The following is a 57,671-nucleotide window of genomic DNA, read 5'->3' as shown; positions in this document are numbered from 1 at the left end:
TTTATAATTATTAAATTGTAAAAAAACCTTTTAATTTTAAACCTTTAAGACAATATCGATACGTATTGCTTTATATAGAAATTTAGTATCATTTTTCTTAAAACGACTTCACGATTAGGCACGATGCCTACAGGACACCTATATATGTCATCCCCGATTGCAAAAAACACCTTTGCTCATAACCGCTTTTCTCGAAATAATTTATCTCGTTTTATGATGAGTGCACTGCTTGTTGTGGTTGCTGCGGGCTGCTCAAACAATGCAGCAGATGCGACCAGCAACACCAGTATCGTCAATAATACCGATGCTAAAACCAGTACAAGTAACGTATCCACTGGTAGCGATGCTGCCGTGGTAAAGGCGTTGCAGGCGAATTTAAATACGTCCGGTATTGAAGAAAATATCATTTCAGCCGTACCAACAGATATGGATGGTATTTATTGGGTCACGGCGGAAGGGCTGCCGTCTTTCTTTACCGATAAGTCTGGCAAACACATTATCCAAGGTCAGATTATTGCTGTTGGCGAGGCTGCGCCCGTTGATATCAGTGCGGCCTTAGTTGCTAGTACCGCACAAGAAGCACTAAAAGCCGTCGATAAAAAAGACATGGTTATTTATCCAGCAATAGGTGAAACGAAGTCAGTGGTCTATGCCTTTACCGATGCAGACTGTGGCTATTGTCGTAAATTGCATGAAGAGATGGGTGATATCAATGCACGTGGTATCGAAGTACGTTATTTGGCATGGCCACGCAGTCAGGAATCGGTACCAAAAATGGAAGCCATTTGGTGTAGTGAAGATCGCAAGGCGGCCATGAATCAAGGAAAAATGGGTGCTAATGTACAAGCCCCTAGCTGTGCCAACCCGGTACAAGAACACATGGCATTGGGTGCAAAACTTGGTGTGCGTGGTACTCCCGCTATCTTTACAGAATCTGGTCAGCAAGTAGGCGGCTATCTACCTGCGGCGGAGTTGGCTCAAGCTGTCGGTGCTAGCTAAAATCTGTTATTGTTTCAGGTATTTGTGATATCTATGACGATGGCGACATTGTGTAGACGTCACAACTGCTTGTCGGTATGATACGATAAAGCGCTATGAAAAATCAGCAGCATACTTTTTATTTGAGTATTTTTTATTCAATTGTAATGAGAAATCGATAAAGCTGCGACTGTCAAAATGCACGCAAATACTATAAGTAGCGCATGTGCATTTGACTCTGTGACAGCGTTATTATTGGTTCATTATATTTAACCTCTTGAGGATACTGTGAGTAATTCCATCAAACTAGCGATACTTGGTCTGGGCACCGTCGGAACGGGCGTGATCAATCTAATCAATGACAACTTAAATGAGCTAAAACGCCGTAGCGGACGCGACATTATCATTACCGAAGTTGGTACGCGCCGTCATCGTGATGATATTGATCCCAATATTATGCAAAACCGTGACTTGATGGCAACTGCTGCAAGCGACAATGTCGATATCGTCGTCGAGGTGATTGGCGGAACGACCCTTGCCAAAGACGTAATTATGCACGCCATTAAAAACGGCAAGCATGTAGTGACTGCAAATAAGGCGCTATTGGCAGAACATGGCAACGAAATCTTTGCCTTTGCTGAAGAGCATAACGTCCATGTCGCTTATGAAGCAGCAGTCGCAGGCGGTATCCCTATCATTAAGGTAATGCGCGAAGCGCTCGCTGCCAATAAAATCGATTGGCTAGCAGGTATCATCAACGGTACTGGCAACTTTATCATGACCGAAATGCGTGACAAAGGTCGCCCGTTTGCCGACGTGTTGAGCGAAGCACAAGAATTGGGTTATGCAGAAGCAGATCCGACTTTTGATGTCGAAGGTATTGATGCGGCTCATAAACTGGCATTACTCGCCTCTATCGCCTTTGGTATTCCGCTGCAATTTGATAAGGTCTACTGTGAAGGCATCACTGGTATCACCTTACAAGACGTCAACTATGCGGAAGAGCTTGGCTACCGTATCAAGCATTTGGGCTTTGCCGTACGCCGTGATGGTCAAGGTAATGATGAGGCTTCTGGTATCGAGCTGCGCGTGCACCCAACGCTCATTCCGCAGGATGCGTTACTCGCCAACGTCAATGGCGTAAAAAACGCCGTACTGGTCAACTCTCATCCGCTTGGACAGACGCTATATTGCGGTGATGGTGCTGGTGCTGGCGCAACCGCTTCTGCGGTAATGGCCGATGTGATGGATTTGGTGCGTGTTCTAGGTAGCAAAGACAGTAACGATGAAAGCAACAGTAATCAAAACAACCACGGTCACCATGTGCCGCATTTAGCATTTATCCCTGAGCAGCTATCAGACACGCCCATATTGCGCGCTGAGCAGATGATTACCGGTTATTATCTGCGCGTACATGCTTATGATAGCCCTGGTGTCTTGGCAGATATTACTCGCATTCTAAGCGATGCTGGTATCAATATCGATGCGATTTTACAAAAACCTGCGCACAAAGTTGGTCAAGTTCCGGTTATTATCTTGACGCTGCCCGTGGTCGAAAGTCAGATGAATCTAGCCATCGAAAAAATTGAAAAATTAGAGACCATTACTGATAAAGTAGTACGCATTCGCTTAGATGAGCTAGCATAAAGCCCGCAGTTATTGAGCCTAAAAGATGCTATCTAGTCCGCGTTTGGTTTTAATTAAAACAAACTCATTTAAAATACGTAAAAAGGAATAATAACGATGTCAAATGATGCAATTGTAATTTTAAACGGCGCACGTACTCCAATGGGCGGCTTCCAAGGCGCACTAAAAGATATGAGCGCAACGGAACTTGGTGGCGCTGCTATTAAAGCCGCTGTCGAACGCTCAGGTGTGGCAGTCGATAGTATTGATGAAGTCATTATGGGCTGTATCTTGACCGCAGGCTTGGGTCAAGGTCCTGCGCGTCAAGCGATGCGTAATGCAGGTTTATCTGATGCAACTGGCGCTGTCACTATTAACAAGCTTTGTGGTTCAGGGCTAAAAGCAGTCATGCAAGCACATGACGGCATCAAAGCAGGTAGTTTCAATGTGGCAGTCGCTGGTGGCATGGAATCAATGACTAATGCGCCATACATTATGCCAGGGTCACGTGGCGGCTACCGTATGGGACATAAAGAAGTCAAAGATCATATGTTCCTAGACGGTTTAGAAGATGCTGAAACTGGCAAACTGATGGGTATGTTCGCACAGGAAATGGCTGATGAAAAAGGCTATACCCGTGAGAAAATGGATGCGTTTGCTATCGAATCGCTAAATCGTGCGCTCACTGCTATCAAAGACGACCACTTCAAAGATGAAATCACGCCAGTGACTTTTAAAACCCGTAAAGGCGAGCAAACCATCGATACCGATGAGCAACCCGCACTTGCTAATGCTGAGCGTATCCCTACTCTACGTCCAGCCTTCGCTAAAGACGGCACCATCACGGCAGCAAACGCCAGCTCAATCTCAGACGGTGCGGCAGCGGTTGTGGTCATGAAAGAATCGCAAGCGAAAGCTGAAGGCCTTGATTATCAAGCGCGTATCGTTGCAACCGCATCAAACTCTCGTCACCCAAGCGAATTTACCATTGCTCCGATTGGTGCAATTGAAAAAGTATTGGCTAGTGCTGGTTGGTCAGTCGCTGATGTTGACCTATGGGAAATCAACGAAGCGTTTGCAATGGTAACCATGGCGGCGATGGACGAGCTAAAAATCGACCATGCTAAAGTAAACGTTGAAGGCGGTGCTTGTGCACTCGGTCATCCAGTAGGCTGTTCAGGTGCTCGTATCTTGATCACGCTTATCAACTCTCTCAAGCGTACTGGCGGCAAAAAAGGCGTTGCGACACTTTGTATTGGTGGCGGTGAAGCCGTGGCTGTTGCTATTGAACTTGCTTGATACTCGAGCAGATTAATTAATCGATTGATATGTTAAATTAGCTTCTATCATTATCGTTTATTATAAAATCTTCAAAATATCAGGAACCGCATCGCTATTTGCTTTGCGGTTTTTCTGTGTCTATGACTCTTAAATAAGCTAGAAATATTGCTCTGTGTAAAGACACGTTAATCTTTGACCCCAGCTATGTTATGCCACTTACAGCCTATTACACGCAATTACTTCAAGCGCACACTTTGCTACCTTGCTCATATATCTCATCGAAAATCATGATGTTAAGATTCTTACAAGTCGATGTAGAGGCTACTCACATGGCTTGCTACACACTTTATTATAAAAATATTTTTACTAGAAATTTAACTTTTCCAAAACAACGATTGTTTTTAAAATAATTAATAATGATTAACTCATAAAAAAGGAAGACAACAATGAGCCAACTAATTCGTTTAAAAGATATCCAAGCTACTCATAAAGATTTAATCGGTGATGATTATTATGACCCAACAGGTAAAACTGCTTACGGCGTCAATGAAGAAAAAATTGGTAAAATTGAAGGGGCATTAGTAGAAGACACCACTGGTCGAATTCGTTATTTGATCGTTGATGCTGGTGGCTGGTTCAGCTCAAAAGAAGTATTAGTACCCGCTGGTCTGGCACGTATCGTTGGTGATGACGTATTCTTTGACAGCTTGACCAAGTCTCAAGTCGATGCCATGGAAGTATATGACCATGATTATCAGTATAGCTATAAAGACCAGTATCAAAAGGATCGTCAAGCATTTGTCGCTGATACTGTTCCAGTTGCAGAGCGTATGGAGATTGCAGACCATGCCTATGACGCACCAAACACACTAGAGTTACTAGAAGAGCGCTTGACCGTCAATAAAGATCGTATCGTGGCAGGTTTGGTTAAAGTTGGTAAGCATATAGTGACCGAAGAGCGCAATGTCGATGTTGAGCTAGAAGAAGAGCACGCTAATATTCAGCGTACTAACGTAGATCGTCCAACAGATCGCCGTATCGGTGACATTGATGGCAATCAAACCATTGAGGTTGAACTAGAGGCTGAACGTGCCCGAGTTGGTAAAGACACTTATGTATCTGAAGAAGTGAACGTCGGTAAAACCACTGAACGTCATACTGAAACTATCGTTGAGACTATCCAACGTGAAGAATTGGATATCGATCGCGATGGCAACGTAGTAGACCGCGAAGGTAACATAATCGACCGTGATGGTATTACTGCAGAAGACGTACGCCGCGCTCGTGGTATGTAATACGCTAAACCGTCATACTGTTTGGCTGTCATTAAAAAATAAGATCGCCGAGCAATACATGACCGTAATAAGCAGCTAAGTATTTTTACTTAGTGAATTAAGACCAGAGCATGCCTCTGGTCTTTTTTTGCTTACTATACTCAAAAATACTTAGGAATTAAAAATACTTAATGACACCTGATAAGGCTAACCTTGCAAAATCTGCAAAAATGGCTCTAAAATATTGTATAACGATTATTTCATAAAGATAAGGACATTATGATGACTACCAATTACGACGACAGCATCCAGAACGATAGCTTTCTAAAAGAGGGTTTACATAACAAGCAAGTGACACCAAACGCCATAACTGCCCCAATTGATACTCATAATGGCACAGTAGCTAATGACATAGAAAGTAATGATATAAGTAGTAATAACATAGATAAGAGCAATCATAATGTTGGACACTTGGAGCTATTAGAAGAGCGTCCTGTCATCAACAAAGAGCGTTTAGATGTTGGTAAAGTAACGGTGACCAAGCACGCTCGTACTAAGACCATTGACGTGCCTATTGAGTTGGTAGAAGAATATATTACTATTCGCACTGAATACCACGATGCGAAAAGTCAGGACTTATTGTCAGGCAATTATGATGAAAAGGATATATTGCGCCATGTCGAGCCATCGTTAGATAGCAAGGCGGTCGTTACCGTGAATGGCAAACAGATCGAAATTGATGATGAACCGATTGAAATTGTCCTATCACGTCAAGTGGCTACCATTACTAAAGACACTTATGCTATCCAAGAAATCGATATCAATAAAACCACTCATACCCATACAGATAGTATCCAAGTAGTGCTTAAGCATGAAGAATTAGATGTGAAGGAAGAAGGCTTTTTGGCACATGAGTCTAGTGCCACTCCTCATAAATAATTTTGCTGACTCATTAAAACTAGACATAAAAAAAGCAACGTTATCGTTGCTTTTTTCTTGATTGCTTACTTATTATGAGGTTTTTTTACATTCATAAGTGCTGACATTCGCCGCATCTGTACCTGCTGTGCGCATCACACCCGTCTCACGCGCTTCGTGTGCTACACGCCACTGGGTAAAGCCCTGACTGCCATCAATAGCGGTTGCTACTTCAAACACTTCTGGATTACTGGCATCATTGGTTTTATTTAATGTCACCGTACCCGTATCAGTCGCGATGACTACTTGTTTAGCATCTTCTTTATAAGTTGCATTAACTTTCAGCTCAGGTGAGCACAGATAGGCTATTTGACTGACGCCACTATTTACCGAAGCTACGGTATCATCCTGTACTTCACTGAGCGATGCATCCGCTGTATCGACAACCACCTCATTAGGCTCAGCAGGTTCAGCGGACATCGGCACCGTTTCTTCGCTATGAGCACCATCATCTATACCCGCTTCTGTGTCTGACTGTTGCTGACAAGCACCAAGCGTCAGGACGCCGGCAAGTAGGCCAGTCAGCGCCACAGAAGTACGCAATTTTTTTAATAATTCTATAGTCATAACACTTTCCCCAATGAATATGTTAAACACTATAACGTGTCCATAAATTCACGCCTATGTTGAATTTGTAAGTAATCAATACAAAATATAGCCAACACATTTGTGAAGAGTCAATTTTACTGTCTGCAAATAATATAGTCGATTCAAGATAATGTAGAGACAAAGAATATGAGCAAATACAGAAAAGCCCTTATCTAAAGTAGATAAGGGCTTTTGAGACTAACGAATATTAAAGATATATAAGCAGCAATGCTTAGCTTTTTATTATCAATATTCGTTTATGAATGCTATATTTTACCATGACATTGCTTGTACTTAAGACCTGAACCACAAGGGCATGGGGCGTTACGACTAATATTCATACCAGCGTATGGGTCTGCCTCATTGGCATTATTACCACTACCCACAATAGCACCTGCGACCGCACTACCAGCAAGATTGCGATTTTGCGCGGCGGCTTTTTCAGCTCCGCTATCCATATTATCAATATCACTATGCTCGAACTGCATTTGCATATGAGCAGCATTCTCACGCTGCTGTATTTCCAGCGCTTCTAGCTCTTCTTTGGTCGGGATATGGACACGTGATAAATCTTGAACGGTCTCAGATTTAATTGCGCCAAGCATCATTTGGAACAGCTCAAATGATTCACGCTTATATTCTTGCTCAGGGTTTTTCTGTGCATAACCACGCAGATGAATGCCTTTACGCAGCTGATCCATTTGGGTCAAATGCTCTTTCCAATGCTTGTCTAAGCTCTGTAGCATAAAGTGACGCTCAAGCTGAGCAGCATCTTTTTCGCCCATCTGCTCACGGCGGCTATGATAGCGATCGATAGCTGTTTGGATGATTTTGGCACGTAAGCCTTCTTCGTCTAAGCGGCGATCTTCATCGAGCCAATCATTGATAGGCATCGCAATCTTAAATTCATTTTCAAGCTCGTCTTCTAAGCCATCAATATTCCATTGGTCATCGATAGAACCTGGTGGAATAAACTGGTTAATCATGGCGTTATAGACTTCTTCGTGCATAATCTCAATGGCTTCAAGCAAATCCATCTCTGCTAGCAAGTCATCACGCTGACCATAGATCACTTTACGCTGTTCATTGGCGACGTCATCATATTTCAACAGATTTTTACGCGCATCAAAATCGCGGCTTTCTACTTTACCTTGGGCATTTTCAATCGATTTTGAGACCATCTTATGCTCAATAGCTTCGTCTTCTTTAAGTCCCATAGCACGCATCATATTTACGACGCGGTCGCCAGCAAAGATACGCATCAAGTCATCTTCGAGCGATAAAAAGAAACGCGACATCCCAGGATCGCCTTGACGACCCGCACGACCACGTAACTGGTTATCGATACGACGTGATTCATGGCGCTCAGAACCAATGATATGCAAACCGCCAGCCGCAACCACTTGGTCATGCTTGACTTGCCATTCTGCTTTTAGGCGCGCCATTTCTTCAGGGCTGACCGAATCGATATCTTCAATAAACGATTGCCAGTTACCACCAAGGATAATATCGGTACCACGACCTGCCATGTTGGTCGCGATCGTCACAGCCTTTGGACTACCTGCCTGCGCGATGATTTCGGCTTCACGTTCGTGTTGTTTGGCGTTTAGGACGTTATGCTTGACGCCTTCTTGATCGAGCAAGTAAGACAACTCTTCACTGGCTTCAATCGTCGCCGTACCAACCAATACTGGGGCACCTTTTGCTTGAATCTCTTTAATTTCGCGAATAATACCTTTGTATTTGCCTAGCTTGGTTAAGAAAATCTGATCATCCATATCGATACGAGCAATCGGCTCGTGCGTTGGAATCACGATGACATCTAAGTCATAAGTTGATTTGAATTCTGCTGCTTCGGTATCAGCGGTACCTGTCATGCCTGATAGTTTTTCATACAAACGGAAGTAGTTCTGGAACGTCGTGGTCGCAAGCGTTTGGTTTTCTGCTTGAATTTCGACGTTTTCTTTGGCTTCTACCGCTTGATGCAGACCTTCTGACCAACGGCGACCCGGCATGGTACGACCCGTGTTTTCATCAACGATAACCACTTCACCATCATCGACGATATAGTGTACGTTTTTAACAAACACATGATGGGCGCGAATGGCAGCTTGTACGTGAGCCAATAATGGCAAACGGCTTGGGCTGTATAAACTTTCATTTTCACCCAACTCACCGACTTCGATTAAGAAGCGCTCAATTTTTTCATAGCCTTTTTCACTGATTTCGATTTGACGATTTTTTTCATCAATCCAGAAATCTTCTTCTTCGTTATTCTTATTGGCCTCTTCGTCTTTTGAGCGAATCAGCACCGGGATAATGGTATTAATCAGCGCGTACATACGTGAAGAATCTTCGGCTTGACCTGAGATAATAAGCGGCGTACGAGCCTCATCGATTAAAATAGAATCAATTTCATCGATAATACAGAAGTTTAATGGACGCTGCTTTTTCTCTCTTAAACTAAAGACCATGTTATCACGCAGATAATCAAAGCCATATTCGTTATTGGTACCGTAAGTAATATCCGCTTGATAGGCGTCGATTTTTTCTTGCGGTGGTTGTTGTGAATAAATGACACCGACGGTCATGCCCAAAAAGCCAAATAATGGACGATTCAATTCAGCATCACGCGCCGCTAAATAATCGTTGACCGTAACCAGATGGACACCTTTGCCGCTGATGGCATTGAGGTACATCGCCAAAGTACCCATTAGGGTTTTACCTTCGCCCGTTTTCATCTCAGCGATTTTGCCTTCGTGCAAGGTGATACCACCGATCAGCTGCACATCATAATGACGCATACCATTGACGCGTAATGACGCTTCACGGCAGACGGCAAACGCTTCTGGTAGTAGTGCATCTAAGCTTTCACCTTGTTGGTGCCTTGCTTTAAACTCTTCGGTTTTTTGTTGTAATTGCTCATCAGACAGGGCTTGTACCGCAGCCTCTTGTGCGTTGATTTTGCTGACCACTTTGCGCATGCGCTTTAATTCGCGGTCATTTTTAGTGCCAACCACACTGCCTATAATCTTTGATAACATAATTTTTTGACCTATGGAAATATTCGATAATTAGTGCGCATTAGCCAAAGCTTCGCCCGCTGCCGCCTTGTCATTACAGTCATCACCTGACTAAGTACCTTTTGTTAACAAAGCACCTCTTAACAAAGTACTGATTAATAAGGTACTGCCCAATGAAGTGTCGCCTAATGAAGTATCGCCCAATTAAGTGTGACGTCATTATATATGGTTATGACGCCGATGGATACAAGGGCAGCGAGTAGATATTTGCCGACGTAAAAGCGCGGCAGGACGTGCTAAAATAGTAATTACACTTTCACACTTCTTAGTTTTTTGACTGCTAAATTTGCGCGCTATGATGACCCTTTAATAAAGCTATTTTGGTAAAAATCAACCAGAATCTTGCAAATCAACCACTCATAAGCGAGTGTTTTTCTCATCTATTTTTTACACTGATCTGTATATACCGTCGTCCGTTTAACGCCAGCTGACTAAAAAACCCATTTAAGCATTATAAGAGACTCTGCATGACCGCTAAGCCATCCGCTCAAAACCTTAACGCCGAAAAACCTACTCCGTCGAAGGACGCAATATCAAAACAACAGACCGCAACACCTTTGACTGCCGATCAGTTGATGGTAGGCGATACCATTTATCATTTGGCAGATCATACGCCGATGATGGTGCAATATCTAACCATGAAAGCCAACTATCCACAAGCGTTACTACTGTACCGCATGGGTGATTTTTATGAGTTATTCTTTGATGATGCCAAGCGCGCGGCACAAATATTAGACATCACCTTAACTCGCCGTGGTACGGATAAAGCGGGCAATACCATTGCCATGGCAGGTGTGCCTTTTCATGCGGCCGATAGCTACATGGCAAGGTTGATAGCTGCTGGGCAAACCGTCGTTGTGTGTGAGCAAATCGACGAATCAGCCACTGACAATACGAGTAATCCGTCTAATGCTCCGACGATGGGCGATAAGCAGAAAAAAGATAAAAGCAAATCTGCTGCTGGCAGTATTATGCGCCGTGAAGTGGTTAAAACCCTGACCGCAGGGACGATTACTGATGATGCTTTAATTGCGCCCAATCATACGCCAACTGTGGTCGCCATTGATATCGCGATACCTAAATCGAACAGCAAACAACCTGTGCAAGCTGCCATTAGCCAAATGGATTTAGCTGCTGGAACACTAACGACGCAAACGCTTAGTGCCAGCTATAATAACAGCTATGATGATATTGAAAGTTTGCAAACCCAAATGCTCACGGTGCTGGCACGCTTTGCGCCCAGTGAATGTATCATTAGCGAAGCACTTAACGACCGTATCGGTGAAGATTGGACGCTGTGGCTACGTCAAAATCTTGACTGTCCTATTATCGAAGTGGCGGCTAATGACTTTCACCGTGAGCATGCTAGCGCAACCCTTTGCCAGCAGTTTGACGTGCAACGCCTTGATGGACTAGGAATCAATGACGCACTTCTTGCCCAATCTAGCTGTGCGGCGCTAATACATTATGCGCGGCAAACTCAGCAGCGTCACGTGCCACAAGTCAATCAGCTGATCGTTGAGTACAGTGACGATTATTTAATTATTGATGCCAATAGTCAGCAAAATCTTGAGCTATTTACGCCCGTTAGCAGTAATGGTACGTCATTAATATCTGTCCTTAATCATTGTCAAACGCCGATGGGTCGACGCTTACTCGTGCAGCAAATGAAACGCCCACTGCGTCAGCATTCGCGCATTAATTTACGCCTAGATGCGATAACCAGTTTGTTAAATACTGATAAACAGTCTGAGCAAAGCTCGGAAAATATCTCATTAGTTATCAGCTTACGCGAAACCTTAAACGCCATCGGGGATATGGAACGTATTAGTAGCCGTATTGGACTAATGAGTGCTAAACCGCGTGACCTGTGTAAACTTGCTGATGGTATTGCTAGTAGCGCCCAGCTTACGACGCTACTGACGAATGCAGGTATTAGCCATGAGCAGGCAGGACTGTTACCGATGTTGATGCAGCAATTGCCTGCACAGTTACCTGCCGTACAGACAGTGGCTGAGCTGATTGAACGAGCCATTATCGCAGAACCGCCCGCCCATATCCGTGACGGTGGCATGCTCGCCGCAGGTTTTGATGCTGAGTTTGATCGCCTGACTCATCTGCATGACAATATCCAAGTGACATTGGATGAGATGGTAGAACGCGCGCGTCAAGAGAGCCAATTACCCAGTCTAAAAGTGGGTTTTAATAAGGTCAGCGGCTTTTATTTTGAACTGCCTAAGATGCAGGCAAAGAATGCACCAGCGCATTTTATCCGTCGGCAAACGCTGAAGAGCAGCGAGCGATTTATCACTGATGAGCTAAAAACAGTCGAAACTGAATATCTAAGCGCGCAAAGCTTAGCATTGACTCGTGAAAAGCAGCTGTATCACGAACTCTTAACTGAACTTAGTAGCCATTTAGCCGAACTGCAACAACTAAGCGCTGCTATCGCCCAAATAGACGTTCTCAGTAACTGGGCACAGCTGGCAGTTATGCATAACTGGCAGCGTTCAGTCATGAGTAATGATTCAAAAGATAATAGTGGCTTAGAAAACAGTCACTCAAAAAATGGCTTGAATAATCACAGTCAAACCAGTATCGACATCAAAGCAGGTCGTCATGTCGTCGTCGAAGCCGCACTAAACCCTGTTCATACTCACAGTAATACTCCTGCCAAACATAGCAGCCATTTTGTCGCCAATGATTGTGCCTTAGGCAGTCATGTAAACCCTGAAAGACTGTTGATGATTACTGGCCCTAATATGGGTGGCAAATCGACCTATATGCGTCAAACTGCGCTGATTGTCCTACTGGCGCATTGTGGCAGCTTTGTACCAGCTGCGCATGCTCATATTGGTGATATCGACCGTATCTTTACCCGTATTGGTTCGGCTGATGATTTGGCGGGCGGCAAATCGACCTTTATGGTGGAAATGATTGAAACTGCCAATATTCTCAATCAAGCAACCAATAAATCGTTGGTACTGATGGATGAAGTCGGACGCGGCACAGCGACCACCGACGGTTTAGCCATTGCTCATGCTTGCGTCAATCGGCTACTAGAGATTGGCTGCCTGACGTTATTTGCCACCCACTACTTTGAGCTGACAAAATTGGCGCAAAACTATAAAGAAAGTAGTGGAAGCAATGACAAACTTATCCGCAACGTCCATGTCGCCGCCAGTGAAATCGATGGTCAACTGCTACTACTGCATCAAATCAAAGACGGTGCCGCAAGCTCTAGTTTTGGTCTGCATGTGGCAAAAATGGCAGGGATTCCTACCCAAGTACTAGATGATGCCAAGCGCTACTTAGCCGATAACTTAAAATTAGACCATATTAAAGTAGAAAACGTGAGAACTCTTGATGACAAAAATGAATTAGCTAATTCAGTAAATGATAAATGCGATCCTATTAATAGTCCTGAAACAGAGAAAGCGGATATAAGCCATACCAACCAACCTCAAGTAATGACTGATATTCCAAAGCAAAATCAGCTGTTTAGCTTACAGAACGAGCTAAGTGCGATTAATCCTGATAGTCTAACGCCAAAACAAGCGCATGATTTACTCTATCATTTGAAGAAAATCATTAGTCATTAAAGGGAATTGTCAATTAGCCGTAAAGGCGTTAAAATATGCCTTATTTTCCAACTATTCTATGTAGCCCTTATCGTTGATTCAATTTAAAAGAAGATCAAGGCAACCGAGTGCAGATGTATAAATAATACTTCAAGCGCGGTGAGCACAGTAACTCTTTTAAAAGGGATCGACTATATCAGCCAATCCAATAACAGGTAGACCTCACTATGACCTTTGTCGTTACAGATAACTGCATTCTTTGCAAATACACCGACTGTGTGGAAGTCTGTCCTGTGGACTGCTTTTATGAAGGCCCGAACTTCCTCGTCATCGATCCTGACGAGTGCATCGACTGCGCGCTATGCGAGCCTGAATGCCCTGCCAATGCGATCTTCTCAGAAGATGAAGTGCCAAAAGGGCAAGAGATGTTTACTCAGCTAAACGAAGAGCTGGCACAAAAATGGCCAAACATCACAGAAATGAAAGGACAAATGCCAGAAGCTGAAAAGTGGGATGGTGTGGAAGGTAAGATTCAGTATTTAGAGAAGTAGTTAAGACTTAACAACCGCTCAACATACTGAGACAATAAAAAACCACCTAATGGCCATTAATTAAAAAGAGCTGCTAGGTGGTTTTATTATTTAATCGCTTGTGGCAGATATTTATCAGCGACAGTAGTCGCGCTATCTTTGGCTAATATGCTGTCTTTATTAACCGTCATCACAATAGTTTTACTTTGGACTTGACCAGATACCCCACTGCTATTAAAGGTATACTTGATGCTACAAGGCGGCGAACCATTCATAGAGGAAATAATTATCGCTGTACCATAAACACCCGTCATTTTATCGACACCCTCTAAGGTTGAAGCACTTGTGGCACTATCAGCAAAGCAAGTACCTTCTTGAATGTTGGTAACAATTGCGCTTTTTAGACCAGACGCTAAGCGATAGGCTTCAGAGGCTTGCGCTTTTACGATATTGTCTTGATAAACAGGAATGGCAATCGCGGCAAGTATGCCAATAATGGCTACCACTATCATTATCTCAATCAGGGTAAAACCATACTGACGTACAGCAGGTGGATTGTCATGTCGTCGCATATGGGTCTCTATTTCTGTAGGTTATCAGCAACAAGTGCAGACTTTATGCCATTAATACTAAGAAAGATAATAATAAAAGACATAAAAAAGCCAAACATGATGTTTGGCTTTTTTGGTTAACATATTACTCTAAATATCCAATCTCTAATGATTAAGAGAATGATTTAGGTAGAAGTTCAGCATCAAGATCAGTACTTGAATTACTAACTAGCGTACCATTGTTATGTAAATCTGCACCAATTACTTTTCCTGATACTTGGCTAGACACACCATCTGCATTAAATGTATATACTAATGTACATCCAGAAGCTGCTGCTGGATCTGCATCTAATTCAGGAGTGCCATCAATAACTAGCTTACCATATTTACCAACAACTTCGTCTGGTGTCGAAGCTACTTTAGTACATAAGTTATTTTGCAAGTTAGAATTAACGTCAGCTTTCGCGCCACTCATTAATGTGAATGCTTCAGATGCTTGTGACTTAGCGATATAGTTCTGATATGCAGGAATTGCGATCGCAGCTAGAATACCGATAATAGCAACAACGATCATTAGTTCGATTAAGGTAAAACCTTTTTGAGCAGTGTTCATATGAACTCCTTTAGGGTATATAAAGATAAGTGGCTGTTGTTGATACAGGTGCATTTTATCTTTAGTAATATAATATGTTTGTTTCTCTTATAATAGATGTTGCATATAACGTGCCAAAACTATTGGCTATAATTCACATGAGTGCTAAGTACTCGATTATTATTACTATTTTTGCATAACAAATGATGACTCTAATAGTAACTGACAGATTATGTTACGCTTACCCTACTGAAAATTGTCAGTTTACCTATTATAGGTAGTGAAAGGTAAGTCTTATTGACAATTTTTGTCAGCTTTATTTACCTTAAACATATTGTTTCTAATCATTCCAGTCATCTGCAGTCCCACAGACGCTGCCTCGACACTTATTATTTTGATAATTAAGACTGAGCGTTCCATCATTAGACATTTGACTGCCCGATTTTGGCGTTGCAATGATACGCCACTCTGAGGTGAGCGGATTCGGCGTAAAGGTGATGGTATAGAGCGCATTGCCTTGCTTGGGATAATCGCCACCCAGCCCAGTAGTTAAAGCATTGCTATAACTACCTTGGATCAGTTTACGGCTTTGAATCTCGGCCGCGACATTATGTAGCTCACTCATCATATCCGTGCGTTTAGACTTTATGACATAGCGCTGATAGTTTGGGTAGGCGATGGCAGCGAGTACGCCTAAGATAGCGACGACAATCATAACTTCTACCAACGTAAAACCACGCTGATACACCTGTTTATTTTTCCATAATGGATGACATTTATTAAAATTTGCTAGCATTACCACGTCTCCTGTCCAGCACCACAGTCAGTCGCTGCAATATCAATACTGCTGATATTTTGACAATGCAGGCCTGTACTGGTCAATACGATATAATTGGCACCTTTCGTAATCCCCGAACTGTTCGGTGTGGCTAACATTTTCCATCGACGACCAGTAATGCTATCCACACTACCAGCTGAGGCAGTTGTCACAAGGGATTTACTCGTGTCACCACCGTCAACCAGTGCAATTTTATAGCGATAATTGCTTGCATCACTACCGTCTGGTACATAGATAGTCTTATTATCATTTTCATCATAACGATAAGCCGCTATATTATTACTAATGACTTGTGGTCTAAAACCTTGATAGCTCAACGCTCTCGAACGCCAGCGCTCAAGCTCTATCTGTGTCTGCAACATTTTTGCTTGCACATCACGCTCAGCATTCAAGATGGCATATTGACGATAGCTTGGAACAGCGATGGCAGCCAGTATACTGACAATAAAAATGACAATCATCAGCTCTATAAGCGTAAAGCCTCGCACACCGCTATGCGCTACCGTACTTACTGTCTTATTGATGGGCGACTTGGTCATACGCGGTGTCCTGTTGTGAGTGCGAGTAGAGTCATTTACTTTTAATGACTCTAAGGATGGTACTTAGCAAGCTTATGTATACATTTATCACTACACTACTAACGCTGTTACTTTCTTTCATACCATGCTCGCGGTTGTAGAGTATAGCGCTCATTGAATAAAAACTCAGCAGCCGTACCATCACCTGTTGCCTGTGTAGGACGACTCGGCTCTCCTGGGTACAAGTCTTTGATATTACTATCGTTCTTTATACCATCCAAACCGTATCCTGCACGATTAGCTGCTTCTATACGATCAGTAATGGTCGTTGTACCTATCAATATTTTGACGTCTGTATTGTCCTTGTCGTATGCGCCAAGGGTCAACTCCTGAATACCCTGACCAGCAGGTATATAGCCACCCGTTCCTGATACTGAAGTGCTATCCATACAAACACCATAAGGTAGGCAGTATAATTGACGCTCTGAGCCACCCGATATCTTAGCTGCACAGCTAGCCACTGTACCGTATTGCTTATCTGGATTATAAACCGTGGTATATAGCAAGTTGTTGATGACTGCACTATCACCAACGCCTTTATTATGCCTAACATTGTTGTATCCATCGAATCTCGTCAACGGATAATACCACCCCTGTTTACTTCCTTTGATCATATTTACCTTGGCAGCATTTTTCTGCGCTTCAGAAGGAGAAGCACCAAGGGTAGTCGCTAAGTTAACCAGTTCACCTTCTGTTAGATTTTGCGTCACAGGCGTAAATCCACTTTTGTATAAATCAGCGTTAGTAATATCAGTGTCAATGATGCCGTAGACACGATTGGCGTAGTCATTATTGTTACGCAAAGTAGATAAAGGTGCACTACGATTACCTGAGATAACGTTGACTAACGCAAATAGCTTACCGTTATTAGCAATGGTTTGCCCACTAATCCCTTCATTACGATAAAAGCTAACGATGGGGCGATCATAGAAACGATATGCATATTTTTTAAATGCCTCAGTGCTAGGTGCGGCATTAAGCACTCGTGTAACACGCTTATTTGAGAAACTGGCCACTTCAGTAAAACCATATTTTTCAGGACGGGCATTCTCAAAATCAGCACGGAATACTTGTCCGCCCAAATCAGCTGCATATAAATGATCCATAAGACCATCGTTGTCTCTATCAAGTACAGTAATACCACCAACCATACTATTGACCATCTTATCGGTTTTGATATTCTTTGTACTGCCTGACTCACCACTGGTCGACCATATCAGTTCACCTGATTGGGCGTTAATCACATAGATAGCATTACCTTTCGCAGGCGCACTAGCTGTTGGTACATAGCTATCATCTTCGTATTTCATATCATAACCACCACCAAACACTAGTACATTGATAGGGTCAGCATCCTTACTCATACGAATTTTGGCTGATGTTGGTTTGTTCCAAATTTGACCTAGACGCTCAAAACCTACAGCGTTAGATTTAGCAGCCGTGGTTGAACTTAGTCCTGCTTTAGTAATGGTAAACAGCATTTCTGGTTCAGATTTTTTACTAATATTCATTCCATAAAAAGCCTCACCGCCCATTCTGAGACCGCCATAGGCAAACATACCTTTCTCACCTGCTACCTCTTCTACTTTTACCTGTTTTTCAGGCAAATCAAAGTTGTAATCCGTTGTCACCAACCACGGTGCATCAACGCCAAAGTAAGGTTCGCCCACTCGATCTCTAATCGAACCATCTACTAACGCTTCTGGTTGTGCAATCAACATAGACCTCGGGATGATAGCCACTTCTTCTTTGCCATCATCAGCATCCACCAAATGCAAGGCACCATCCATAGAACCAAATAAAACATAGTCATCACGGGTATCAGTGATACGCCCATTATCATCTAAAGTAGCGCTATAAGAGATCGCTTCAGGCTTAGAATGTACCACACCGCCCAAAATTTTGGTTTCATTCGTTGGACGAGTCAGTACTAATTTTTTTACCTCTGTTTGGGAGGTGGGCTGTCCATCGTTGGTCAATACACTGGTAAAACCTAAAAAGCTCAGTAAGCGACGTTGATTCAGCTGACTGTACGCTACTGTATCTATTAGCTTGTCAAACCCTTGTGGCTTACCGCTACTATCCACACTCAATTTACGTAAAATCGGTGTGGTATTACCGCTCGAAGTATAGTCCTCAACATAAAGGCTACGAACACTACCAAGGCTTGAGCTTGGTGTACGCAATTGCGCATAAACACCACCAGCGGTAATATTATTGTTGGCTATACTGCCTTCTACTTTGAAATCAGCAGTTTGCCATAGATCTTGAGTTTTCTCAGCAAGGTTACCTGCGACATCTTTGTATAGCAGTTTGCTGCTATTACCAAATAGCGTGCCTTTATTCAGCTCATACTTCTTAAGGTTGCCTCTCCAAATACTGGCTGCTGAAGCAATACTAGGATCGAGCATCGGTAGATAGGCATAGGGTAGTTGGTTTGCAGCGCGATAAGGATCCTCTGGAATAGTAATAGTACCTGAAGGTGCCGTATTGATTATCTGTACCAAGCCTGAGGCAAAATCAACAATACTGGCAGCAATATCTGCTGACTCTTCGGTATAGTAAAAACCGCCATCACCAAAGGTTTTGACTTCATTGTCACCTTTGCGCTCACCCAGTTTACATAAATTCCGAGTATTCGCGTTTACACTTCTACCACTATCACAGTCTGTGACTTCTTTCGTTTTTCCATCGATAACGATAGAGCGTTTGCCTGTCAGTCCATCAAAGGCTTTACCAAAACCAACAGTGGCGGTTTTTATCGGCAACCCAAGAGGGTTATTGGCTGGGTTACGTAATATTTCTGCATAGTCAGCCATACACCCCCAAGCACCGTTGCTGCTACCACCAGATAGACCATTACAACTACTGACTGACAATGGTGATGTAGCCCCTAATAATGAGGTATTCATTAATGTTTTCGATCTATCGTTGCTACTACCATTCGGCTCACCATCCGTTAATAGATAGATGCCATTTCCACTACATTCTTTTGGGTTTAAAGGAGACTTATAGCTATTCTTACCTTGAGTTTTGGCTGTCTCTACTGAGTCATTGAAACCGCTATCTCTATTGTCGCTACCTTGATAATAAAGACGGTCGTAATAACCAGTATTGACTGTAGAATCATAACTAGGCAGGATAGATTGATCCCATGACCAAGAACCCCAAGTACTACAAGTATAGACGTATTTATTGAGACCAGTGTCAAGTGATAGTGAATCGGCGTTTTTTTCACATTTACGGTACTGGTAGTAGTTTCCACTTACGCCACGCTCACCAACGATTTTTATGTCAGGTGCCGTTGTAGTACCCATCATATAAGCCCCGGACTCTGCTAGAGCATGTGAGGTTGGTGTACCACCGGTTGCTTGTAAATCTTTCGTTGATTCAATCAATTTGGCACGTTGTTCAGCTGTCAGTGCTTTAGTCGGTACAACCACCACGCCTGAGCGACCATTCCCATTATAGCTATAGTTACCTAAGCCTATTTCATAATCGTCCGCTAATGAACCAGTGTCTTTTAGACTATTATCTGACTTATAAACATCATCTGCTAACAATTCAATAAGGGCTATTTGTAGACGTACCAATCTAGAATATCTTGTCACACGATTAACAGTACAACCACTAGGCGTGAAACTGATGGTCGCGTATTTATTTTGGAAGTCTTTAACCGTATTACCATCTACATCTCGAAGTAACCCGTCTTCAGCAGATGGATCAAGCTTACGCTTATAGATAACCGCATTGATTTTTTCTGAACTCACGGAGCTGGTACGACAATTTCGGAACGAGTTTCCATAATCATCGTCTATGAAACCATCACCCATACTACCTGAGGTATCCAACATCATAAAAATGGTCGCTGTGCCTGGTTTGGCTGGTGCATAAATCTCCAAGTCACCTATCGGCTTTCTATTGACAGTAGCGGCTTGAGTCACCGTACCAGTCAGCCCTATGACCACCGCTATCGCTAAAGCTTTGATAGGCCATGACTGTCGGTTAGACCTTTTGCTATATACATGTTGCATGACCTATTCCTTATATGTGTCAATTCAATTTGCTAACCATATGTCAATCATATCGCGATGGTCAGATGCACAGATTTTTTGTCTATAAAATAGTTGCTAGTGACGAGTATTAGGTAGAAGGAAGCGTACAACGTAGGCCACTGCCTTTACCAAAGTCAACACACTGTGTACGCTCTGATTTATTTTCTACGTTAGCCTTTTCATACAAGACTTTACTGGGAACACCCGCTTTTATCATACAACCACCAATAGTGTTTTCTTTATTGCTCACGCTATCGACTTTACTAGTCTGCTCAAAACAATCTTTACCATTGACCTTTGGATCAGCATAAGCAGGTAGTACAGAAGTGCTGTTGATATCAAACATAAACGCTTGACTGGAAATTGTGCCACTGTCTTGACCAATCGTATAACTACCAAATGCTTCATTGCTAGCACTTGGTGGTGTCAGTGATATATTTACTTGGGTCATGCTCGCATTACGTTCGCTGACATAGTCAGCAGATTTAGCAGGATTACAATAGCCTTTGCCAGCGCCTAGTATATTACCCCCACCAGGTACAGTAATGGTTGTCTTATTAATGTCAAAAAACAGACTACGAGGACGGAAACAAAAAACATATTCATGGTTGGTGCTACTGGTATCTAAGATGAAGTGCCCAAACGGGCCACTACGTGACAGCATATCGTCATAAATACTGGCACTACTACTGCCATTGATACTTTGTTCAATATTCTGATTGGCGTTATCTGCTGACTGTAATAGCAAGGTATTGATTTGGTCACTGGTGGCTAGTCGCAGGTCAGTCGTACTTTGCTTAACAGCGATAACGCCCGCTAATATGATCAATACTAAAAACAGTAATACCACGATCAATACTGCGCCTTGCTGACTAGACAGAGACACTTTTGGATAATAAGACTGCTGAGTATTTGACATATTATTCTCTTCTTATAATTTTGCACAACTATTTACTAGCCGAGACGCCCGTCAAAGCCATGACACGAGCATTACGTAACAAAACGGTTGACTCATAACTACGGCGATAGTATTTCTTACGTGTACTGTCAGCTTTCAGTGTTTGCTCTTTACCAAGAAGGGTAAATGTTTCTTTATCAGCATCTGCTATTAAAGGCGTATCACTGCGGACAATAACACCGATCTTGACAGTGGTAATCGACGGTTTATCTGTCAACTCTAAGTATGTCTTAGCTGGCAGGTAGGTTAATTCATCGACACCTGTCTGAGTACCTAGTAGCACCTTAAATTGTTCTATCGTGGGTACGATAATCTCACCACTGCCAGTGAAAGCAGAAGTAACAATACCAGTATCATTAACGCGTCCAGCATCACAAGCTAGAGCAAGCTCCCCTGTTGTATTACCAGATGAACGTATGAAGTAACGTTCAACAATCCAATCATTGCTGTTGGCTGCCACTTCAGTTCCTTCACAATCATATAATAGATTTGGAGTGATATTTTTATATTGGATAGTCAGTTGATCACTGCCAATACTGTCTATATTAGATAACCCAGTCCAATCTGTACTGCCAGTGCTAGCCGTAAAATATTTAACATCAGTGGTATTACCACTGCCTAAATTACTTTTTGTTAAAACCACACCACCGTGATTGGTTTTATCATTAATACTAGTAATGGGATTACCTAAGTTAGTAATTCGAATATGATCTTCCAATGCTTGCATGGCGAAAATAGTACTGTCTTGCACTTCTGATGCACTCTGCTGCACTGTGATGGTTCGAGTATTGATTAAATACACTTGCATGACTGCAGCAGAAATGAGTAGACCCAGTACTAAAGAAATCATAAGCTCAATAAGCGTGAAGCCTGATACAGCTGCTGGATAACGGTTAAGCTGATGATGACTTGTTTGGTTTTGCTCAATCATTAGTAAGCCTCCGATATCAGACAGTGACTGCCAGTTTTATATACCCCATTATTTGTCGCGCAAGCCTTTGTATCGCTATCACTCATAATAGCTTTTGTATCGTTCCATGCAGTAACGATACACATCTGCTGTTGAATAGCTTCTGCTGATGTACCTGGACATGTCGTAATCGCAAGCTTAATCTCTTCATCAGCCGCTATTTTTTTGACCATCAAGGCATCTCGAGCAGCAAGCTGATCTATACTACAGGGCTGTTTTGGTATCTTTTTACCACTGACTGTTTCAACTTCTGTAGAGAGACAATTGGCACCTGAAGCTAAGATCGAAATTGTTTTGGTATCCTTAACAATCGTCCCATCAGCCTTGGTTTTGTTACTAGAAACAGTGACCGTATTAGTAGCTGAGCTACTCATGACAGCTTGTATAGTTGGTGTTGCCCCCGAAACATCTGAAGCAGAACTAGTAAAGGTCGTACCGCTACCAGTAACATAAGCCTCAGGATAAGCACGCATCACTTCAGCCAAGTTACGAACCACCGTTAAAGACTTCGTTCGTACAAGACTTTCATCTGTTGCACTGATAGCTCGTACTTGTAGTGCACTAAAGCCTAATACTGCAACAGATAGCAATAATACGGCGACTAACACCTCTATCAAACCAACACCACGCTGATAAGTTAATTTATTTGTTAGCATGACACTCCCGTCTTAATATCGATGTTAGCAAGTTTACTGACATTAACCTTTTTGGGTATAGTCGATGTATTTGCATCACATATAGTATAGGTAACTGCCGCATCAACACGCTTGCTAGGTTCAAACTTAATACTGGTTTTAGAAGATTTAATAATACTCTTACTATCGTAACGGTAGCTTGCTATTATCGCCGAATCTGCATTAGTAATATTTATCACTTTGGGATTACTACTATCCTTATAGATTAAAGTAATAGATTGACGACGAATCAAACTTTCATTTTTTGCTTCTTTTAACGCATTAGCAAGTGTAGCCGTTGTCGATTTGACTCGCTGATTGGCAAGCTGAGTACTAATACTCGGCGCTGCAATACCGACAATAATGGCAAGCACAGCAATCGTTACCATCAGTTCAATCAGGGTAAATCCTGAGTTGGTTGTTCGTAGCGTAAGTGGTAGATTATTTGTAGATGCGTTCACATCAAATCCCTATTTATAACGGCAATTTTATAATAACTATTGTTTGTCTAATACCAATACTGGACCAAAAACATCAACAATGAATTCATATTTTCGTATCATTTTTGCCCGTCTTTTTATTGTTATTTAATCAAAATACTGCAATTTTTGTTCCATAATATTTGACAAAAGTTTTGCATAGAAATAACAATAGCCATAACAGTTATGCAAGCTATTTAGAAAATATCATTTTATAAGCAATGCTATTGAGTGATAAGCATCATATCTTGGATATTAATAACAAATAAACATATATTATTTTAATAATATAGCGTTAAGGCAACATATTAGCAACATATTAGTAATTAACAATAGAGAGGAACAGATTTTAAGACTGATTTCCATGCGCTAAAGCATAGGCAGAAAGATGGTATTTATGATTGGCTTGAATATCTGACATGGTGACTGTCTCAGACGAGGTAAGCAGTGTACGTCCCAATGCTTGTAAACTAGCACCCGTGGTCGCAACATCATCAAACAATAATAAGCGTTTCACAGGAGGTTTTTCGATTAAAACAAAAGCATTGTCTAGATTACTCAGGCGCTCAGCACGTGTAAGCCCTTGCTGACTGACAGTGTCGTCAATACGCTTTACACCATGCCATAAAGGTATCTGCCAATGCTTAGACAATTGCGCGGATAAAATACTGACAGGATCGAAGCCACGTTTGACCAGTCGTTGCTCGGTTGTTGGCATGGCGACAATCACGCTATTATCATGATGACAACCATGAGGACGTGGTAGCTGACGTATAGCATGTAACAATAACGGCAATTTGGTCATGTCTTCATGATGCTTAAAAGCTCTGATCGCTTGACGCAGCGGATACTCATAATAAGTCGCCGTTTGGATAGATAAAACCATACCAGCAGCAATATCAACATTGAAGGGTTTCGGCAACCACGCGATATTGTCATGACAATGCGAGCAAAGTAGTCCGCTGTTAAAACGGTGGTTAAATTGCTGGCGCAAATTAGCAAAAAATGAAGGATCGTTTGGCAGGGGTTTTAGGGAGTGCGGTATAGAATCAGCCGTTGGCAAGCTACGAATATTTGATAAAAGGTAATTTTGAGATAGCTGAGATTGGGGCGTGCTGCGATAAACACGGCACAACTGGCAGCGTATATCGAGATACTCTGCCAGCCATAGTCCAGTTTGATAAGGCGCTAAAAGTCGCATGGACGATTATCAAAATGTGCGCTGATATTAGAAACCTTTCCAATCATTCAGTACGATACCAAAGCCAATAGAGGTGTTTTCGTGGTTATAATCGATGATGGATTCGCCATAGCCTTGGAAAACCTGAACGAAGCCATTAACGTTTTCTGATAATGGATAAATATAATCGACTTGCGCCGCCCCTTTATTGGTGCTTGGATTGTAGCGCAATGTACCGCTCAGACTCTGTTGATCAGGCAAGTCATATAAGAATTTGATATCACCGTAACCCATGTAGTCTTCGATATCTGGATTGTCTTCACTGCTGCTGCTTTCACTATTCACTCGAGCCCACAGGCGCGGTACGATTGATAGCTTACCCCACTCTGCCCCTGCCATGAGATAAGCACGGTTCCATGAGCGTGATAACGGATCGTCTTGTCCATTAGAATGATGAATGGCACCAGCACCAAGCATACGAAGACGACCACCAAAAGGTAAATCTGCGGTCACTGGCTGAGTCAAAAATATTTCAGGCTGATAGTCGGTGGCACGGAATGGTCGCGAGTTGTCTTCGTTATACACTTGCCAATGTGACTCTTGGGTATAACCAAACCACAAATCAGCACTGGTATCGAATAAGTCTTCGGCAACTTTGGTCTTCAAAGACAACTGAAATTTTAGTTCAGTATTGCGTATGTCATTAGAAGTAAAGGACTCAGTTTCCTGTGACGGCGTGCTTGGATCTAGGTTAGGGTCAAAGGTATAAAATACTGGCAATACATAGGTCGGTCGGTATGGTCTGACGGTCCAAGTCCCACGCTCACTGTTTTTATCGAGATCATAGGATAAACTAAGCGGTGTATATTTTTCGATATCTTTTTGAGTGACCCCAACATTTTCTAAAACTTGTGCTTCTCTTTGCGTTAGCCCAACGGTGTCTAAACCTTCATTAGTAGCAGGCGCGCGCGCCACTGAGTCAGTAGCGGCATTATTAGCACCAGCAATGGTAGATTTCTCTTCTACAAAGACAACTTGCGGATTACCTGAAAGCGTACTTTGAAAGGTTTTTGCCAAATCTACTGGTTGCTTAGTTGTGGTGTAGCTCGGTGTTTTACCTTCTTCAGCCACTTTGTCAAAGCAAGCCAAACGTGCGGCACTGGTCTGCACTTGGGTACATTCAAAAAACAATTTTGCTTGCTGGGCGATAAATTCTTTACTGACTACTTGGCGATCTTGCGCAGCTGTATTGGCATCCTGTGACACCTGATAGTCTTCAAACTCAAACACTGCCTCCGGTACTGGTAACTCATTATCGCTCTGAGTTTTATCGGCAGCTTGGACTTGCACGGTAAAGCAGGTTAGCGCTAGACCAACAGCAATATTCAAATAATGCTTTCTTGTCTGAAATAACGTGTTTTTGCGCGCTGTAATAAGAGGCATAGGGCGGCGCTGTGCGGTGATATGGGAAAACATAAGTGTCCTTTATCTAACTGACATTATCGCCAGCAGAGTATATAAGATAATGAGTATGACCATTAGCGTCATCGCTAAAATAAACCCAATGACATTCAGACATAGAAGTCAGCAATTACAACGAGTAATGCGCCTTCAGCATTGTTGCTTTATTGTAATGAAAATGTGTGTACTATACTAGCGTTATCGCTGCCCTATACCAATGTAAATATCAATAATCAACGCTAAACCAAATGCTTAGCATCAGGATGTCAGGTAACCATTGATAAAAATAAAAGAGCCAACGTACTGTATGAATAGTACATTGGCTCTTTTGTATTGTTAAGCCTTTAGAAAAGACTTATTCGTTTTGTTAAGTATCAGTTATTAAGATATCAATTATTAAGCATCGTCAACGTTTGCTCAAATTCTGGACGATCAATCTCGCCTACTTGTTGATTGGTCAACTGACCGTCTTGATAATACAGCAATGCTGGCGGGCCAAACAATTTATAGCGCGCTAAGATTGCTTTAGAATCGTCCGTAGTTTCTGTTATATCCAGTCTCACCAACTGCCAATCCTGCATCTGCGCTGGACGATTATGAAATAAGTTTTTATCCATAATACGGCACTCGATACACCATTCAGCAGTGACATCGACAAGCACTTTAGGGTTGGCGGCGATAATGGCATCTAACTCAGTCAGCGTTGTGACGGTTTTATCTGTTGTATTACTCATGGCTGGCTGACCAGTCGTCTGCATCATCGGAGCAGCACTTAAAGATGCCAGCGGATGCAAGCTATCATCGTTACCCAACGCCGCGCCGATAACTAAACAGGTTGCCCAAATACCAGCGATTAATCCCAATGCTTGGGTCAGCATACGACCTTTACCCAACCAACTCCACGCCCACATCGCTACAACCATAAACCATAACGCCCATACCATCAGCATCACGGGTGAGATAAAGACGCGCTCAATTAATAATAAAGCAACGGCAAAGAGCAATAAGGCAAAACCTTGCTTGACCCAGTTCATCCACGCGCCCGCCTTCGGCATAATTTTACCTTGGGTGGCACCAATTAAGATAAGCGGTGCGGATAAACCAAAACCCAGCATAAATAAAGCCGCAAAACCCAGTAGTGGACTACCAATCGTCGATACGGCAAGCAGTGCCCCAAACAATGGCGCAGAAACACAAGGCGATACTACGAGCGCAGATAAGAAACCCGCGATTAAACTACCGCCCGTACTACCCAGCTTGCTATCCCCTGCTTGACTCAAGCCTTGCATTTTATTACTAATAAATCTCGGTAAGCGGATACTAAACACACCCAGCATATATAGTGCAAGTAGGACAAAAACAATCGCAAAACCAATCAGGATAATGGGGTTTTGTAGCCAGCCGATAATGCCTAATGATTCACCAAACACGGCGATAACTGCGCCCAAAATACCATAAGCTGTTGCCACGCCAATAGCGTAACTGGTGGTGAGAATAACACCGCGTTTCACCGTTGGGTTTTCCTCACGGGCAACGATATTGGCAACGATTGGCAACATTGGTAGTACGCATGGTGTCAGTGCCAAACCCAGCCCTGCTAAAAACAATAATACCAATGCCAACCAAGGATGAGAAGCCAAACCAAAAGGATCGCTATCAGTGGCATTATTTCCAGCAACAGTATTGTTGGTTGTCGTAGGAACTTCACTTGTCGCAGTGCCATCGACGCCTTGTTTATCTGCGCCAGAAATCGTATTGGTAGCGCCAAGCTCTCCCTCTAAAGCCTCATCATCCAACAAGGCATAATCAATCACCCCATCATCAGTCAGCGCTTGCTCTGCTGCAAGACTATCGGCAACCGTTTCACTTGACTCGGCGGTGTTGTCATTATCTGTCAGACTGTTGTTATTAGCAACCTCTTGAGTAGAAGTACTGGCGCTATTTCCTGCAATTTGTGGCGTTGCAGCAGTGATATCAATTGTCGTTTTAATTTTTTCAGGTGGATAGCATAGCCCTGCTTTGGCACAGCCTTGCCAGCCAATCATCACGGCGGCATCGTTGACGCTTTTACCATTACTACTGCTCAAGGTCGTCGTAGCCACCATATTCGCTTGGTCAAACACCAGTACTTTTCCGAATGTCGGATCATCGATTGAAACTGGCTTTTGACTAAAGGTAAAAGGCGCGGCGGTCACGCCAGCTGGCAACGTCAGTTTGATTTGGTCTTTATAAACATAATGCTCAGGCGTAATGTCAAAGTTAATGGCTAAGCGCGTGCCATTATTGGTAGCTTTACTGCTATCACTGACTTGAAAGGCTTTGTCCACTGGTAAAAACTTCGTCTGTGCCGCATTTTTATCACTGCTAAATAAATCACCCAGCCCTGCCGCGTGCGTCATCATGGGCATCGCAGCAAGTCCTGTAAACAACGAGCTACTAGAGACCGCAAATGCTAGTAGATAAGATTTTTTGGACGAGCGATGTACCGTTAGCGATGGTGTTTTTTCTATTGTCTTGATGGACATGAAGAGCTACCTATTTATTACCTAATATGCTATTTATTACCAATATTTGAGTCGATCGGCTTGTGGTCTATTTGCGTGTCACGGCGATATCAACCGTGGTTTTGATTTTCTCTGGCGGATAGCATAGCCCAGCTTTTGCACAGCCTTGCCAGCCAATGACAATCGGTGCATTTTTTGCGCCTTTACCATTGTTAGTAGTCAGAGTCGTGGTTGCTACCATGTTTTTTTGGGTAAAAACGGGAACCTTACCAAAGGTTGGGTCGTCAATGGAGACCGGCGACTGACTAAAAGTAAAGGGAGTTGCACTCACGCCCTTAGGAAAACTGAGAGTAAGCTGATCTTTATAGACATAATGACCTGGCGTAATATCAAAATTAATAGATAAGCGCGTGCCCTTAGAGGTAGCTTTCGTGCTGCTAATAACTTGAAACGCTTTATCGACAGGCAAAAACTTCGATTTTGCAGCACCATTATTAGCAAATAACTCGCCCAAACCTGCAGCTTGAGCGCTCATAGATGCCATCGACAACCCTATCATCAATGAAGTACTCATGATTGCAAGTGCGTGAGGCAACTTAGAGACTCGTTTATTTGTAATGACGGCTTGTGAGTTGAGTTTGTTGGTAAACATGAGCAATGACCTCTACTGGCTGATTTTAATGACAAATGAGCGGGGCGATATGACTGGTATCAAACGTATAGCTTGTTGGAAAAATGGATGGTTTGACACTCCCTATGGAATGCCACGCCATTTATTTACTGATATAAAAATATCAACCAATAAGGTCTTATTGGTTGATATTTAAGAGCATTAGAGCGACCGTCACCAATAAACATACTATGGAGTAAGGGATCGTTAGCTACCCATATTTAATTGCTCATCAAGCTAATACTTATAATTGGGCATAAAGATCAGCATCTTGACCTTCGCCGCCTTGCTGGCCATCTGCACCCAGCGAGAATAAATCATAAGGACGACCTTCACTGCCTGGGGCGACATATTGCATCTCGTTTTCCCAGCCATCTGTTGGATAGCCGCCTTTGATATAACCACCATCTGGGTAGTTTTTGGCCTCTGCTGGCGGGGTGGTTAACGCTTCTAAACCTTGTGCGGTAGTCGGATAGCGCGAATTATCAACCTTATACATATCAAGGGCGTTGGATACTGTAGCAAGCGCTGTTTCAGTGGTCTTGACGCGAGCTTTATCACTTTGTCCCACCACTTTCGGGACAACCAAGCCTGCAAGAATTGCCAAGATTACAATCACGACCATGATCTCGATCAGAGTAAATCCAGACTGGTTATTACGCATAGACAGTGGCTTGTTGGCTCTCGTAGGAGCTGGCTTGTTGGCACTTATAGCACTTATTGGCATAGCACTTGTTGGCATAGTAGTTACTTGAATTTTGTCAATTATAGTCATCGCTTTTGTCATCGCTTTTGGCATCAGGGTGATGTAAATAGGAAAAGTGGCATTTAAGTAACATTAATAATCGGCGTATTAATGAGCACTGAAACGATTATCACTATAAACCATGATTTTATTTTTATCTAGGGCGTGTCCTCAATTCAATCGTTTACTTTCTAAATGGCCTAAAAATAGCTAAATTTTGCCAAACATCGTCAAATAGCTTGTTAATATCTCGATATTATTTGCGCTACTTTCCTTGTTTGACGGTAATTTATCTCATTTTTATCACTATTTTTAAAATAAGGACACGCCCTAGCGCCGCAAGTATATTGTTATGAACTTTAACTTTTATAAGCATCAATATTGAACCACAGCATGACGAATGATATTTATAAGGATAACTTTTGACTGACGCTTACTATAGCTTGATGGCTGGCTTTACCCTAATAAAAACGTGACTCAGTCAACAATCTACAACAGTAAGCAAATCTTAAGAAAGCTAGCGTAATATTTAGTAAGATGGCTACAATAGAAATGTGAGCGGGAGGCACACAAGCTCAGAAGGCTTAAGTGCTCATTATCCTGCCAGATCATTCATATTGACAATCGGCAGCATCACTGCCATTACGATAATCATCACTACCACGCCCATCAGCACTAGCATCAACGGCTCAAGTAGCGACAATAAGGTACTGATAAAGTTAGTGGCTTCTGCTTCCTGCATATTGGCGGCGCGGCTGAGCATACTCTCAAGCTCACCTGAGTTTTCGCCACTTTTAATCATTTGCACCATCATCGGCGGAAAGTAACTGGACTTTTCTAATTGACTCGATAAGCTTGAGCCTTCCGTCACCCTGTCAGCCGCAGTGATGATGGTTTTTTGAATGTGTAAATTGGTCGTCACCGCCGCACCAATATGCAATGCCTCAATCAACGGCACCCCTGAGCGTACCAATATCGCCAATGTACTGGCAAAACGTGCTGCATTCAGCCCTTTTGATAACCGCGCCAATATCGGTAGTCTTAGCACGATGCTGTCTATCGCTAACTTACCCGCTTGCGTCTGCGCAAAACGATAAAACAAAAACGCTGTTCCGGCCAATACTAGCAGCATCAGCCACCACCACTGCGTAATAAGATTAGATAGGCTAAGAACAATTTGGGTAATGAGCGGCAATGCCTGTTCAGACTGCTCAAACACTTTGACAATTTTGGGCACCACAAAACTCATCAAACCCATAATCACGCCGACTGCCATCACCATCAGCACAATCGGATAAACCATTGCGCCTTGGATTTTCTTTTGCAATGCAAAGCGGTTTTCGGTGTAATCTGCCAACTGGTTCAAGATTAAATCTAAGTGACCTGACTTTTCTCCTGCCGCAATGGTCGCGATATATAGTGGTGGAAAACTGGCGGCTTGCTGCAATGCTCGCGCCAAGCTCAAACCCTCTAATACATGCGAGCGCACGGCAAGCATGAGAGATTTAATATGGGTTTTTGGTGATTGTTTGGCGACGGCGGCAAGCGTTTCCTCTAACGGAATACCCGCTGCCAATAATACCGATAATTGACGGGTCAGCAATGCCAACTCGTAAGCAGACGGTTTTTTATAGCGGTTTTTATTCTGGTTTTGTCTATCATTGACGGCACTGACTTCAACGGGTGTCCATTGTTTATCACGCAGCTGCTGGCGAACTTGTCGCGCAGAATCACCTTCGAGCAAGCCTTTTTGCACACTGCCATGGTCATCTAACGCTTTATAATGATAAGCGGGCATAGCAGCGAATATCCTAAAGTGGTCAATAAGAAAAGGTAATAAACAAGGACTTATAAAGGAGATCTATCGAGATCCAATGGCTTAAAAAAGCGGCGTAGAATCGCTACTGTCTGGCATCAAACCTTGCAATAACAAAACATCCAAGTGCTGCTGCTGCAATTTTTTATCGAAGTCGTTGACCTCAGCAATGAGCATTCTCTCGATACGCTTGTCACTGGCAAAGACACTCAATCGTGCACAGATAACTGCCAATTGATAAATACGTTTTTTACAGTAGCCATCCAGCCCTTGTAGCAGTCTAACCATGTATGGCGTCTCAAGACTGGCGTAATCGTAATCAGCTATAACCTGCGAACCAAGTGCCGTAACACCATAGCTAATAGATAGATGGGCACAAAAATAACAGCTGAATAAGTAGCCAACGACATGTCCAATATAATAGCCGCGGTCATAGGTAAAACTACTCACGCCGAAGTGCCCAAGCACATAGCTATTTAGACTGCCTTGATCACGAATAGGCTTACTGTTCTTTAATTTGCCAACGGTGGCAAAGCATAGCGGATTTCGCCCATCCTGAGTGGTCAGTTGCCAACCTGCTTGTTGCTGAGCTGGCATATGACGGACAATATCAGCGATGATGTCATCGACCACATGCAGTTGCTGCCAAAGACGCTCTAATCCATCGGTATCCATCAAGCCGCGTTTATCAAGCTGCTGTGCCAGCAAGTATTGCTGATGTTCTGCGAATTGTGATTTGAGCGTTTGTACCAAATAAGTAGGTCGCGTGGCAGCGGATGCCATATATAATAATCGCGTACGCTCATGCTGGGTACGATACAGTGCCACACGCTGCTCGGCAATATTCATCTCGCTAGCAGCAGGCTGCTGCACCCTGCTATGGGTATTAGACAACTCATCAGCTGCGCCTTTAACAACTGTCTCTTTGACGACTGCCTTTTCAATATCTGGCAGCGTAAACAGTGCCAATAACATCGCTTTGTCAGGTGTCGCACCCGCCTTGTCTTTTCGACCATGCTTGACGTTGCTTGGATTCATATCGCTTTGTTTTTTAGCGGGCACAGCTGAGCCTTGTTGGCTACTGGCTCCTGCGCGTGGCTTTGCGGTCGGTTCAGTCATAACATACCATCAGCAGCAAAAATAAATATCATTTAGAACAAACGATCTGACCACCATACAGTGACATATCTTACGCTAAAAACAAGCGTTCGCGCCTAAATGACTCATTATTCCATAGTACCTGAACACAAGCACATTGTCAGCTGTCCATCGTCAAAATACTCTCTATCAACACCTGTCAACAATAGACGAAATATCTTCATAAAAGTCTCATACTTCACTATGAGAAAACAAAAAAGCGTTAAGGGCCTAATGGCAACCTTAACGCTTTTATGGTGTATTAACGATACGCTATGCGATGTTTTCTTGTTGATATTGTTGACGATAGGCTTTTGGTGATAACCCATAAACGCGCTTGAATGCTTGACTAAAGGTCGAGTCTGACGCATAGCCAACCAACTCACTGATACGGCCAATACTGTTTTGCTGCAAGCGTAGATAACGGGCCGCCAAGCGCAAGCGATAATCAATTAGATAAGTCAGCGGCGGCATACCAACTGTATCTTTAAAGCGCTGCGCAAAGCTCGAGCGTGACATTCCTGCGACTTCAGCCAGCTTATGAATGGTCCAGTGTTGATTGGGCGCTTGATGCATCGCTGCTAACGCCTTGGTCAAAAACGGGTCTTTCATGGCTTTTAGCCAATTCTCTGTGGCCTCAGGCAAACTTTCAATATAAACCCGCAAACATTCAATCATCATAATACTTGCCCAATGATTGATGATCGCGGTCTTGCCCATGCGCTCACGCTCGGCTTCTAAGGTCAGCAGCTTAATCTCGACATCAATGACCTCAAACCTACCATCAGACTCATCATTGATTTCAGGCAAAATCGCAGGCAGCACAGACAACAAAGGACGTATCATTTCTTTGTCATACTTGCATTCAATCAATATCAGAGACGAGTTAGGATCACCGTTGCCATCGATATCAAGGGTGTTTTCCTTACAATGAGTCAGCAACTCATCTAGCGGTAGCGCATCGTCACCATTATGATCTAAGGCATAGCTCACATGCTTATGGGCACTGGGAATCATAATCATATCGCCTGCGTGCGCCTGTCGCAAACCATTGCCGACGTCGATACAAAAGCTCCCAGACATCACTAAATAAAATAAAATCGTATCTTGTCTAGTGATGGAATAAGACCAATTACCAGTCCCATTCAAACGATAATACTTGGTTTCAAACAAATGCACGTTTTGTAGCAATACGCTCAATGCGTCCATTAATCACTTCCTCAATAATATAAGATCCATAGCAGCGCATCTCAGACAAGCACTCACATCCCTATTACGGTCTTAGCCTTACTTAATCTATTCAATATATTTTTTAACTGACCTTTGGTTTTCTTAACACTCGTATCATCTTCAATGGATCACTTCTTAATGGATGACCTAATATATCAACGGGCTTTAAGACCTTATCATGATGCATCACTAAAAGCGTTGCCTTTGTTATTCTATATTTTGCTATTCTATATAAAGGCGGTTAAAGAATAACAAAGCAGGTTTAAGGCACGTACAGAGATAGCGAGTGTCTCAAAAGAGAACCTATAATAAAAATAAATGAGACAAAAGGCCAGTAAATCAATAGACAATCAAAGGGCTGATGAGTCTACAAATTTTAATCGCAGGGGGTAAGATAGGTTAAAACCAATCATACAGGCACAAAAAAAAGCCAAACATGGCAAGTATTATTATTTAGAATAAGGTTTTTATAATGAGGTAGAACAAGAAGAGGATAATGCAGAATAAAATATGGGGCGACTGATGGGACTCGAACCCACGACAACCGAGATCACAACCCGGGGCTCTACCAACTGAGCTACAACCGCCATAACTATTGCCTGATGAGGCAAGATTTGCAGGCTAAATGGTGCGCCTGGCAGGATTCGAACCTGCGGCCACCTCCTTAGAAGGGAGATGCTCTATCCAGCTGAGCTACAGGCGCTCTTAGAGGACTTTTATATACTAAAGCAAGTTTTAAATATATCAGAAACTAAACCATTATACATAAAAAAAAGCCTGTAAGGCTCTTAAAAATAGATGGTCGGAGTGATAGGATTCGAACCTACGACCCTCTGGTCCCAAACCAGATGCGCTACCAAACTGCGCCACACTCCGAAATTTCTATTATCACGATAGTTTGTTAATTAACTCGTTGTTGGCAATGCCACTAACTTGTTAACGTTCCTTGCTATCGAGGTGCACATATTAAGGGGAAAAGCCGATGGTGTCAACACCTATTTTTAATTAATTTAAAAAAACTGCTAAATTACTTAAAAAACGCTCATTTATCATAAAAACCACTATGACAAATCCTTTTCTCCACGATGCTAAGTGATACTTACTCATCGACAGCGCTCATTATACTCTATTCCAATCAGGAAGCAAGCCGCCGTTTATCGTACCAGTCAGAACATTGAACGGTACGAGCCACAATGGCGCAGGACTCACCTTTTCATCAGCAATATTATGGCTCTTATCATGGTTGTTAGCGCCATCAGTTTTTTTATAATCATGCACTTGTTGGCTGAGCGCAACTGGCAACCGCTCATTATCTTGTACTGGATAAACCAGCCACACCTGCCCTGCTTGATAGGCCTGAGCGTAACTCATCAGTTGATAAGCATCGCTGGCACTAATGCTGGCTGTCTGCGATAAATGCTTCCATTTAATATCGATGACATGGCTATAGTGACCTTTTTCTCTAGCTTCAATAACCGCAGTGCTACTCTGATTTTGACAATTATCATTAGCATCAGTTTTATATATGAGCAAATCAGGTCGTATAGACAGACATGCGCGCCCTTCTGCATCCGTTAGCCAGATACTTTGCGTTTGATATAACGGCTGATATTGTTGACTCACTTGCTGAAACATCGAGGCAATGCGCATACTTGCCCATTGTTCAAAAGCTTGATTCATATCAATCAGCAAGCATAAACGCGGAGACGACAGATTTTGCTTGAATGGTTTATTTGGCGCAATACCATTACCTGTTGCCACATTGGACTGCCTTAGTAACCAATAAGCCATATCTAACAACTGCTGAGCAGCTTGTAATTGCGGTGCTCGAAGCGGTTGAGCGGCTAACTGACGCTTTGCTTGCTTGTATATCGACTCTAACTGTGTCAGCTCTTGATAACTCAACGCCGCTACTCGCTGCCAAACCTGCAAAAATTTAGGCGCATCTGCTTTCGATAGCGTTGATTGAAAAAATAAAGGTGTCATCAAAACCAACGTGCTCTTAATCAGCCGATTACCTAGCATGTCTTGGCTCAGTATACTGCTCTCACAGACAAACTTATGCGGCTGCATGCTGTTGTGGCGCAATTGTTCTTTGATGAGCAGTCGACCTTGTAGCGATGCTTGATTATCGACCTGCGTCTGATAGTGTTTGCTTGGTCGATAATGAGCCAGCCGCTGCAAAAACTGCGTGATAAGCCAATCTGATAATGGCAGTACGTCTATCGATAGTGTCGCCAGTTGACTGCTAAATTGCCCTAGATTTTTTGTATTGGGTAACTTGTTTTTGGCATGACTGCTATTGGTCAAATCCGATAGCATGCCCTGCACCCATTGGCGAGTTTGCCTGATATCAGGGCGATGACTGGCATTCTGTGAAAGGTATGATTGCTGCGCGACTTGATCGCTAGAAGTTTTTGCTGCGAGTTTGGGTAATATCTCAAGCGTCATGCCGCTGGGCAGTAAAATAACCCCTATATAATGTCCGACTTTTAACTGCCATTGTCCCTGTCTGCGCTTAATGCTAAAAACCGCAAACTCTTGCGCCATCAACCAATGGAAATCAGATACCCGTAAGAAGTCATGCGCTGTTAGACGCTGATGCTCAAACACCGTGATGGTATTTACATCAAACGCATTAACGTTAGCACTATCAATATTATTGGCTATGACTTTATGACTAAAGCTATTATTTATCAACGCTGAGCACCTTTATGGATATAAACGTTGATAGACAGTGGATTTGGCAAATTCACCTACCCTCGCGATAAGGTCGGTATTTGTCCTATAGCCAGATGTGCTCATAGACTGACCGAAAAATGCATTTTGACCAGTAAACAGCGGATTTTGACTACTAGCATTCACTTGGTCATTCACACTGTCATTAATGGATGCGTGACTATCATGAATAAACTGTGCTTGCAGTGGCTGCTGCTCATCTCTAAAAATATATTGCAAAGTACCCTCTTGCCCACCCGTCGCTTGCATTAACTGCGGAATGATTTGTTCGACCAACACCGCTTGCAATTGTCCAAGATCCGTCACTGACCATAAAAAAGCATGACCCAATTGCGCTTCCATTCCCACTGTTTGCGTGATGCGATTATTCAAACCAGCTAATAGCTTTGCCAAATCTACCGTCGCTGGACTGTCAGCTTCTGAGTTTTGGGGTACATGAATGATGGGTAATAATTCTGGTTGCGGTGGACATTCGATAAAACGAAAGCGCCGACGTAATGCCATATCAAGTGGTGCTAACGAGTGATCTTGGATGTTCATCGTGGCATAAATATCAATGTTGGCAGGGATGCTAAAAGCCCGTCCAGAATAGGCCAAATGAACGGTCATCGCGTTTGCCATGCCAGCCCGTTTGTCTGGCTCAATTAGACTGAGTAGCTCGCCAAATACTCGTGACACGTTGGCGCGATTGATCTCATCAATTAAGATGGCATAACACTGCTCTGGATCATTTGCTGCCCGTTGACACAATTTTAAGAATGCACCATCTTGAATGGCGTAACTCATTTGAGATGAGCTACTCGTTGCATGATTAGACGCTACCATGACAGGACGAATGCCTTCGACAAACTCTTCATAGCCATACGCTTGATGGAAGCTGACCATGGTAAAACGCTGCTGGCTAAAACCTTGATTTGGGTTAGCTTGGCTTTGGTTGACACTGTTATCACGCTGCGCCTGCTGAAATTCGGCAAGTTGCTGCGATAGCTCTGTTAATAACTCAAAGCTTTCTGGCAGCAAATACCACGCACCACCCTCATCTTTATCAAAATAGGCTTGGCTGGCACGGTTTTTATAAGTCACAGTTTTTGAATTGATAGGGCTATGCATTTGAAGGACAGACCAAGCCGTATTGCTTAGGTTTTTTTCGCGGGCATTCTGTGCGGCTTTCGCGACAAAGAACGCATGATTGACGATTTCAGGCACTTTTACCAAGTCTTGGTGTTTAGATTGGAAATCCAAAAGTACTAAACATACGATTTCACGCCAGCTAAGCTCTTGCAATAGCTGCCCAAACAAATCTGCCTCATCGGCTCTCGGCAGATAGTCGGTATATCGCTTAGCAATTTGTAACAGTCGATAGGTTTTCCCCGTACCAGCAACGCCTGTATAAATGATATTGGTCGGCGCATAAATTGACGTGTCAGGCATAGCTTCATCCAGCATAGAAAAAGGAAATAAGAAAAATCATCAATGAGATACACTAAAATGTCATCATTATAGCGTGGCTGTCTTTATGGCATCCAGCAGCACTGTTTATGAAAGCATCTGAGTGATACGATATTGCATTGAGCGATAGCATTCCTAGCATCTAGGGTATCATGACGTTAGCCCTATTTTATAAGCGCAGCAGTTCATGCTAATAATAGTAGGCAGACGGCGGTTAATGTACCATAGTAAGCATGGCAGCTTGCACAATAGGCATTCTATCAGCTGCTATGATGAAATATATAACACTCAAAGCGTCATTTAATCTATCTACATTAAGGAATTTTGTATGTCAGGATTATTAAAAAAACTCCCTAGCAAGCTAACCAATAAATTGCCAGCCAAAACCTCTGACAGCACAAGATCGCCCGTCGAAAAACCCAACAGCACGCTCAAGCCCATCAGCAATCAATTCACCAAACTGTTATCTGTTACCAAATACTTACCTGCCAGCGCACGCTCGAGCATTTTATCCAAAGCCTTTGGTAAAGTGGTGCCATATGTGGGCACAACGGGCGTCTATTATGAAACGGTCGAACCCAACCAAGTCGTGGTGAGCTTAAACAACACCAAAGCAGTGCAAAATCATATTGGCTCTATTCATGCGGTCGCCATTACCTTACTTGCCGAAACAGCAACCGGTTTTATTCTGGGTTTAAACCTACCCTCTGACCGCGTACTATTGATTAAATCGTACGCGGTTAATTTTTATCGCCCGATTAAAAAAGGCCAAATTGCAGCAGTGGCGTCTTTATCGGATGAACAGCGCTTAGACATCCTAAATACGCCAAAAGGTGAAATGGTAATTCCGTGCGTCATTCATGACCGTGAATCTGACAGTGATCGTGACCCTATCGTGGTTGAGATGACATGGGCTTGGATACCTAAGTCTGAGTTAGAAGCGCGCCGTCAAGGCAAGACTAGCGAAAAGCCGCTAGAAGCTGACACTGAATCTAAAACAGAAGTCGAAGCTGAGCAAAACGACCAATAACTGGTTAAGCATAAGTAAGACATAATGTGTCATCTAGTGTGATAAGACATTATGTTTGTTAAACTTGTATAGTGAATTTAAAAAAATTGTGAAAAAAACGTATAATAAGGAGACAGCGATGTCCAAGATTACCCATAAATTGACTGCCCATTTAACTAAGGCGTTGCTCGTGGGCGCGTGCTCACTAGGCCTTGCTATGACAGCGAATGCGGCGCCAATGGCAAATACCGCAAGTGTGACTAAGTCTAACCCTGTGTTTCTTGGTGATGGCGGTAATTATCCTTTTTCAGAAGCAGTACGGGTGGGCGATAAGCTATACATGTCTGGACAAATTGGTTTTAAAGATGGCAAATTGGTCAAAGGTGGTGTCAAAGCCGAAGCCAAGCAAGCATTGGATAATATTAATGAAACCCTGTTAAAATATGGCTATCAAAAATCAGACATCGTCAAATGTATGGCGATGCTGACAGACATGGATGACTTTGACGATTTTAATAAAGTCTATAAAGCAGAATTGGCCAAACCTTATCCGGTACGTTCAGCCTTTGGCGTCGCTGAATTGGCGGCAGGTGCCAGCGTTGAAGTTGAATGTATCGCTGCAAAATAATAGCGATGTCACAAGTTAAATTATTAAAAGCCGTAAAGAATGACCATCAAATAACTGGCTACCATAGCCAGTTATCTTTTATCTGCTATACAAACCCTTTGGCTGAGGTACGTTGAACAATCACCAACACACCTTAATTATTTTATACAAGTATCGTGTCATCAGCTAAGGCACTCTCTTTCGTCACTCGTAGCACTTCCTCTAGCGTTGTACGACCTGCAATGACTTTTTGCAACCCATCCGCACGAATCGACGGTGTCTGCTGACGTGCGTACTCCTCTAGCTCATACTCGGCGGTATTACTATGAATCATACGGCGCAAGGTATCATCAACGGGCACCACTTCATATATCGCCGTCCGTCCTTTAAACCCTGATTGATTGCATTTGTCGCAGCCAACTGGTCTGGGTAGATTGATAGGTGTAGTTGTTAAAGTTTCAGCACCATTCTCTGAGACTGGCACAATACCAATTTCAGTAAATAATTTGGCTTGCTCACTATCAGCCACTTGCCAACCATGACAATGCGGGCATAAAGTACGCACCAAGCGCTGGGCAACGACACCAATCAGTGATGACGATAATAAAAATGGCTCAACGCCCATATCTTGCAGACGCGTGACGGCACCAATGGCGGTGTTGGTATGCAAAGTTGATAAAACCAAATGTCCAGTAAGCGACGCTTGTACGGCAATCTCTGCCGTTTCTAAATCGCGAATCTCACCAACCATGACCACGTCCGGATCTTGGCGTAACATCGCACGTAAACTTTTGGCAAAAGTCATATCGACTTTATTATTAACCTGCGTTTGCCCAATGCCATCGAGCTGAAACTCAATCGGATCTTCAGCGGTCAAGATATTACGGGTTTGGTCATTGAGATCGGTCAGTGCTGAATATAGCGTCGTGGTTTTCCCTGAACCTGTCGGCCCTGTCACCAAAATAATGCCGTGTGGGCGATGAATCAAGCGTTTTAGCTCGCTATAATCATTATCAGACAGCCCTAAATACGTCATATTCAGGCGACCTGCTTGCTTATCTAATAGACGCATGACCACGCGCTCACCAAAGCTCGATGGCAATGTCGATACCCGCACATCAACCTCACGCCCTGCCAGCCGTAAGCTGATACGTCCATCTTGTGGCACACGCTTTTCGGCGATATCGAGCTTGGCCATGACCTTGATACGCGACACCAATAATGGCGCTAATTGGCGTTTTGGCGTAATGATTTCTTTTAATTCACCGTCAACACGAAAGCGAACGACTAAACGTTTTTCAAAGGTTTCAATATGGATGTCTGAGGCGTTTAAACGTATCGCTTCGGACAACAACGCATTGATGAGACGAATGATAGGCGCATCATCTTGTTGATCCATCAAATCTTCAGTTTCAGGGACACTATCTGCCAAACTATCAAGATCAGGATGGTCTTCGAGTCCAGCGGCAATATGCTGCGACTCACCAGTATTGCCTGCATAAGCGGCGTTCATGCGCTTTTCAAAGTCATCGGCGCTGATGCTTTCATAAGTGGGCACACCGCGTACACCTTGCTGCTGTAAAAATCGCACTGCCTCATTAATCGCTGATAATGGCGTGGCTTTGGTCAGCACCAAAGTCGCTGGCAGCTCAGGATCAATGGCAAGTATGGCCAAAATTTGATGGCGTTTCGCAAAACTGTACGGCAGTTGCATCATAAAAGCGACCTGATAGATAAAGATAAACTCAGAAAGAAACTCGTGTCAAAGCGTGGCAAACGTATTATGCTTAACTGGCTAAACCAAAAAAGACTGCAAGTAAGATTGCATGATTTTGTTATAATAGCATTTTGTTTTACTCGCCATTAGGATTTTCAGTTATGTCAGAGAACACAAGCACTGCTACTCATCCGACGCCCCTTTTACAAGACACTTTTACGGTCGGGAGTCGTACTTTTTCTTCTCGCCTGTTGGTCGGTACGGGCAAGTATAAAGATATGACTGAAACGGGTGCCGCCATTGGCGCGTCGTCAGCAGAGATTATCACCGTTGCTATTCGTCGTACCAATATTGGTCAAAACAGCAATGAGCCCAATCTACTTGATGTGATTTCCCCCGATAAATACACCATCTTACCCAACACTGCTGGTTGTTTCGATGCTGAGACTGCCATTCGTACCTGTAAGCTTGCTCGCGAGCTGTTAGGTGGGCATAATCTGGTTAAGCTTGAAGTATTGGGCGATGAAAAAACCCTCTACCCGAATGTGATGGAAACGCTAAAAGCTGCCAAAGTATTGATTGATGACGGCTTTGAAGTGATGGTTTATACCTCAGATGACCCTATTGTCGCTCAAGAATTAGAAAGTATGGGCTGTGTGGCAATTATGCCACTTGGTAGCTTGATTGGCTCAGGTCTTGGTTTACTGAATCGTCACACCCTCAGTCTTATTATCGAAAATGCCAAAGTACCGGTATTGGTCGATGCAGGCGTTGGTACGGCCTCTGATGCAGCACTGGCTATGGAGCTTGGCTGTGATGGTGTACTGATGAATTCGGCGATTGCCAATGCGCAAAACCCAGTCATGATGGCTCATGCCATGAAGCATGCCATCTGGGCAGGGCGCGCAGCGTTTTTGGCGGGTCGTATGCCAATGCGCAAAATGGCGACTGCCAGCTCACCGCAAACAGGATACTTTTTTCAATAGCTTTTAAATTTAATAACCATTATTAAATTCATAGTATTTAATAAAAAGTCAGCTATAAAATAATAATAAAAGAAGTAACTCTTACTCAACTTATCGTCATAAAAGGATTTATTATGCGGCTTCTCACAGCAGTCGACCAGTTGTTTTTACTTCTTGAGTCGCGTAAACAGCCCATGCATGTTGGAGGTCTATTCCTATTCGAATTGCCAGAGAATGCGGGTAGCGGTTTTGTTTGCCAATTGGTCAAACAAATGCAAGATTCTGATGTGTCGCCTACCTTTCCTTTTAACCAAGTGCTTGAGCATTTGGCTTTTTGGAAAAAGGACAAGCATTTTGATGTTGAGCATCATCTGCATCATGTTGCCTTACCAAAGCCTGCACGGGTTCGCGAGTTGTTGATGTATGTTTCAAGAGAGCATGGTCGGCTGTTGGATCGTGCCATGCCATTGTGGGAATGTCATGTGATTGAAGGTATTCAACCAGAAAACGAAGGCGACCCTGAGCGTTTTGCCCTATATTTCAAAATTCACCATTCGTTGGTTGATGGCATTGCTGCCATGCGCCTTGTTAAAAAATCATTATCACAATCGCCCACTGAGCCAGTAACGCTACCGATTTGGTCATTAATGGCACGCCATCGCAATCAAGTCGATGCGATTTTACCCAAAGAGCGCTCCGCATTACGCATCATTAAAGAGCAAATATCTACCATTAAGCCTGTATTTACCGAACTGCTGGATAATTTGAAAAATTACGGTGATGACAGCTATGTCGGTACTTTTGATGCACCGATGAGTGTGCTCAATAAACGCATATCAGCCTCACGGCGTATAGCCGCGCAGTCTTATGATATTCAGCGTTTTAACGATATTGCTGAGCGACTAAATATCAGTAAAAACGATGTGGTGCTGGCGGTATGTGCGGGTGCCATTCGTCGTTATCTTATATCCATGGATGCGCTGCCTAGCAAGCCGCTCATTGCTTTTGTACCGATGTCGCTGCGTACGGATGACAGTGTGGCAGGCAATCAATTATCCTTTGTACTGGCCAATTTGGGCACGCATTTAGATGATCCTTTGAGCCGAATCAAACTGATTCATCGCAGTATGAATAACGGCAAACGCCGCTTTCGACGCATGAATCAAGCCCAAGTGATTAACTACAGCGTGATTGCCTATGCTTGGGAAGGTATCAATTTAGCGACCAGTCTATTTCCCAAAAAACAGGCGTTTAACCTGATTATCTCTAATGTGCCTGGTTCTGAAAAACCACTATATTGGAATGGTGCACGTTTACAATCGTTGTACCCTGCATCTATTGTCTTCAATGGTCAAGCAATGAATATCACCCTTGCTAGTTATCTAGATAAGATTGAATTTGGGATTACGGCTTGTAGTAAAGCACTGCCGCATGTACAAGAAATGCTAACGCTTATTGAAGAAGAGTTGCAACTGTTGGAAACCACCAGTAAAGCGCTTAAGTTCCAAGGCATTACGGTTGAAGATAAAGGTGGCTATAAGAATAATGGTAAAACAAAAAAGCTGGCTCCATAATGGAACCAGCTTTTTAGTGTTAAGTTGTCTTAATACTTATGCTTAAGTGGTGCTTAAAATGCATCACCCCACGTTGGAACAACCACTTGCATCAATGGCTTCAATAACTTAATGTTACAGGCGAAAATAGAGCCTGAAGTCATCGAGTTGTGCGCGCCTGTATGGTCAACCACCACGCCACGTGCTTCGGTCACGATAAGCTCACCTGCCGCGATATCCCAAGGCTTAATAGACATCTCAAAATAGCCATCAAAACGACCGGCAGCGACATAACATAAATCAAGCGCAGCTGAGCCTAAACGACGAACTTGACCGCCTGCTTCAGAGATTTTTTGCAAGCTTTCAAAATGCTGCTTGGCATAAGAGATGACTTCGCCATTGCGTTTACGCTCAAGCGGATGACCAGTGGTAAATAGACCGCCATCAATCGTTTTGCGCTCGCTCACTTGCATGCGGCGATTGTTCAAGCGCGCGCCTTTACCACGGCTAGCAGAGAACATCTCATCACGGACAGGATCATAGATCACGCCATGCTGGGTCACGCCTTTATGCTGTACGGCGATAGACACACAAAACTGCGGCACACCATGGACGAAGTTTTTGGTGCCATCTAGCGGATCAATAATCCAGCACCAGTCTGCATCTTCACCGCGACCTTCTTGCATACCAAACTCTTCACCCAAGTACGAGTGATTTGGATAGCTGGCTTTTAGGGTTTCAATCGTCAGCTCTTCGCTAAAGCGATCAATACGCGTAACCAATCCATCAAGCCCTTTTGACTCAATATCCAATTCGATTTTATGGCGGTTTTGATGCGCATATAAAATCTCTTTACCAACTTTTTCAGCAGTACGTGCTGCGATGACGACCATGGGTTCCATAAATAACCTATTTGCTTGATGAATGAATGTCAAAAATAAGACGAACTCTGTGCCCACAACATGCCAATCAGCCGCTGCATCACACTGTATTTATACGATTAAAAAAATGCGCCATTTAAAAGCGATGATCGCATTATACTAAAATTGTTCGATAAAAAACGAAAAAAACCATGACGTTCGCCAAACCAACCCAAATTTTGGTGGTCATCACAAACTGCGTAAGTTGTAAAAAAGTCAGCACCTACGACTAAGTAGGCGTTCGCTCTATCGATCGAGCTTTTATCTATTTAACCAATACTCTGTCCAAATGACAGTTTAAAAACTTAAAAACGTTCAAAGGTATAACTTACAGCAGCAACTGTTCAAGCTGCTTTACCACACCATTAACATCTAAACCACAATCAGCCATTTGCTCTGCTTGTGAGCCATGGGCGACAAAGCGATCTGGAATGCCGACATTAATAACGGCGGGGCGGTTGTCTTTAAAGGCTGGTGATTCGTTAAGCAAATACTCATTTACCGCACTGCCCGCGCCGCCCATAATCATGTGCTCTTCCAAAGTCGCAATGTGTGTAATACCTTGCTCTAACAACTTTTCTAATAATGCCGTGTCTAAAGGTTTTACCCAGCGCATATTAATGACATGTACCTGACAGTCTGATTCTATATCATTGTCAATTAAGCTTTCTGCCGCTTGCTGAGCCGTCGCAACCATGGTACCAAATACGAGTAGCGCCAGCTTTTTAGGCGCATCCTCATTACCTAATACCGACTCTATCACTGCCTCGCCAACGTTATAAGTCTGTGCTGGCGATGCGATAACTGCGCCAGTACCGACACCACGCGGATAGCGTACTGCCGTGCAGCCTTGATATTCATAGCACGTATTGAGCAAATGGTAGCATTCGTTTTCATCTTTTGGCGCGGCGATCAGCATATTGGGCACGCAGCGTAAAAAGGCAAAATCGAATACGCCGGCATGCGTTGCACCATCTTCACCGACTAGGCCAGCACGATCAATAGCAAACATCACATCAAGGTTTTGCAAAGCCACATCATGAATCAGCTGATCATAGCCACGTTGCAAAAACGTCGAATAAATCGCCACAATCGGTTTGACGCCTTGGGTTGCCATCCCAGCAGCCAATGTGACGGCGTGTTGCTCAGCGATGGCTACATCAAAAAAACGCTCTGGAAATTGACGGGCAAAATCAATCATCCCCGAGCCTTCTTCCATGGCAGGTGTGATGGCAAGCAGCTTATCGTCTTCAGCGGCCTTATCACATAAGAATTGCCCAAATACTTGCGAGTATTTTAACGCAGGTTTAGTATTGGACACTGATTTTTCTGTGGCGACAGCCTGAGTATCATTCTTGACTTCGACAGGAAGCTTGCTGATAGCATGATAGCCGACGGGATCTAATTCAGCTGGCGCAAAACCTTTGCCTTTGGTGGTATAAATATGGACTAAAACAGGGCCTTTCATCTGCTTGGCAAGTGACAATACCCGCAATAACTCAGGGATATTATGACCATCAAACGGACCAAAGTAGGTAAAACCAATCGCTTTAAATAAATTGTCTTCTAACTGCGGCACATCGCGCATCTCTTTATGACGCTTACGGCGATCAAAGCCTTGCATATCAGGGCGCTGGCAGAGCACTGGCTCGCCTTCATCAGAGATATCGACCTGATACCCTGACTCCCACAGCATCGCTAAATGCCGTGAAAAACCACCGATAGAACAAGAAATCGACATATCGTTGTCATTTAAAATGACCAATAAATCCGCATCTTGTTGCACCGCATCATTCATCGCTTCAAATGCCATACCGCCGGTCATTGCACCATCACCAATGATACAAGCAACGGTTTGCGTGCGACGTTGATAACGCAGTGCTAAGCTCATGCCTAAACCAGCTGAGATTGAAGTCGATGAATGCCCAACACCAAAGGTATCGTAAACGGATTCTGCACGCTCAGGAAAAGCAGTCAAGCCATCTTTCGAGCGGATCGTCGCCAACTGATCACGGCGACCCGTCAAGACTTTATGAGCATAGGCTTGATGACCCACGTCCCAAACAATTTGATCTTGCGGTGTATCTAGTAGGTAATGCAGCGCAATGGTCAATTCAACCACGCCCAAATTGGCACCAAAATGCCCACCGCTTTGACCTGCTGAATACAATAGAAATAGCCGCAGCTCATCAGCCAACGTGATAAGTTGAGCGGTTGTCAGTGTATTAAGATCAGCTGGCGCTGCAATGCTATCCAGCAAAGGCGTATCAGGACGGACGCGTGGAATCACAGTATAAGTCTGCTGTAGATTCGACAGCTGGGCAGCAGAATCGACAGCTGGCGCAGATACGGACTGAGACTGTGGGGAATGAGGTGACTGCTGCATAAACCGTACGATACCTACCAATCTGCTGACAAGACAGCCTCTTAGCGCATAATGCTAACTAAGTGACGTCAATAATATCTACACCATTATTGATGTAATCGACCATATAACTGTTCATAAATTTGTTCAGGCAGCCTTTATATAAACATATAAATAGCTGCGCGCCGCCGAATAGCACATACGCTACCGTCATAGACAGCGATGGAACATTGCTCTGACGCTTTCATAACAAGGGGTAATATTATGCCTGATTATTCTGCATCAATATCGGATGTTAGTGACGACATAGTAATGTAAGGGCAAAGACTTGTCACTGTATCCGTCAAAATAGTATGGCATAATAGCATTTATTTTTAATTGTCGCTTTAATCATCGTGCGTCGTTTGTGAACTTTGTGTGTTTTTATAAAAAAGACAATCAGCATGCACTATTTACAAACGGATTATACTGGCATCATCCTACAGCTAGGATGTCATCGCTGTTTTAATATGGTTAAAAAAGACCCTCTACCGCCACGCTTATCGGCTTATGCAGGACATTAATGTCATATCAATTTATTACTAGTGCCAAACTACCTACTCGTCACGGCGAGTTTGATATTCATATCTTCGAAAACGACGAAGGTCAAGAACATGTGATGCTGACTGTCGGTCTACCTGTCGTCGATCAACATACGGCGGATAGCTCACCGAGTCAAACGGACACCACGCGAGCAGAAAAAACCATTCCATTGATTCGCATTCATTCAGAGTGCTTAACGGGTGATGCTTTTGGCTCATTAAAATGTGACTGTGGGCCGCAGCTCAACACGGCGATGCAAGCAATACAAGAGACTGGCTGCGGGGCTATATTATACTTACGCCAAGAAGGTCGCGGTATTGGCCTGACCAATAAGATTCGCGCTTACGCCCTGCAAGACCAAGGTCATGATACTTTAGATGCCAACCTCATGTTGGGCTTACCCGCTGATGCGCGCATTTATGATATGTGCGGGCCGATGCTTGCTCATATTGGTGTTGACGCCGTCAGACTCATCACCAATAATCCAGACAAAGTGGCTTATCTAACCGAGCACGGTATTAATGTCGTGGAACGCGTGCCTTTATTGGTTGGGGTGAACGATATGAATGCTGAATATTTAGCGACCAAGCGCGACCGCATGGGGCATTTATTAGACAAAGATTTCAATACCGCGTTACACCTTAATAAATAGACATCAATAAATAAATAGACATCAATACACTAAATAAATAGATATTTTATGAGTATTCCAAATAGTGATAACCTTCCAAATCTGCCAGCGGCAGACTTAACAACGCCAGCCAATGACGACATCATGCGTGTGCGTGAATTTTTGGTCGATTTGCAGGCTCGTATCTGTCAAGCCTTAGAAGCACAAGAGCGCGATGGTGGCGGTAATGCAACCTTTGTCCCTGATGACTGGGAACGCCCTGAAGGCGGCGGTGGTCGCTCGTGTGTCCTAGCAGATGGTGACGTGATTGAAAAAGCAGGTGTGATGTTCAGTCATATTCACGTACATAATTTGCCTGCTTCAGCCACTGCACGTCATCCCCATATCGCTGGTCGTAAAGCCCAAGCCATGGGCGTCTCATTGGTTGTCCATCCCAAAAACCCTAACGTCCCAACCAGCCATGCCAATGTGCGTTTGTTCGTTGCTGAAGCTGAGGGCGAAGACCCTATTTGGTGGTTTGGCGGTGGTTTTGATTTGACGCCGTTTTATCCCGTACTCGCTGATTGCGTGCATTGGCATCAAGTCTGTCATGATCTGTGCGCGCCTTTTGGTGACAGCGTCTATCCTGACTTTAAGCAATGGTGTGATGAGTATTTCCACCTACGTCATCGTGATGAGCAGCGCGGTATCGGCGGCTTATTCTATGATGATGTCAATACGGAAAGTCGCGGCTGGGACTTTGAAACCTGCTTTAGTTTTATGAAGGCGGTCGGCAACGGTTATCTTGACGGTATCATGCCCATCTTTGAGCAGCGTAAAAATGCCCCTTATACCGAAGCACAGCGCGAATTTCAGCTTTATCGCCGTGGTCGCTATGTTGAGTATAACCTTGTTTATGATCGCGGCACTCTATTTGGACTACAAAGTAATGGTCGTATCGAGTCCATCTTAGTCAGCATGCCACCGCTTGCTAGCTGGCATTATCGTTTTGAGCCGACTGAAGGTTCGCCTGAGTTTGAATTGACCGATTTTTATCTAAAACCACGCGATTGGTTGACTCTATAGTTTGTGTGAATATAATAAAGACAAAGGCATCTACTAGCTTGCCTTTAGAGAATATCAAGAAGGTCGGCTATCAACGCTGACCTTTTTATATGAGCGCAAATTGATATGAACGACGATCACTGACTCAAAAATTACGATGATATAACAACTAAATTTATGACCACTGCATAGATAACCGTTACAATAAGAACTATTGTTGGAAAAATCCTTTAGAAGCGAATGCGTTTCCAAAAGATCATGGAGTAATTTTTATAACAAAATGCTTTATTCAAAAGCAGTGTTTAGAAGAAACATTTAAAGGCTGTTATTTAAAAACAGTATGTAAAGCCAGCGTTTATAAGCGCGCCTACTACTAGCCAATTTTACAGGAGTAATTCACATGGCACAGGTTCATACCAACCAATCATTAAAATCTATCTTTGGTATCACATTGATGGCAGCCGCCTTAGGTCTAACGGCGTGTAGCACTGCCACTGACCCTGACGTAAAAGCCCGTCAAGATAGTATGAAAAGCTATGGTGATGCGATGGGCGTCATGGGTGATATGATGAAAGCACCTGATACTTTTGATGCCGCCGTATTCAAAGAGCAAGCTGCATTTTTAGCAGAAAACGCTGCTACGCCTTGGAGTCACTTTGAAAATAAAGAAGCCGTTGGTAATGCCACTGATGCCGTTTGGTCGAATGCCGATGGTTTCCGTGCAGAAGCAGAAAACTTTCAAAAAGTCACTGCTGAGCTGAACGCTGCTGCACAAACAGCCACTAGCATCGACGATGTAAAACCAGCCTTTGGTCAAGTTGGTGCCAGCTGTAAATCATGTCATACTGATTTTAAAGCCAAAACTGACTAAATCTTGCTAAATTGATGCCATAAAAAATCCGCCATGTCATTTGATATGGCGGATTTTTATTTCGAAAATATTGTGTTAAAGACTGTTCTTTAAAATCACGCGCTAAGTAAATTATTCTGTCGCAGCTGTAACATCCACTCGATTAATTGATTATTTGACTGGACCAACTGACATATAGGCTTATCAGCGGGTAAAGCTAGCCCATTAAATCTGCTTGTACAATTTCAATCCAGTAGCCATCAACATCTTTGATAAAGGCAACGTTTCTCATACTGCCATCTTCTGGACGTTTTTTGAATTCGACATTATTTTTATCAAACCAAGCAACCGATTCAGCGAGACTAGGTACACTAAAGCAGATATGTCCAAACCCTTGTGGCTCACCATTACCATCATGATAGCTAAAGTCAGCCTTCGTTTCGGTACCATAATTATGGGTCAATTCTAAGATACCGCGTTGACGGAATGCAAAGATTTCCAAATCATCACCCGCAGGCAAATTGTCGCGCTCGCTTTCGGTCAGTTTGGCTAAAAAATACAAATCAAAACCCATATCAGGGAATTTTTTTACCGCCAGCAAAGTCATACCAAGGACACCAGTATAAAACGCTAACGACTTGACAGGATCTTTTACCCGTAGCATGGTGTGGTTAAAAGTAAAACCTGTCGTCTGTGCTGAGATAGGCTGAACACCATCAGTATTTACGCTACTCGGCGGCTGCGCGATAAGTGATTCGTTATTATTATCGGTGGCTGAGCCAGTATTTAATATAGACATAATTATCCTAATATTGACAAAATAGAGAGTTTAAAAACAAGCGCGTGAATATTTTTACGCGCTTGACCCTTTTATCATAATAAAAAATTGCGAAAGCATTGAGAGGGTTTTGTAAGAGCGCACACTGGGTGCTACCCATTTAACCGATTAATTAGCTGTCTAAGAAACGTACTTTTCCTGTCTCTAAATCATACTCTGCACCCACGACCAGCAATTGACCGCTATTGGTTAAGTCCTCTAATGCCCGCGAGCCATGTTTGAGCTGGCTAACTGACATACGGACGTTGGCGCGGATAGAGCGATCGACCAACTCGTCGGCATCGACATCTTGACCATTGGCAGTGGCAAGCTCATGCAAGTTATAAACGCTTGGGCGAATGCGATCGACAATCGACTGCAAGTTGGGCGAATAGTTTTTCTCAGGATTGATCAGTGTCTCAACACAAGCGGTGACCGCGCCGCAATGTGAATGCCCAAGCACGACCACCAATTTTGTACCGAACTTTTCGGCCGCGAACTCAATCGAGCCAATCTGTGAAGGCGCGACGACATTACCCGCGACTCGAATGACGAACAAATCACCCAAGCCTTGATCAAATACAATCTCAACTGGTACTCGTGCATCCGAGCAACCCAAAATAATGGCCAAGGGATCTTGGTCTTTAACCAATTCAGGTCGTCTTTGCATTGTTGGATCAGTAGTGGTCAAACTATCTATGTAGCGCATATTGCCTTCTTTTAAAAGCGCAAGAGCTTCTTGACCGGTTTTCGGGCGTGTATCGTTAGGCATAAGACATCCTTTATCATTAATAATATTAGCGTTATAAACAGCTTTCCACACATGTATTCAAACATAGATTTGCAAATGGCTACTAACCTATCAGGCGCATTATGTTTGTCTGCCATACCGTGATTGTATAGGAATAAAAACCAAAAAATGATAAAAATTTTTGTTTAAATATCGTCATAGAATGGCAGTTATTGCCAATCATACAGAATTATAAAATTGGCAGTGAAACTGAAAAACAGAAATGCATTAGCCAAAACCGAGCATCAAACAGACAACACCGAACTATCAAGCATCAACAGCCATTGACAGCGTAACCGTGTTGCTCGCAGAACTTATAACGAACTTGCACTGATTTATATCAAGGGTTTGTTATAATACGCGGCGACCAAATCGGGTTTACACCCATCGCTTATATCCATATCAAATCACCTTGACGACAGTGTCCTAAATAAATAGCTGTACTGCGATGTCGGACACGTAGGAATAAATATTATGACCAATTCACCGCCAAATATGCACAGAGCCTCTGCATCAGCTCAAGATGACAAAGTACTACTGCAAGTGACTGGTCTAAAAAAAACCTATGATCAAACTGAAGTATTAAAAGACATCAATCTTGATATCAAGCACGGTGAATTTTTGACGCTACTTGGTCCATCAGGCTGCGGTAAAACAACCTTACTGCGCCTAATCGCTGGTTTTGAGCAGCCAAATGCTGGGGCAATTTATCTAGACGGCGTGCAGATGGCAGGCTTGCCAGCGGATAAACGTCCCGTAAACACAGTGTTTCAGCAGTACGCCTTGTTTCCACATATGAGTGTCGCGCAAAACGTTGCTTACGGGCTTAAGCTCAAAAAAGTACCGAAAGATGAGATTCAAACCCGCGTGCGCGAGATGCTCGCCATGGTACAGCTGGAGCATTTAGCCAATCGCAGACCACAAGACTTGTCTGGTGGTCAGCAGCAGCGTGTCGCCATTGCACGAGCCGTCATCAATCGTCCTAAACTGTTGCTACTTGATGAGCCACTATCTGCACTCGATCATAAGCTGCGTTTACAAATGCAATCTGAGCTTAAACGGCTGCAACGAGAGCTTGGCATCACTTTTGTATTTGTCACCCACGATCAAGAAGAAGCGCTATCAATGTCAGATCGTATCGCCGTGATGAAAGATGGCACTTTTCAGCAAATCGGCACGCCTATTGAGATTTATGAAACACCCGCGAATTTATTTACCGCCAAGTTTATCGGTGAGACCAACTTGTTTAAAGCGGAAGTCAGAGGCGTTTATCCCAACCAACCAGATCGCGACGGTCGCGTGACCAATGGCCGTATCGAAGTCGAAGTTTGTGAAGCACAAGCGCAAGACGGTCCGACCACCTTACGTAATTTACGCCGTCCTGATTTTGCTAACGATGTACAAGTGGGCGATATCGTTAATTTATTGCTACGTCCCGAAGATTTACGTATTTATGACCCCAATGATAAAGAACATGGTGGCTTACTCGGGCGAGTGATTGAAAGCAACTATAAAGGCAGCACCTTAGATTCCATCATTGAATTAACAAACGGTCATATTATTAAGGCCTCCGAATTTTTTGATGAGGATGACCCAAGCTTTGATTACAAGTTAAATGAAGGCGTCAAAGTCTCGTGGGTCGATGGCTGGGAGTGGGTACTACCAGAAGACGGTACGCTTGATGATGAGGCAAATCGTCAATCTGCCAATTTAGCGGCTCAAAAGGATATTAGCTGATGGCACGTCCTAGCTTAGGCAGCAAAAGTCCTTTTCGTACCGCAACGCTATGGCTGATTTGGGGTTGGTTACTGATATTTGCGTTATTACCAAATATCTTGGTCATCGCTGTCAGTTTTTTGACCCGTGATAGCAGTGCTTTTATTAGCTTGCCTGTCAGCATCGACAGCTATATACGTATGATTGACCCGCTATATTTCGGTGTATTTATTCATTCGTTATGGATGGCAGGCATCACGACCATCATCTGTTTGTTACTTGGCTACCCTTTTGCCTGGCTGATATCCAAAGCCAAAACGCGTTGGCAGCCGCTGCTCATGATGCTGTTAATCCTACCATTTTGGACCAACTCCCTCGTGCGTACTTATGCACTCAAGTTACTGTTTGCCAATAACGGCTTGATTAATAAATCCCTACTGGCGATAGGTGTCATCGATGCTCCTATCGATATTTTATATACGCAAGGGGCGGTGATTGCTGGTCTAACGTATTTATTGTTCCCATTTATGGTGTTGCCGTTATACGCCGTATTTACCGATTTACGCAATGACATGCTACTCGCTTCACAGGATTTGGGCGCATCAAAGACCCAGACTTTTTGGCATATCGTATTACCATTGACGACGCCTGGCATTATCTCAGGGGTATTATTGGTGCTGCTGCCGGCGATGGGTATGTTTTACGTCGCAGATATTTTAGGCGGTTCACGCAATTTATTGGTCGGTAATATCATCAAAAACCAGTTCTTGGATGCACGTGACTGGCCATTTGGCGCAGCCGCCAGCGTGTTATTGACATTAGCAATGGCGGTACTATTACTCGCCTACCGTGCCAGTAGTCGCCGCATTGGCAAGACTGACTTTAATGAGGTGGCCTAATGTCTGATAGTTCACTGAATCATCAACTGAATGGCTCGACGACTAAAAAAAGATCGTCTATTAAGATTGGCAGCATCGCGGCTAAAGGCTATCTTGGCCTCATTTATACCATGCTGTATTTGCCAATTATCGTCCTAGTCGTCATGTCATTTAATAAATCCAAAATCGGCTATAACTGGGGCGGCTTTAGCTTAAAGTGGTATGAATCGCTGCTGAATAACCAAGCGATGCTCGATGCGTTTTGGCATTCTATTGTATTAGGATTGGTCGCAGCCACCGTCTCAACTTTGATAGGGACACTGACCGCCCTCGCGCTACATCGATATAACTTTCGCGGTAAAGGCTTACTAAATGGGCTGTTATTCGTATTAATGATGTCGCCTGAAATTGTGCTCGCCATTTCATTATTAGCATTATTCTTATTAATAGGATTGCAATTAGGCTTTGTCTCGCTGCTATTGGCGCATATTACTTTTTGCTTACCGTTTGTAGTCATCACGGTGTTTGCACGATTAAGCAGTCTCGATGAGCGCTTGATGGAAGCTGCACGCGACTTGGGCGCCAATGAATCAACGATGGTGCGTACAGTGCTCATTCCTGTCATTCTGCCCGCAGTGATGGCAGGGTGGCTACTGGCCTTTACCTTATCACTAGATGATGTGGTGGTTTCTACCTTTGTCACTGGCCCTAGTTATGAGATTTTACCGCTACGAATTTATTCGATGGTACGGGTAGGACTCAAACCAGAGGTCAATGCCATTGGTACCATTTTATTGGTTGCTTCGCTGATATTGGTCATTATTTCGCAGCTATTATTACGTCGACGCTAATTTATCACCGCGGATTAAATAATGACTTTGAATGAAAGTCAGTACTATATCGATTATAATGAATTTTTCTCATCTTAGCAGTTAGGTTGTCTTATGCTAGAACTCCGTCATCTCAATACCTTAACCGCGCTGCGAGCACATGGCTCATTGGCGGCGGCGGCCGATGAATTGCACGTCACGGCGTCTGCGGTCTCACATCAGTTAAAAGAGCTGGAAAATTATTACGATATCAGCTTGGTCAATCGCCGAACACGCCCGCTCACTTTTACGCCAGCAGGTAAAACGGTACTGGCATTGGCAGATAGCATCATGCCACAAGTGACTCGCACCAAATCCAATCTTAAGCGCTTAGCTCACGGTCAAGCGGGTAGATTACGCCTAGCCTCTGAATGTCACAGTTGCTTCGATTGGCTCATGCCGATACTCAATCATTACCGCCGCGAATGGTCTGATGTAGAGCTAGATTTTGCGACAGGCTTTGAGCCAGAACCACACCACTTATTGATGGAAGGTGATATTGATTTACTCATTACCACCAGCGATTTGCCGATAGACGGTATCAGCTATCAGCCGTTATTTGAGTATGAAAGTCGCTTGGTGCTATCACCAACGCATGATTTGGCGGCGCAGAAATTTATTGAGCCGGATGATTTGACCAATGAAACTCTGATTGCGTATCCAGTGGAAGCCAAGCGCCTCGATATTATTGCCAACTTTATGACGCCAGCGCAGGTGAGTTTTGATAGCATTCGTACCACAGAGTTGACGGCAATGCTGATTCAGTTGGTTGCTAGTGAACGCGGTGTGGCAGCGTTACCTGATTGGGTAGTCGCTGAATATGAGAAAAAAGGCTGGGTCGTCTCGCGTCCATTGGGTACAGGCGTGTATTGTCAGCTATATGCAGCGACGCGCACATCGAGCCAAGATACCGCTTATATGCAAGGATTTGCGAGTTTATTAGAAGGGATAGTCAAACCGTTGTAGTGGTTTTTTAACAGGGAGGCGTGGTAAATATTCAACGTACCTGAGTCTTATATCTTTATCTATACTTTCATAATATACATTCTCATAAAATCAGCTTAAAAAAGTAAAATCCGATAGCAGTTGCTAGTAACGTCAATCCCACATGTAGCCCGACCAATCCCAAACCTGCTAGTAATTTACCAGCGTTGATAAAGGTAAAAACTTCTGCACTGAAAGTACTAAAAGTGGTCAATCCGCCCAAAAAACCGGTAATCACAAATAGTCTGACATTGGGCGATAAACTGCTGCCCACGCGTTCAAACCATACCAATGCCAGTCCTATCAAAAAACCGCCTAAGAGATTGGCACCGAGCGTGCCCAGTGGTATCCAACTGTGCAGTGGATTAAAGCGAGCCAACCATGCCCGCAGGCAAGCACCTATTGCAGCCCCTAGTCCAATAGCAAGCCACTGCATAGCTCATCCTTAGGTTTAATGAAGGTTAACGGATATAGTATTGAGCAAAGCCATCTTTACACTGCTGGTAGCTCAGTCATCGGCCAACGCGGCACACAGCTCACCGCCAAATCATCAGACTGTCCTGCTTGCAGGCGCTCATAACCAGCATAAGCAATCATCGCCCCATTATCAGTACATAATGCAGGCGGTGCATAATGCACAGTGGCATTTATCTTAGCAAGCTCGCTCTCCAAGGTTTCACGCAAATGAGTGTTGGCACTGACACCGCCCGCAATCACCAATCGACTCATCTTTACTTGCTTCAGTGCTTTCACGCACTTTCTTACCAGCGTATCGACGACTGCATGCTGAAAGCTGGCGGCGATATCGGCGCGAACTTGCGAATCGCTA

46 protein-coding genes and 3 tRNA genes (1 of these 49 only partly in view) are annotated in these 57,671 nt (G+C 43.5%); 18 read left to right on the top strand and 31 right to left on the bottom strand.

Features of this window, described 5'->3' with window-relative positions:
• Positions 1 to 144: 144 nt before the first annotated feature.
• The 5 genes from ACP69U_RS02585 (at position 145) to ACP69U_RS02565 (ending at position 6,098) form a co-directional block, all read left to right on the top strand.
• Positions 145 to 999, top strand: a complete 855-nt coding sequence (locus tag ACP69U_RS02585; RefSeq protein WP_426137741.1) for a DsbC family protein — start codon at positions 145 to 147, stop codon at positions 997 to 999.
• A gap of 267 nt (positions 1,000 to 1,266) precedes the next feature.
• Positions 1,267 to 2,625: a homoserine dehydrogenase gene (locus tag ACP69U_RS02580; protein WP_426137740.1), complete on the top strand. Its 1,359-nt coding sequence runs from the start codon at positions 1,267 to 1,269 to the stop codon at positions 2,623 to 2,625.
• 96 nt (positions 2,626 to 2,721) lie between these two features.
• On the top strand, positions 2,722 to 3,903 hold the full coding sequence (locus ACP69U_RS02575) for a thiolase family protein (RefSeq protein WP_426137739.1): 1,182 nt from the start codon (positions 2,722 to 2,724) through the stop codon (positions 3,901 to 3,903).
• Positions 3,904 to 4,331: 428 nt separating this feature from the next.
• Complete coding sequence (locus tag ACP69U_RS02570) at positions 4,332 to 5,180, top strand: DUF2382 domain-containing protein (RefSeq protein WP_045443477.1); 849 nt, start codon at positions 4,332 to 4,334, stop codon at positions 5,178 to 5,180.
• Between the two features lie 261 nt (positions 5,181 to 5,441).
• The gene (locus ACP69U_RS02565; protein WP_426137738.1) at positions 5,442 to 6,098 is read left to right on the top strand and encodes a YsnF/AvaK domain-containing protein; all 657 of its coding nucleotides are present in this window, start codon (positions 5,442 to 5,444) and stop codon (positions 6,096 to 6,098) included.
• Between the two features lie 72 nt (positions 6,099 to 6,170).
• Here the strand turns inward: ACP69U_RS02565 and ACP69U_RS02560 are convergent, their stop codons facing one another.
• A complete protein-coding gene (locus tag ACP69U_RS02560) occupies positions 6,171 to 6,704 on the bottom strand; it encodes a hypothetical protein (RefSeq protein WP_109592336.1) in 534 nt (177 codons plus the stop codon).
• 287 nt (positions 6,705 to 6,991) lie between these two features.
• The gene (secA, locus tag ACP69U_RS02555; RefSeq protein ID WP_426137737.1) at positions 6,992 to 9,769 is read right to left on the bottom strand and encodes a preprotein translocase subunit SecA; all 2,778 of its coding nucleotides are present in this window, start codon (positions 9,767 to 9,769) and stop codon (positions 6,992 to 6,994) included.
• 506 nt (positions 9,770 to 10,275) lie between these two features.
• Here secA and mutS point away from each other — a divergent pair.
• Together mutS and fdxA are read left to right on the top strand one after the other, a co-directional pair.
• A complete protein-coding gene (gene mutS / locus ACP69U_RS02550; protein WP_426137736.1) occupies positions 10,276 to 13,410 on the top strand; it encodes a DNA mismatch repair protein MutS in 3,135 nt (1,044 codons plus the stop codon).
• 206 nt (positions 13,411 to 13,616) lie between these two features.
• Positions 13,617 to 13,940, top strand: coding sequence for a ferredoxin FdxA (gene fdxA, locus ACP69U_RS02545; RefSeq protein ID WP_057758216.1), 324 nt, complete (start codon positions 13,617 to 13,619; stop codon positions 13,938 to 13,940).
• 86 nt (positions 13,941 to 14,026) lie between these two features.
• On the opposite strand, the gene ACP69U_RS02540 is transcribed toward fdxA, so the two are convergent.
• The 22 genes from ACP69U_RS02540 to ACP69U_RS02435 form a co-directional block, all read right to left on the bottom strand.
• Positions 14,027 to 14,491 (bottom strand): pilin, encoded by a 465-nt coding sequence (locus ACP69U_RS02540; RefSeq protein WP_426137735.1) that lies wholly within the window; start codon positions 14,489 to 14,491, stop codon positions 14,027 to 14,029.
• Positions 14,492 to 14,642: 151 nt separating this feature from the next.
• The gene (locus ACP69U_RS02535; protein WP_426137734.1) at positions 14,643 to 15,083 is read right to left on the bottom strand and encodes a pilin; all 441 of its coding nucleotides are present in this window, start codon (positions 15,081 to 15,083) and stop codon (positions 14,643 to 14,645) included.
• A gap of 319 nt (positions 15,084 to 15,402) precedes the next feature.
• Entirely contained in the window at positions 15,403 to 15,858 is a 456-nt protein-coding gene (locus tag ACP69U_RS02530) for a type IV pilin protein (RefSeq protein WP_426137733.1), read from the bottom strand.
• Positions 15,858 to 16,439 carry a type IV pilin protein gene (locus ACP69U_RS02525; RefSeq protein ID WP_055123501.1) on the bottom strand — a complete coding sequence of 194 codons (582 nt, stop codon included), beginning with the start codon at positions 16,437 to 16,439 and terminating at the stop codon, positions 15,858 to 15,860. The genes ACP69U_RS02530 and ACP69U_RS02525 overlap by 1 nt, the downstream gene beginning before the upstream one ends.
• A gap of 107 nt (positions 16,440 to 16,546) precedes the next feature.
• Positions 16,547 to 20,512: a pilus assembly protein PilY gene (locus tag ACP69U_RS02520; protein ID WP_426137732.1), complete on the bottom strand. Its 3,966-nt coding sequence runs from the start codon at positions 20,510 to 20,512 to the stop codon at positions 16,547 to 16,549.
• 109 nt (positions 20,513 to 20,621) lie between these two features.
• Positions 20,622 to 21,452: a pilus assembly protein PilX gene (locus ACP69U_RS02515; RefSeq protein WP_426137731.1), complete on the bottom strand. Its 831-nt coding sequence runs from the start codon at positions 21,450 to 21,452 to the stop codon at positions 20,622 to 20,624.
• Between the two features lie 28 nt (positions 21,453 to 21,480).
• A complete protein-coding gene (locus ACP69U_RS02510; RefSeq protein WP_426137730.1) occupies positions 21,481 to 22,422 on the bottom strand; it encodes a PilW family protein in 942 nt (313 codons plus the stop codon).
• A complete protein-coding gene (pilV, locus tag ACP69U_RS02505; RefSeq protein WP_426137729.1) occupies positions 22,422 to 23,117 on the bottom strand; it encodes a type IV pilus modification protein PilV in 696 nt (231 codons plus the stop codon). Before pilV ends, ACP69U_RS02510 begins: the two co-directional genes overlap by 1 nt.
• Positions 23,111 to 23,596, bottom strand: coding sequence for a pilus assembly FimT family protein (locus ACP69U_RS02500; RefSeq protein ID WP_426137728.1), 486 nt, complete (start codon positions 23,594 to 23,596; stop codon positions 23,111 to 23,113). Before ACP69U_RS02500 ends, pilV begins: the two co-directional genes overlap by 7 nt.
• A 367-nt stretch (positions 23,597 to 23,963) precedes the next feature.
• Entirely contained in the window at positions 23,964 to 24,815 is an 852-nt protein-coding gene (locus tag ACP69U_RS02495; RefSeq protein ID WP_426137727.1) for a ComF family protein, read from the bottom strand.
• Between the two features lie 27 nt (positions 24,816 to 24,842).
• A complete protein-coding gene (locus ACP69U_RS02490; protein WP_426137726.1) occupies positions 24,843 to 26,270 on the bottom strand; it encodes a phospholipase A in 1,428 nt (475 codons plus the stop codon).
• 374 nt (positions 26,271 to 26,644) lie between these two features.
• Positions 26,645 to 28,780: a protein-disulfide reductase DsbD domain-containing protein gene (locus ACP69U_RS02485; protein WP_426137725.1), complete on the bottom strand. Its 2,136-nt coding sequence runs from the start codon at positions 28,778 to 28,780 to the stop codon at positions 26,645 to 26,647.
• Between the two features lie 67 nt (positions 28,781 to 28,847).
• The gene (locus ACP69U_RS02480) at positions 28,848 to 29,411 is read right to left on the bottom strand and encodes a protein-disulfide reductase DsbD domain-containing protein (RefSeq protein ID WP_426137724.1); all 564 of its coding nucleotides are present in this window, start codon (positions 29,409 to 29,411) and stop codon (positions 28,848 to 28,850) included.
• Between the two features lie 262 nt (positions 29,412 to 29,673).
• Positions 29,674 to 30,093 (bottom strand): type II secretion system major pseudopilin GspG, encoded by a 420-nt coding sequence (gene gspG / locus ACP69U_RS02475; RefSeq protein WP_045443801.1) that lies wholly within the window; start codon positions 30,091 to 30,093, stop codon positions 29,674 to 29,676.
• Positions 30,094 to 30,769: 676 nt separating this feature from the next.
• On the bottom strand, positions 30,770 to 31,972 hold the full coding sequence (gspF, locus tag ACP69U_RS02470) for a type II secretion system inner membrane protein GspF (RefSeq protein ID WP_426137723.1): 1,203 nt from the start codon (positions 31,970 to 31,972) through the stop codon (positions 30,770 to 30,772).
• A gap of 81 nt (positions 31,973 to 32,053) precedes the next feature.
• Complete coding sequence (locus ACP69U_RS02465) at positions 32,054 to 33,109, bottom strand: hypothetical protein (protein ID WP_314885347.1); 1,056 nt, start codon at positions 33,107 to 33,109, stop codon at positions 32,054 to 32,056.
• Between the two features lie 291 nt (positions 33,110 to 33,400).
• Positions 33,401 to 34,336: an AraC family transcriptional regulator gene (locus ACP69U_RS02460; RefSeq protein WP_198329575.1), complete on the bottom strand. Its 936-nt coding sequence runs from the start codon at positions 34,334 to 34,336 to the stop codon at positions 33,401 to 33,403.
• A gap of 532 nt (positions 34,337 to 34,868) precedes the next feature.
• Positions 34,869 to 34,944, bottom strand: a tRNA-His gene (locus ACP69U_RS02455).
• Positions 34,945 to 34,983: 39 nt separating this feature from the next.
• A tRNA-Arg gene (locus ACP69U_RS02450) sits at positions 34,984 to 35,060 on the bottom strand.
• Positions 35,061 to 35,156: 96 nt separating this feature from the next.
• Positions 35,157 to 35,233 (bottom strand) — tRNA-Pro (locus ACP69U_RS02445).
• 243 nt (positions 35,234 to 35,476) lie between these two features.
• Positions 35,477 to 37,057: an McrC family protein gene (locus ACP69U_RS02440; protein WP_226914289.1), complete on the bottom strand. Its 1,581-nt coding sequence runs from the start codon at positions 37,055 to 37,057 to the stop codon at positions 35,477 to 35,479.
• 12 nt (positions 37,058 to 37,069) lie between these two features.
• The gene (locus ACP69U_RS02435) at positions 37,070 to 38,527 is read right to left on the bottom strand and encodes an McrB family protein (protein ID WP_426137722.1); all 1,458 of its coding nucleotides are present in this window, start codon (positions 38,525 to 38,527) and stop codon (positions 37,070 to 37,072) included.
• Positions 38,528 to 38,873: 346 nt separating this feature from the next.
• Between ACP69U_RS02435 and ACP69U_RS02430 the strand changes: the two genes are divergently transcribed.
• The gene (locus ACP69U_RS02430) at positions 38,874 to 39,575 is read left to right on the top strand and encodes a DUF4442 domain-containing protein (RefSeq protein WP_426137721.1); all 702 of its coding nucleotides are present in this window, start codon (positions 38,874 to 38,876) and stop codon (positions 39,573 to 39,575) included.
• A gap of 118 nt (positions 39,576 to 39,693) precedes the next feature.
• Positions 39,694 to 40,182 (top strand): RidA family protein, encoded by a 489-nt coding sequence (locus ACP69U_RS02425; protein WP_193011285.1) that lies wholly within the window; start codon positions 39,694 to 39,696, stop codon positions 40,180 to 40,182.
• Positions 40,183 to 40,324: 142 nt separating this feature from the next.
• Here the strand turns inward: ACP69U_RS02425 and gspE are convergent, their stop codons facing one another.
• Positions 40,325 to 41,878 carry a type II secretion system ATPase GspE gene (gspE, locus tag ACP69U_RS02420; protein ID WP_426137720.1) on the bottom strand — a complete coding sequence of 518 codons (1,554 nt, stop codon included), beginning with the start codon at positions 41,876 to 41,878 and terminating at the stop codon, positions 40,325 to 40,327.
• 161 nt (positions 41,879 to 42,039) lie between these two features.
• On the opposite strand from gspE, the gene ACP69U_RS02415 reads away from it, so the two are divergent.
• The gene (locus tag ACP69U_RS02415) at positions 42,040 to 42,864 is read left to right on the top strand and encodes a thiazole synthase (RefSeq protein WP_426137719.1); all 825 of its coding nucleotides are present in this window, start codon (positions 42,040 to 42,042) and stop codon (positions 42,862 to 42,864) included.
• 113 nt (positions 42,865 to 42,977) lie between these two features.
• On the top strand, positions 42,978 to 44,417 hold the full coding sequence (locus tag ACP69U_RS02410; RefSeq protein ID WP_201603882.1) for a WS/DGAT/MGAT family O-acyltransferase: 1,440 nt from the start codon (positions 42,978 to 42,980) through the stop codon (positions 44,415 to 44,417).
• Between the two features lie 53 nt (positions 44,418 to 44,470).
• On the opposite strand, the gene ACP69U_RS02405 is transcribed toward ACP69U_RS02410, so the two are convergent.
• Positions 44,471 to 45,298, bottom strand: coding sequence for an inositol monophosphatase family protein (locus ACP69U_RS02405; protein WP_045452546.1), 828 nt, complete (start codon positions 45,296 to 45,298; stop codon positions 44,471 to 44,473).
• A gap of 346 nt (positions 45,299 to 45,644) precedes the next feature.
• On the bottom strand, positions 45,645 to 47,702 hold the full coding sequence (gene dxs / locus ACP69U_RS02400) for a 1-deoxy-D-xylulose-5-phosphate synthase (protein WP_426137718.1): 2,058 nt from the start codon (positions 47,700 to 47,702) through the stop codon (positions 45,645 to 45,647).
• Between the two features lie 541 nt (positions 47,703 to 48,243).
• Between dxs and ribA the strand changes: the two genes are divergently transcribed.
• The 3 genes from ribA to ACP69U_RS02385 all read left to right on the top strand — a co-directional run bounded on the left by ribA (position 48,244) and on the right by ACP69U_RS02385 (position 50,809).
• Entirely contained in the window at positions 48,244 to 48,915 is a 672-nt protein-coding gene (ribA, locus tag ACP69U_RS02395) for a GTP cyclohydrolase II (protein WP_193011290.1), read from the top strand.
• Between the two features lie 48 nt (positions 48,916 to 48,963).
• A complete protein-coding gene (gene hemF / locus ACP69U_RS02390) occupies positions 48,964 to 49,959 on the top strand; it encodes an oxygen-dependent coproporphyrinogen oxidase (protein ID WP_426137717.1) in 996 nt (331 codons plus the stop codon).
• Positions 49,960 to 50,338: 379 nt separating this feature from the next.
• Positions 50,339 to 50,809: a c-type cytochrome gene (locus tag ACP69U_RS02385; RefSeq protein ID WP_426137716.1), complete on the top strand. Its 471-nt coding sequence runs from the start codon at positions 50,339 to 50,341 to the stop codon at positions 50,807 to 50,809.
• Between the two features lie 196 nt (positions 50,810 to 51,005).
• On the opposite strand, the gene gloA is transcribed toward ACP69U_RS02385, so the two are convergent.
• The gene (gloA, locus tag ACP69U_RS02380) at positions 51,006 to 51,587 is read right to left on the bottom strand and encodes a lactoylglutathione lyase (protein ID WP_314885370.1); all 582 of its coding nucleotides are present in this window, start codon (positions 51,585 to 51,587) and stop codon (positions 51,006 to 51,008) included.
• A 151-nt stretch (positions 51,588 to 51,738) separates the two neighbouring features.
• Entirely contained in the window at positions 51,739 to 52,377 is a 639-nt protein-coding gene (locus ACP69U_RS02375) for a carbonic anhydrase (protein ID WP_045443399.1), read from the bottom strand.
• 492 nt (positions 52,378 to 52,869) lie between these two features.
• Here ACP69U_RS02375 and potA point away from each other — a divergent pair, with 492 nt between their 5' ends.
• The 4 genes from potA to ACP69U_RS02355 all read left to right on the top strand — a co-directional run bounded on the left by potA (position 52,870) and on the right by ACP69U_RS02355 (position 56,824).
• The gene (gene potA, locus ACP69U_RS02370; protein ID WP_426137715.1) at positions 52,870 to 54,132 is read left to right on the top strand and encodes a spermidine/putrescine ABC transporter ATP-binding protein PotA; all 1,263 of its coding nucleotides are present in this window, start codon (positions 52,870 to 52,872) and stop codon (positions 54,130 to 54,132) included.
• Complete coding sequence (gene potB / locus ACP69U_RS02365; RefSeq protein WP_198332208.1) at positions 54,132 to 55,010, top strand: spermidine/putrescine ABC transporter permease PotB; 879 nt, start codon at positions 54,132 to 54,134, stop codon at positions 55,008 to 55,010. Before potA ends, potB begins: the two co-directional genes overlap by 1 nt.
• Entirely contained in the window at positions 55,010 to 55,840 is an 831-nt protein-coding gene (gene potC / locus ACP69U_RS02360; RefSeq protein ID WP_426137714.1) for a spermidine/putrescine ABC transporter permease PotC, read from the top strand. Before potB ends, potC begins: the two co-directional genes overlap by 1 nt.
• A 93-nt stretch (positions 55,841 to 55,933) precedes the next feature.
• Positions 55,934 to 56,824, top strand: coding sequence for a LysR family transcriptional regulator (locus ACP69U_RS02355; protein ID WP_193011298.1), 891 nt, complete (start codon positions 55,934 to 55,936; stop codon positions 56,822 to 56,824).
• A gap of 82 nt (positions 56,825 to 56,906) precedes the next feature.
• Here the strand turns inward: ACP69U_RS02355 and crcB are convergent, their stop codons facing one another.
• Together crcB and tsaD are read right to left on the bottom strand one after the other, a co-directional pair.
• Complete coding sequence (gene crcB, locus ACP69U_RS02350) at positions 56,907 to 57,278, bottom strand: fluoride efflux transporter CrcB (RefSeq protein ID WP_314885379.1); 372 nt, start codon at positions 57,276 to 57,278, stop codon at positions 56,907 to 56,909.
• 56 nt (positions 57,279 to 57,334) lie between these two features.
• On the bottom strand, positions 57,335 to 57,671 hold the end of the coding sequence (gene tsaD, locus ACP69U_RS02345; RefSeq protein ID WP_426137713.1) for a tRNA (adenosine(37)-N6)-threonylcarbamoyltransferase complex transferase subunit TsaD. 722 nt of this gene lie beyond the right edge of the window; the window shows 337 of its 1,059 coding nt (coding positions 723–1,059); its start codon lies off the right edge, out of view; it ends in the stop codon at positions 57,335 to 57,337.

Source organism: Psychrobacter sp. TWR1-1-1, from assembly GCF_049895865.1.
GTDB classification, from domain to species: Bacteria; Pseudomonadota; Gammaproteobacteria; order Pseudomonadales; family Moraxellaceae; genus Psychrobacter; species Psychrobacter immobilis_A.
This window is presented reverse-complemented; position numbering and strand designations above follow the sequence as displayed.

Coding starts and splice junctions, on each gene's coding strand:
- ACP69U_RS02385 (WP_426137716.1), top strand. CDS start 50,339: ATGGCACAGGTTCATACCAACCAATCATTAAAATCTATCTTTGGTATC.
- ACP69U_RS02570 (WP_045443477.1), top strand. CDS start 4,332: ATGAGCCAACTAATTCGTTTAAAAGATATCCAAGCTACTCATAAAGAT.
- ACP69U_RS02535 (WP_426137734.1), bottom strand. CDS start 15,083: ATGAACACTGCTCAAAAAGGTTTTACCTTAATCGAACTAATGATCGTT.
- ACP69U_RS02425 (WP_193011285.1), top strand. CDS start 39,694: ATGTCCAAGATTACCCATAAATTGACTGCCCATTTAACTAAGGCGTTG.
- secA (WP_426137737.1), bottom strand. CDS start 9,769: ATGTTATCAAAGATTATAGGCAGTGTGGTTGGCACTAAAAATGACCGC.
- ACP69U_RS02520 (WP_426137732.1), bottom strand. CDS start 20,512: ATGCAACATGTATATAGCAAAAGGTCTAACCGACAGTCATGGCCTATC.
- potB (WP_198332208.1), top strand. CDS start 54,132: ATGGCACGTCCTAGCTTAGGCAGCAAAAGTCCTTTTCGTACCGCAACG.
- potC (WP_426137714.1), top strand. CDS start 55,010: ATGTCTGATAGTTCACTGAATCATCAACTGAATGGCTCGACGACTAAA.
- ACP69U_RS02510 (WP_426137730.1), bottom strand. CDS start 22,422: ATGATTGAGCAAAACCAAACAAGTCATCATCAGCTTAACCGTTATCCA.
- ACP69U_RS02490 (WP_426137726.1), bottom strand. CDS start 26,270: ATGTTTTCCCATATCACCGCACAGCGCCGCCCTATGCCTCTTATTACA.
- ACP69U_RS02525 (WP_055123501.1), bottom strand. CDS start 16,439: ATGACCAAGTCGCCCATCAATAAGACAGTAAGTACGGTAGCGCATAGC.
- ACP69U_RS02515 (WP_426137731.1), bottom strand. CDS start 21,452: ATGTCAAATACTCAGCAGTCTTATTATCCAAAAGTGTCTCTGTCTAGT.
- ACP69U_RS02485 (WP_426137725.1), bottom strand. CDS start 28,780: ATGTCCATCAAGACAATAGAAAAAACACCATCGCTAACGGTACATCGC.
- ribA (WP_193011290.1), top strand. CDS start 48,244: ATGTCATATCAATTTATTACTAGTGCCAAACTACCTACTCGTCACGGC.
- hemF (WP_426137717.1), top strand. CDS start 48,964: ATGAGTATTCCAAATAGTGATAACCTTCCAAATCTGCCAGCGGCAGAC.
- ACP69U_RS02530 (WP_426137733.1), bottom strand. CDS start 15,858: ATGCTAGCAAATTTTAATAAATGTCATCCATTATGGAAAAATAAACAG.
- ACP69U_RS02410 (WP_201603882.1), top strand. CDS start 42,978: ATGCGGCTTCTCACAGCAGTCGACCAGTTGTTTTTACTTCTTGAGTCG.
- ACP69U_RS02585 (WP_426137741.1), top strand. CDS start 145: ATGTCATCCCCGATTGCAAAAAACACCTTTGCTCATAACCGCTTTTCT.
- fdxA (WP_057758216.1), top strand. CDS start 13,617: ATGACCTTTGTCGTTACAGATAACTGCATTCTTTGCAAATACACCGAC.
- ACP69U_RS02460 (WP_198329575.1), bottom strand. CDS start 34,336: ATGGACGCATTGAGCGTATTGCTACAAAACGTGCATTTGTTTGAAACC.
- ACP69U_RS02430 (WP_426137721.1), top strand. CDS start 38,874: ATGTCAGGATTATTAAAAAAACTCCCTAGCAAGCTAACCAATAAATTG.
- ACP69U_RS02480 (WP_426137724.1), bottom strand. CDS start 29,411: ATGTTTACCAACAAACTCAACTCACAAGCCGTCATTACAAATAAACGA.
- ACP69U_RS02465 (WP_314885347.1), bottom strand. CDS start 33,109: ATGACTGAACCGACCGCAAAGCCACGCGCAGGAGCCAGTAGCCAACAA.
- ACP69U_RS02405 (WP_045452546.1), bottom strand. CDS start 45,298: ATGGAACCCATGGTCGTCATCGCAGCACGTACTGCTGAAAAAGTTGGT.
- ACP69U_RS02375 (WP_045443399.1), bottom strand. CDS start 52,377: ATGCCTAACGATACACGCCCGAAAACCGGTCAAGAAGCTCTTGCGCTT.
- gspG (WP_045443801.1), bottom strand. CDS start 30,093: ATGCGTAATAACCAGTCTGGATTTACTCTGATCGAGATCATGGTCGTG.
- crcB (WP_314885379.1), bottom strand. CDS start 57,278: ATGCAGTGGCTTGCTATTGGACTAGGGGCTGCAATAGGTGCTTGCCTG.
- ACP69U_RS02540 (WP_426137735.1), bottom strand. CDS start 14,491: ATGCGACGACATGACAATCCACCTGCTGTACGTCAGTATGGTTTTACC.
- ACP69U_RS02415 (WP_426137719.1), top strand. CDS start 42,040: ATGTCAGAGAACACAAGCACTGCTACTCATCCGACGCCCCTTTTACAA.
- gspF (WP_426137723.1), bottom strand. CDS start 31,972: ATGCCCGCTTATCATTATAAAGCGTTAGATGACCATGGCAGTGTGCAA.
- ACP69U_RS02355 (WP_193011298.1), top strand. CDS start 55,934: ATGCTAGAACTCCGTCATCTCAATACCTTAACCGCGCTGCGAGCACAT.
- dxs (WP_426137718.1), bottom strand. CDS start 47,702: ATGCAGCAGTCACCTCATTCCCCACAGTCTCAGTCCGTATCTGCGCCA.
- ACP69U_RS02435 (WP_426137722.1), bottom strand. CDS start 38,527: ATGCCTGACACGTCAATTTATGCGCCGACCAATATCATTTATACAGGC.
- gloA (WP_314885370.1), bottom strand. CDS start 51,587: ATGTCTATATTAAATACTGGCTCAGCCACCGATAATAATAACGAATCA.
- ACP69U_RS02565 (WP_426137738.1), top strand. CDS start 5,442: ATGACTACCAATTACGACGACAGCATCCAGAACGATAGCTTTCTAAAA.
- ACP69U_RS02575 (WP_426137739.1), top strand. CDS start 2,722: ATGTCAAATGATGCAATTGTAATTTTAAACGGCGCACGTACTCCAATG.
- gspE (WP_426137720.1), bottom strand. CDS start 41,878: ATGATGCAACTGCCGTACAGTTTTGCGAAACGCCATCAAATTTTGGCC.
- ACP69U_RS02495 (WP_426137727.1), bottom strand. CDS start 24,815: ATGCGACTTTTAGCGCCTTATCAAACTGGACTATGGCTGGCAGAGTAT.
- ACP69U_RS02560 (WP_109592336.1), bottom strand. CDS start 6,704: ATGACTATAGAATTATTAAAAAAATTGCGTACTTCTGTGGCGCTGACT.
- mutS (WP_426137736.1), top strand. CDS start 10,276: ATGACCGCTAAGCCATCCGCTCAAAACCTTAACGCCGAAAAACCTACT.
- potA (WP_426137715.1), top strand. CDS start 52,870: ATGACCAATTCACCGCCAAATATGCACAGAGCCTCTGCATCAGCTCAA.
- pilV (WP_426137729.1), bottom strand. CDS start 23,117: ATGCTAACAAATAAATTAACTTATCAGCGTGGTGTTGGTTTGATAGAG.